This window comes from Emergencia timonensis, assembly GCF_900086585.1.
GTDB lineage: Bacteria > Bacillota > Clostridia > Peptostreptococcales > Anaerovoracaceae > Senimuribacter > Senimuribacter timonensis.
In genome coordinates, this window is record NZ_FLKM01000008.1 from 1093696 (window position 1) to 1151366 (window position 57671).

The 57671-nt window shown below is 46.9% G+C and carries 49 protein-coding genes and 2 riboswitches (2 of these 51 only partly in view); of the genes, 42 read left to right on the top strand and 7 right to left on the bottom strand.

Translation table 11 applies throughout. The features are described 5' to 3' along the window. The 5 genes from BN6539_RS06455 to BN6539_RS06475 all read left to right on the top strand — a co-directional run. On the top strand, positions 1 to 127 hold the 3' portion of the coding sequence (locus BN6539_RS06455) for a glycyl radical protein (RefSeq protein WP_067535390.1). Its footprint begins 2228 nt before the window's first position; only the last 127 of its 2355 coding nucleotides appear in the window; its start codon lies beyond the left edge, outside the window; the stop codon is at positions 125 to 127. Positions 128 to 384: 257 nt separating this feature from the next. Beyond that, complete coding sequence (locus tag BN6539_RS06460) at positions 385 to 1128, top strand: SDR family NAD(P)-dependent oxidoreductase (protein WP_067535393.1); 744 nt, start codon at positions 385 to 387, stop codon at positions 1126 to 1128. Between the two features lie 34 nt (positions 1129 to 1162). Next, a complete protein-coding gene (locus BN6539_RS06465) occupies positions 1163 to 2170 on the top strand; it encodes a proline racemase family protein (RefSeq protein ID WP_067535395.1) in 1008 nt (335 codons plus the stop codon). A 56-nt stretch (positions 2171 to 2226) separates the two neighbouring features. Beyond that, positions 2227 to 3147: a DMT family transporter gene (locus BN6539_RS06470; RefSeq protein WP_067535398.1), complete on the top strand. Its 921-nt coding sequence runs from the start codon at positions 2227 to 2229 to the stop codon at positions 3145 to 3147. A gap of 10 nt (positions 3148 to 3157) precedes the next feature. Next, positions 3158 to 4300: an acyl-CoA dehydrogenase family protein gene (locus BN6539_RS06475; RefSeq protein WP_067535401.1), complete on the top strand. Its 1143-nt coding sequence runs from the start codon at positions 3158 to 3160 to the stop codon at positions 4298 to 4300. Positions 4301 to 4396: 96 nt separating this feature from the next. Here the strand turns inward: BN6539_RS06475 and BN6539_RS06480 are convergent, their stop codons facing one another. Next, complete coding sequence (locus BN6539_RS06480) at positions 4397 to 4759, bottom strand: transposase (protein ID WP_067535404.1); 363 nt, start codon at positions 4757 to 4759, stop codon at positions 4397 to 4399. 258 nt (positions 4760 to 5017) lie between these two features. Here BN6539_RS06480 and BN6539_RS06485 point away from each other — a divergent pair, with 258 nt between their 5' ends. From BN6539_RS06485 to BN6539_RS06600, 24 genes are all read left to right on the top strand, one after another. Next, on the top strand, positions 5018 to 6670 hold the full coding sequence (locus BN6539_RS06485; protein ID WP_067535407.1) for a sigma-54 interaction domain-containing protein: 1653 nt from the start codon (positions 5018 to 5020) through the stop codon (positions 6668 to 6670). Positions 6671 to 6737: 67 nt separating this feature from the next. Continuing rightward, the gene (locus tag BN6539_RS06490; RefSeq protein ID WP_067535410.1) at positions 6738 to 7466 is read left to right on the top strand and encodes a gamma-glutamyl-gamma-aminobutyrate hydrolase family protein; all 729 of its coding nucleotides are present in this window, start codon (positions 6738 to 6740) and stop codon (positions 7464 to 7466) included. 234 nt (positions 7467 to 7700) lie between these two features. Further along, positions 7701 to 8393 carry a DUF554 domain-containing protein gene (locus tag BN6539_RS06495; RefSeq protein WP_067535414.1) on the top strand — a complete coding sequence of 231 codons (693 nt, stop codon included), beginning with the start codon at positions 7701 to 7703 and terminating at the stop codon, positions 8391 to 8393. A gap of 359 nt (positions 8394 to 8752) precedes the next feature. Further along, entirely contained in the window at positions 8753 to 9952 is a 1200-nt protein-coding gene (locus BN6539_RS06500) for a YkvI family membrane protein (RefSeq protein ID WP_067535417.1), read from the top strand. 11 nt (positions 9953 to 9963) lie between these two features. Continuing rightward, positions 9964 to 12330, top strand: a complete 2367-nt coding sequence (locus tag BN6539_RS06505) for a glycyl radical protein (protein WP_067535421.1) — start codon at positions 9964 to 9966, stop codon at positions 12328 to 12330. Between the two features lie 14 nt (positions 12331 to 12344). Continuing rightward, entirely contained in the window at positions 12345 to 13265 is a 921-nt protein-coding gene (locus BN6539_RS06510; RefSeq protein WP_067535424.1) for a glycyl-radical enzyme activating protein, read from the top strand. A gap of 10 nt (positions 13266 to 13275) precedes the next feature. Beyond that, on the top strand, positions 13276 to 14649 hold the full coding sequence (locus tag BN6539_RS06515) for a glutamate mutase L (protein WP_067535427.1): 1374 nt from the start codon (positions 13276 to 13278) through the stop codon (positions 14647 to 14649). Positions 14650 to 14659: 10 nt separating this feature from the next. Beyond that, positions 14660 to 16414, top strand: a complete 1755-nt coding sequence (locus BN6539_RS06520) for a cobalamin B12-binding domain-containing protein (protein WP_067535430.1) — start codon at positions 14660 to 14662, stop codon at positions 16412 to 16414. Between the two features lie 87 nt (positions 16415 to 16501). Next, positions 16502 to 17182: a FadR/GntR family transcriptional regulator gene (locus BN6539_RS06525; protein ID WP_067535433.1), complete on the top strand. Its 681-nt coding sequence runs from the start codon at positions 16502 to 16504 to the stop codon at positions 17180 to 17182. A 30-nt stretch (positions 17183 to 17212) separates the two neighbouring features. After that, on the top strand, positions 17213 to 18031 hold the full coding sequence (locus BN6539_RS06530) for a pyrroline-5-carboxylate reductase family protein (protein WP_067535436.1): 819 nt from the start codon (positions 17213 to 17215) through the stop codon (positions 18029 to 18031). A 15-nt stretch (positions 18032 to 18046) separates the two neighbouring features. Next, on the top strand, positions 18047 to 18934 hold the full coding sequence (locus BN6539_RS06535; protein ID WP_067535439.1) for an NAD(P)-dependent oxidoreductase: 888 nt from the start codon (positions 18047 to 18049) through the stop codon (positions 18932 to 18934). A gap of 402 nt (positions 18935 to 19336) precedes the next feature. Next, positions 19337 to 20029 (top strand): P-loop NTPase family protein, encoded by a 693-nt coding sequence (locus BN6539_RS06540; RefSeq protein ID WP_067535442.1) that lies wholly within the window; start codon positions 19337 to 19339, stop codon positions 20027 to 20029. A gap of 105 nt (positions 20030 to 20134) precedes the next feature. Then, positions 20135 to 20350 carry a 4Fe-4S dicluster domain-containing protein gene (locus tag BN6539_RS06545; RefSeq protein ID WP_067535446.1) on the top strand — a complete coding sequence of 72 codons (216 nt, stop codon included), beginning with the start codon at positions 20135 to 20137 and terminating at the stop codon, positions 20348 to 20350. A 3-nt stretch (positions 20351 to 20353) separates the two neighbouring features. Beyond that, positions 20354 to 21433: a 3-methyl-2-oxobutanoate dehydrogenase subunit VorB gene (vorB, locus tag BN6539_RS06550; protein ID WP_067535449.1), complete on the top strand. Its 1080-nt coding sequence runs from the start codon at positions 20354 to 20356 to the stop codon at positions 21431 to 21433. Continuing rightward, positions 21433 to 22182 (top strand): thiamine pyrophosphate-dependent enzyme, encoded by a 750-nt coding sequence (locus BN6539_RS06555; protein ID WP_067535452.1) that lies wholly within the window; start codon positions 21433 to 21435, stop codon positions 22180 to 22182. Before vorB ends, BN6539_RS06555 begins: the two co-directional genes overlap by 1 nt. 2 nt (positions 22183 to 22184) lie before the next feature. Continuing rightward, positions 22185 to 22736 carry a 2-oxoacid:acceptor oxidoreductase family protein gene (locus BN6539_RS06560; protein ID WP_067535455.1) on the top strand — a complete coding sequence of 184 codons (552 nt, stop codon included), beginning with the start codon at positions 22185 to 22187 and terminating at the stop codon, positions 22734 to 22736. Positions 22737 to 22912: 176 nt separating this feature from the next. Further along, positions 22913 to 22995, top strand: a riboswitch (cyclic di-GMP riboswitch). 101 nt (positions 22996 to 23096) lie between these two features. Next, entirely contained in the window at positions 23097 to 26225 is a 3129-nt protein-coding gene (locus BN6539_RS06565) for a right-handed parallel beta-helix repeat-containing protein (protein ID WP_067535458.1), read from the top strand. A gap of 73 nt (positions 26226 to 26298) precedes the next feature. Beyond that, entirely contained in the window at positions 26299 to 26664 is a 366-nt protein-coding gene (locus tag BN6539_RS06570; RefSeq protein ID WP_067535461.1) for a BlaI/MecI/CopY family transcriptional regulator, read from the top strand. A gap of 1 nt (position 26665) precedes the next feature. Continuing rightward, on the top strand, positions 26666 to 28633 hold the full coding sequence (locus tag BN6539_RS06575; protein ID WP_067535464.1) for a M56 family metallopeptidase: 1968 nt from the start codon (positions 26666 to 26668) through the stop codon (positions 28631 to 28633). Further along, positions 28630 to 29199, top strand: coding sequence for a hypothetical protein (locus BN6539_RS06580; protein WP_067535467.1), 570 nt, complete (start codon positions 28630 to 28632; stop codon positions 29197 to 29199). The genes BN6539_RS06575 and BN6539_RS06580 overlap by 4 nt, the downstream gene beginning before the upstream one ends. A 384-nt stretch (positions 29200 to 29583) precedes the next feature. After that, positions 29584 to 29665, top strand: a riboswitch (cyclic di-GMP riboswitch). 120 nt (positions 29666 to 29785) lie between these two features. Beyond that, a complete protein-coding gene (locus BN6539_RS06585) occupies positions 29786 to 32764 on the top strand; it encodes a leucine-rich repeat protein (RefSeq protein ID WP_082907388.1) in 2979 nt (992 codons plus the stop codon). Positions 32765 to 32966: 202 nt separating this feature from the next. Next, entirely contained in the window at positions 32967 to 33962 is a 996-nt protein-coding gene (locus BN6539_RS06590; protein ID WP_067535473.1) for an Rpn family recombination-promoting nuclease/putative transposase, read from the top strand. Beyond that, on the top strand, positions 33959 to 35113 hold the full coding sequence (locus BN6539_RS06595; RefSeq protein ID WP_067535476.1) for a CCA tRNA nucleotidyltransferase: 1155 nt from the start codon (positions 33959 to 33961) through the stop codon (positions 35111 to 35113). The genes BN6539_RS06590 and BN6539_RS06595 overlap by 4 nt, the downstream gene beginning before the upstream one ends. Positions 35114 to 35245: 132 nt before the next feature. Beyond that, positions 35246 to 35911: a phosphatase PAP2 family protein gene (locus BN6539_RS06600; protein ID WP_067535479.1), complete on the top strand. Its 666-nt coding sequence runs from the start codon at positions 35246 to 35248 to the stop codon at positions 35909 to 35911. 25 nt (positions 35912 to 35936) lie between these two features. Here the strand turns inward: BN6539_RS06600 and BN6539_RS06605 are convergent, their stop codons facing one another. Next, on the bottom strand, positions 35937 to 36617 hold the full coding sequence (locus tag BN6539_RS06605) for a TIGR00266 family protein (protein ID WP_067535483.1): 681 nt from the start codon (positions 36615 to 36617) through the stop codon (positions 35937 to 35939). Positions 36618 to 36804: 187 nt separating this feature from the next. On the opposite strand from BN6539_RS06605, the gene BN6539_RS06610 reads away from it, so the two are divergent. Further along, entirely contained in the window at positions 36805 to 38451 is a 1647-nt protein-coding gene (locus BN6539_RS06610) for a glutamine--tRNA ligase/YqeY domain fusion protein (protein ID WP_067535486.1), read from the top strand. Positions 38452 to 38841: 390 nt separating this feature from the next. Next, a complete protein-coding gene (locus BN6539_RS06615; RefSeq protein ID WP_067535489.1) occupies positions 38842 to 39642 on the top strand; it encodes a hypothetical protein in 801 nt (266 codons plus the stop codon). A gap of 27 nt (positions 39643 to 39669) precedes the next feature. Here BN6539_RS06615 and BN6539_RS06620 read toward each other — a convergent pair whose 3' ends face one another. Together BN6539_RS06620 and yeiL are read right to left on the bottom strand one after the other, a co-directional pair. Next, positions 39670 to 40215, bottom strand: coding sequence for a hypothetical protein (locus tag BN6539_RS06620; protein WP_067535493.1), 546 nt, complete (start codon positions 40213 to 40215; stop codon positions 39670 to 39672). Positions 40216 to 40228: 13 nt separating this feature from the next. Next, positions 40229 to 40879 carry a transcriptional regulator YeiL gene (gene yeiL, locus BN6539_RS06625; RefSeq protein ID WP_067535496.1) on the bottom strand — a complete coding sequence of 217 codons (651 nt, stop codon included), beginning with the start codon at positions 40877 to 40879 and terminating at the stop codon, positions 40229 to 40231. 87 nt (positions 40880 to 40966) lie between these two features. Here yeiL and BN6539_RS06630 point away from each other — a divergent pair, with 87 nt between their 5' ends. Next, positions 40967 to 41602 (top strand): class I SAM-dependent methyltransferase, encoded by a 636-nt coding sequence (locus BN6539_RS06630; protein WP_067535499.1) that lies wholly within the window; start codon positions 40967 to 40969, stop codon positions 41600 to 41602. A gap of 64 nt (positions 41603 to 41666) precedes the next feature. Here BN6539_RS06630 and BN6539_RS06635 read toward each other — a convergent pair whose 3' ends face one another. After that, positions 41667 to 42377: a FadR/GntR family transcriptional regulator gene (locus tag BN6539_RS06635; protein ID WP_067535502.1), complete on the bottom strand. Its 711-nt coding sequence runs from the start codon at positions 42375 to 42377 to the stop codon at positions 41667 to 41669. A 174-nt stretch (positions 42378 to 42551) separates the two neighbouring features. Between BN6539_RS06635 and hypB the strand changes: the two genes are divergently transcribed. The 3 genes from hypB to BN6539_RS06650 are packed head-to-tail and all read left to right on the top strand — an operon-like array spanning position 42552 to position 46278. Further along, positions 42552 to 43226, top strand: coding sequence for a hydrogenase nickel incorporation protein HypB (gene hypB / locus BN6539_RS06640; protein ID WP_067535506.1), 675 nt, complete (start codon positions 42552 to 42554; stop codon positions 43224 to 43226). Beyond that, the gene (locus BN6539_RS06645; protein ID WP_067535511.1) at positions 43226 to 45931 is read left to right on the top strand and encodes an FAD-dependent oxidoreductase; all 2706 of its coding nucleotides are present in this window, start codon (positions 43226 to 43228) and stop codon (positions 45929 to 45931) included. The genes hypB and BN6539_RS06645 overlap by 1 nt, the downstream gene beginning before the upstream one ends. A gap of 2 nt (positions 45932 to 45933) precedes the next feature. Beyond that, positions 45934 to 46278, top strand: coding sequence for a hydrogenase maturation nickel metallochaperone HypA (locus BN6539_RS06650; protein ID WP_067535514.1), 345 nt, complete (start codon positions 45934 to 45936; stop codon positions 46276 to 46278). A 208-nt stretch (positions 46279 to 46486) separates the two neighbouring features. Here BN6539_RS06650 and BN6539_RS06655 read toward each other — a convergent pair whose 3' ends face one another. Both BN6539_RS06655 and BN6539_RS06660 read right to left on the bottom strand, forming a co-directional pair. After that, complete coding sequence (locus tag BN6539_RS06655) at positions 46487 to 47905, bottom strand: basic amino acid/polyamine antiporter (protein WP_067535518.1); 1419 nt, start codon at positions 47903 to 47905, stop codon at positions 46487 to 46489. Between the two features lie 165 nt (positions 47906 to 48070). Next, positions 48071 to 49480 (bottom strand): aspartate-alanine antiporter-like transporter, encoded by a 1410-nt coding sequence (locus BN6539_RS06660; protein ID WP_148484457.1) that lies wholly within the window; start codon positions 49478 to 49480, stop codon positions 48071 to 48073. A gap of 153 nt (positions 49481 to 49633) precedes the next feature. Here BN6539_RS06660 and BN6539_RS06665 point away from each other — a divergent pair, with 153 nt between their 5' ends. The 7 genes from BN6539_RS06665 to BN6539_RS06695 all read left to right on the top strand — a co-directional run. Then, complete coding sequence (locus tag BN6539_RS06665) at positions 49634 to 50371, top strand: prepilin peptidase (protein ID WP_082907390.1); 738 nt, start codon at positions 49634 to 49636, stop codon at positions 50369 to 50371. A gap of 141 nt (positions 50372 to 50512) precedes the next feature. After that, on the top strand, positions 50513 to 51421 hold the full coding sequence (locus BN6539_RS06670) for a LysR family transcriptional regulator (RefSeq protein WP_067535524.1): 909 nt from the start codon (positions 50513 to 50515) through the stop codon (positions 51419 to 51421). 165 nt (positions 51422 to 51586) lie between these two features. Then, on the top strand, positions 51587 to 52888 hold the full coding sequence (locus BN6539_RS06675) for an MFS transporter (protein ID WP_067535527.1): 1302 nt from the start codon (positions 51587 to 51589) through the stop codon (positions 52886 to 52888). Between the two features lie 100 nt (positions 52889 to 52988). Further along, positions 52989 to 53924 (top strand): flavodoxin family protein, encoded by a 936-nt coding sequence (locus BN6539_RS06680; protein WP_067535532.1) that lies wholly within the window; start codon positions 52989 to 52991, stop codon positions 53922 to 53924. A gap of 20 nt (positions 53925 to 53944) precedes the next feature. Beyond that, positions 53945 to 54799 (top strand): acetyl-CoA hydrolase, encoded by an 855-nt coding sequence (locus BN6539_RS06685; protein WP_227142406.1) that lies wholly within the window; start codon positions 53945 to 53947, stop codon positions 54797 to 54799. A gap of 264 nt (positions 54800 to 55063) precedes the next feature. Then, positions 55064 to 56458 (top strand): LVIVD repeat-containing protein, encoded by a 1395-nt coding sequence (locus BN6539_RS06690; protein WP_067535535.1) that lies wholly within the window; start codon positions 55064 to 55066, stop codon positions 56456 to 56458. 296 nt (positions 56459 to 56754) lie between these two features. Next, positions 56755 to 57671 carry the 5' portion of a sensor domain-containing diguanylate cyclase gene (locus tag BN6539_RS06695; protein WP_187375463.1) on the top strand. It continues 661 nt past the right edge of the window, so only the first 917 of its 1578 coding nucleotides appear in the window; the start codon lies at positions 56755 to 56757; the stop codon falls past the right edge of the window.

The window sequence follows — 57671 nt, forward strand, 5'->3', positions numbered from 1 at the left end:
ACAAAAAGATCCGGACAGCTACAGAAATATCCTGGTTCGTGTTGCAGGATACTCGGCTTATTTCGTAGATTTAAGTGAAGAGGTTCAGAATAACATCATCGAAAGAACTATTCAGACAGGGCTGTAAAACAATCAATCTTCATCATATCTGCGTGAGTTCATTTGTGTGCACACGCAGGTATGATGTTTTCTTATCGGTTATGGCTCTGTTTTTCTTCAAGCACATGGTTATTCAAATGCATTTATAGGAATCATTATCGCTGCGGCAAATGTGCTGTCCGCTATAATACAAATTATAGCAGCGGACATAGCCGACCGTTCAAAAAAAGTGAGCTTATTTGAAATTGCCACAAAGCAGGAAGGAAGTTTATAGGAGGATTTAATATGTTACTTGAGAATAAAGCAATATTAATTACTGGAGCAGCTACCGGAATCGGCAGAGAAACTGCGCTGCTCTTTGCAAAGGAAGGCGCTGATTTGGCGCTTCTGACAGGAAAAAACCAAACCGCCCTTGAGAGGGTTGCGGAGGAAGTAGAGAAACTGGGAAGAAAGGTTTATTACGGTCTTGCTGATGTTGCCAATAAGGAGCAGGTTGAAGACTTTGTTAAAAAAAGTGTGGGACATTTAGGCAAGCTGGATGGTCTGGTTTGCTGTGCAGGCTTGTTTGAGCCGACTCCATTTTTGGAGGGTGACGAAGCTGTTTTGAAACGTGCCATTGACGTAAACATGCTGGGAGTATGGTACGTGACAAAAGCGGTGGCTCCTTATCTGATTGAACAAGGCGGGGGATCTATGGTGGCGATTACATCTTCAGACGCATTTACGGGCTGCATTAACTATGCGCCATATTCCATGGCTAAAGCTGGTGTTGTAGGAATGTATCGCACTGTCGCACTGGAACTTGGTCCCCAAAATATCAGATGCAATATGATTGCACCGGGAATTACAGATACCGCCCTTGTACACGACAGAATTGTTGAAAGAAGAGACGTGTATCTGGATGGAGCTGCATTGAGAAGAATAGGCGAGCCAATTGATATTGCAAATGCATGCCTGTATCTTTCGTCAGATATGAGTCTGCAGCTTACAGGACAGGTTCTTCATATCAATGGAGGATGCTATTTCTAAAGAACAAGGGTATTTTAAGCAAAGAGGTAAAAACATGAGAGCAAAGAAAACAATCAGAACTATTGAGACACATACACTGGGCATGTGCACTCGAAACGTTGTAAGCGGACTTCCTCCAATACCTGGAAAGACAATGGGGGAAAAGTTTCTGTATCTGAAGGAAAATTATGATTCTTTCAGAACTTTTGTCTGCTGGGAACCGAGAGGAAACTCCGATATGTCTGCAACAATATTTACAGAGCCATGCACTCCGGGGTGTGACATTGGTATCATTTATTTTGAAGCAAGCGATTGGCTTCCAATGTGCGGACACGACACCATTGGTGCAACGGTAGCCTTAATAGAAGGCGGTCTTATTGAAGCAAAAGAGCCGATTACAACAATCAAAATTGACACGCCTGCCGGTGTCGTGGAAGTTACGGCAGAGGTCAAGGATGGAAGCGTTACAAAGGTTTCCTTCCTAAATGCGCCTGCTATGCCTTTACTTCGTGATGTGGTAGTTAAGACTGAGGAGTATGGAGATCTGAAGCTGGATATTTCGTGGGGCGGCAATGTATATGCCATTTTGCCGGCAGAGTCAGTTGGGATTCCAATGGAACCCTGCAATGCAGACGCCTTTATCACGGCGGCTAATATCATTGGTGCACGCTGTAATGAACAGCTGACAATCAAGCATCCAGAGTTGGATTTTGTAAACAAAGTAACCCATGTGGAATTCTATGGACCGCCAAAGAATGAAAAAGCAGACATTCAGAATTGCGTTATCGCACTTCCAAAGGTAGTAGACCGCTCACCATGCGGAACCGGAACATCGGCGAAAGCGGCGCTGTTATATGCAGAAGGAAAGTTAGGCGTGGGGGAAAGCTTTGTACACGAAAGCATCATAGGTTCTTTATTTGAATGTACGGTTGCTGAAGTATGTGATGTGAACGGTGTCCAGGCGATCAAACCCATTGTATCTGGAAACGCTGCTATCTGTGGTTTTGCCACGTGGATTCTGGATCCCAAAGATCCGTTCCCTGAAGGATTCCTTTTAATTTAATCGGAGGTGACATTATCTGCATTCACTGGCAAAGAGATAATGGATACAATTAAAATATGAAGAATAATTTTTTTACAAGACCTGTAGTTGTAGCTGTCCTTGCACTTTTCACCTGCGCATTGTGGGGAAGTGCTTTTCCGGCTATAAAAATAGGGTTTGCTTTGATGAATATAGAAACAGCGGGCAGCAAAGTTTTATATGCCGGATGCAGATTTATGGTGGCAGGTATAATGACGTTAATTCTGGCCAGCATTATTGAAAAACGAATTGTAATTATTAAAAAAAGTTCTATACCGGCTATTTGCATTCAGGGGCTTATTCAGACGGCTCTGCAGTATTTTTTCTTTTACATAGGGTTGTCCCTTACTTCTGGAGCCAAGGCTTCCGTTATCAATGGGGCTAATACTTTCTTTTCTATCATTGCAGCCCATTTCCTGATAAAAGGAGAAAAAATAAACGGGAGAAAAATAGTGGGGTGTACCATAGGCTTTATTGGAATCATCGTTGTAAACATGAAAGACGGCAATTTGTTTGGAGATTTCAGCATTATTGGCGAAGGTCTGATAGTAGTGTGTACGGCCGCTTACGGCGTTGGCTCAGTGACTCTCAAAATTTTTTCGGACAAGGAATCGCCGGGAGCACTCTCGGCATATCAGCTTATTTTCGGTTCTTCGCTGCTGATTATAGCTGGCTTGCTGATGGGAGGAAGATTAGAAACCTTTAGCGGTCAAGCCGTTCTGCTGCTTTTTTACCTTTCTCTGCTTACTACTGTTTCTTTCTATTTGTGGGCTACCCTTCTCAAATACAATCCGGTAAGCAAGGTTACGGTATTTGGTCTCACGATTCCTATTTTTGGAGTGATGCTCTCGGCCATTACATTAGGGGAAGATGTGTTTAAGATTACCAATATTATAGCACTTTTACTGGTGTGTGTTGGGATTATAGTCGTTAATTATATACCTGAACATAAGAAATAAGGAGGATATTATGAATTTTGAATTAACACAAGAACAATTACTGCTTCAGAAGACTGCCCGTGAGTTTGCGCAGAACAAACTTCTGCCGGGCATTATAGAAAGAGATGAAACATCGGTTTTTCCTATGGATCTTTTTAAGGAATTTGGTAAAACAGGCGCATACGGTCTACCTTACCCTGAAGAATACGGCGGCACCGGCGGCAGCTACATGGACTACGTCCTTAGTGTTGAAGTGATTTCAAAGGTTGACGGCGCATTTGGTATTTCCTATTCGGTTAACACGTCACTTTACGGAGGCAGCATTATGAACTCCTCCGCATCAGATGATATCAAAAAGAAATTCCTTGCTCCCATCACTTACGGAGAAAAAGCCGGTTCTTTCGGTCTTACTGAACACAGTGCCGGATCTGATGCTGCAGGACAGACTACTGTTGCGGTGAAGAAAGGTGACAAATACATAATCAACGGTTCCAAATGCTTTAACACCAACGGGCCCTTTGCGGATTTTACTGTAATCTATGCACTGACAGATCCTGCTTTAGGAACTAAGGGAATGTGCGCATTTGTAGTAGAGAAAGATACAGCGGGATTTAGTGTAGGAAGGATCGAGAACAAGATGGGCATCCGTACGTCACCTGTTTCAGAGCTTCATCTTGAAAACGTTGAAGTTCCAGAGGAACAGATGATTGCAAGACCAGGCGAAGGCTTTAAGCTGGCCATGAAAACCTTAGACGGAGGCAGAATCGGGGTAGCTGCACAGGGGCTTGGAATAGCGGAAGGTGCTTTTGAGATTGCTCGCAGCTATATGATGGAAAGAGCCCAGTTCGGAAAGCCTATTGCAAAGCAACAGTACCTTGCATTTAAGATGGCTGAACTCCAGACAAAGATTGAATCTGCCAGAATGATGGTTTACAGAGCAGCGTGGATGAAGGACAACGGAAAGCCTTATACAGTGCCTGCTGCCATGGCAAAGATGACATGTACCAATGTGGCAATGGAAGTCACAACCGAAGCAGTGCAGCTGCTTGGCGGAAACGGATACATGAAGGAATACCATGTTGAAAGAATGATGCGAGACGCTAAGATTACTCAGATTTACGAAGGCACAAATGAAATTCAGAAACTGGTAATCAGCGGGCAGCTGTTCCGTTAACAAAATAGCCAACCTAAATTATCGTGTGGGTGCTGAATAAAAAAGGGGAGCATTTGAGGCTGAAATGACAGCTGAAAATGTTCCCTTTTGGTTGGGTTAATCTCTTGATTTGTTGTAAGAACCACGCTTTTTTCTGTCTCTCTTTTCACTTGCCAGCATCGGCGTCAGCGCATAGTAGATGTCCGGGGACAAAGCGAAGATAACACGCTTCCTGAATCTTTGAAAGCTGCTAATGCCGTTGGATACTGCCAGATAAGTTTTTATCCTGCCGTTGATGTTTTCAGTGAATGAATTAGAAAGGTTTCTATCGCCGTAAGGACGTATGAAGGAGTTAGGGATTTCATTGCGCCAGGTGCAGAGAATGGCTGTGAATTCATCAAACTGTCTGATTTCTTCCTTCTTAAACTTATCGATAAGAGCATTTATCCTGACAGCCGCTTCATCAGAAGCCAGTGCCATTTCTTCAGCAGATAGTATGCGTTGTGGATTTCATCGATACCGAGGCATTCCGGAAGGCGCCTTGGAGGAATGGTGACATAGGAGTCAATGATAGGGAATGGCGGATTTGCAGATTGCTAGGAAATGTTGGTGTATTTTTTGCGTTACTGATAAGAAACGGCAGTGCGGCATCAGGGATATTTTGGATATTGACAACGACCGTTACAACAAATAAGCTTTCAGTATGCGATAGGTTAAAAAGAAAAGGTGGGAAACATCATGAGAACAAAGCTGGATTCTGTAATGGAGCGATTAAACAGCAATGACACAGAGAAGCAGGAGATGCGGTACAAGAAGTCGACAAAGGATCATTTGGCAGAAAAGGTCTGCGACTTTTTGATGGGACGGTATGAGGGGAGTGTGGAGTTGCTGCTCCTGTGTACAGACGAAGGAAGGGTAATCAGTCTTTATCCTGCGCAGGAGGTACAGCGGTATGGGAGAGGCCTGTCGGCGGATGATTTGCTGGCCCTCAAGGAAATGCTGAACTGGTCTGATCGCGTCAAAGGGTATCTGCTCTTTGCAGTGGCTGCTGCAGAGGGTCAGAGTGGATTTCTGGATGGCTTCAGCAATGATATGATTCGTCTGATGGGAATCTATGAAAGGGAGAACGTCAAAAAAAACTTTTTGCTCAGAGCTTTGGATTTCATGGATAATCCTCTGTGCATTTACGACCGGGATGCGATTTTCCGCTATGGAAATTCTGCCTACTGCAATGTGATGAACATCCGTGACCGAGAAGCTGCTGTCGGGGTCCACGTCAACGACCTCATGAAAAACAGCGGTACGTCGATTCACGCTATGAAGAGTACATCAAATAAATACAAGATGTTCGGCTTGCGGGAGTTTTTGTACCTGAATAAATTGAACCTGAATAAGATGAACAAAATCATCGGCCATGCTGCGGAGTACACTTTTGATTCGATTATCGGCGAGAGCGAGGGAATACGGCAGAGCATCGCCATTGCAAGTGAGTTTGCAACGGCAGGACGAAACAGTGTTCTGATCGTCGGCGAGAGCGGCGTGGGAAAAGAGCTATTCGCCCAGGCGATCCACAATTACAGCAACAGGGGCCAGGAAGCCTTTATCGCTCTCAACTGCACCAACTTCTCAGAGAATCTTTTTGAAAGCGAACTGTTCGGCTGTGTGGGCAGCGCATTTACGGGGGCGTCAAAGAACGGACAGCTGGGCAAGTTTGAGCTGGCAGACGGCGGGACGCTCTTTTTGGACGAAATCGGAGAGATGCCTTTCTACTTCCAGTCAAAATTGCTGCGCGTCCTTGAAACCGGTAAGATTACCAGAATCGGCGACACCAGGGAAATCGAAGTCGACGTGCGCGTCATAGCGGCGACCAACCGCGACCTGGAGAGAATGGTCGAGGAAGGATTGTTTCGAAAAGATCTCTATTACAGATTGCAGGTCCTCAACCTGGTCATTCCGCCGCTACGAGAACGAGAGGATGATATCGTCCCCCTGGCGGAAATCTTTCTGAAACAGGTGGCGCAGTCCAACGGCAGATTGGCAAAGCTGCTTGATTATAGTGCAAAAAAGACTTTGACCGAATATAACTGGCCGGGAAATGTGCGGGAACTCCGGAACGTGATACAGCGCGTGGCCCTGCTTTCCAAACGCAATGTGATTAACGATAAAGACATTGAAGCATCTATTTTGTCAAAGCCTTATCGCTTTAAGGCTGATGCACCGGAAACGCCAGAGAATAGATTGGAAAAATGCCGCAGAGAAATCGAGAAGGCCAACGCCAATCTGTTGAAGGAGGCACTGGAAATCACCGATGGAAATAAACAAGAGGCGGCGGCACTACTTGGGATGTCGCGTGCCACCTTCTACAGGATGATGGAAAAATATATGGGATAGGCATTGGCTATTGAAAAAGAAGGGAAGATATAATAGAATACAAACTGAAAAGGAAGGAGATACACCAATGGAAAGAACAATTATGATTGCGGGAGAACAAGATCAGTATCATTTCTCGCAAGGGTGCGCTGAAGCAATTGCGGAATTAGGCGCAAAAGCCTTTATCTCTTATAATCCTGCGGATTTTGACAAATGCGATGCAGTATTGCTGCCGGGCAGCTGGACAGGCATCAACGCCAGGCTCTGGGGAGAAGAAAACGTGGGCTGCGATATCTTGGACGACCACCTGGATGCTTGTCAGACAGAAATCCTGCAGAAAGCCGCAGCTGCGGCAAAACCCGTCCTGGGCATATGCCGCGGCTTTCAGATGATCAATGTCTTCTTCGGCGGCAGCCTGTATCAGGAATTGCATCACAAGGATCACCACAAGGGAGAGCATATTCAGGAGAAGTATCACGATACCGCCTGTGTTCCGGACACCTTGCTTTACAATTTGTACGGGGAGCGCCTTTGTACAAATTCCATCCATTATCAGGCCGTCAGAGCAATACCCCCTTGTCTGCAAATCGCCCAAGTTTGGTTCAGCCCGCAAGTCACGGAGGAAGAGCAGGTTCATTTTCTCCGCCTCTGCCAGGAAGGCGCCATTACAGAGACTCCTTCTGACTGTATCATCGAGGCGGCCGTCCACGAGAGCCTGCCCATCGTCGGCCTGCAGTGGCATCCGGAGATTTTGCTGAAAAATCCAGCTCATGCTGCCGATGCAAAGAAGATCCTCCGGCGTTTTCTGGAGTTATAACGATTCCGCCCAGGTGTTTTTTCATCAGATCGATAAGGACCTTCATCTGAGGGGTGAACCATATATTTTTATGATGACCTCTGTTGACCCGGTTTGCAGAAATGAGCGTCTTAGCTTTTTAATTTTAGAAATCTTTATCAGTAAATAAGAACTATTAATTTTACATATAGATATTTCGATGGTACACTGCTTTATAGAGAAGTCAACGACACTGAAAGATAGAAGGAGAACATTTTGGCTGGATTATTAGTAGATGCTGTTTCAATCATTGCGGGCAGTTTCATCGGCTTACTGCTGAAAAAGGGAATAAGCAAAAAAATCTCCGATGCGATCATGATCGGCATCGGGCTTTGCGTGGTTTATATGGGTATCACTGGTTTGACAGGAGAGGTGGGAACCATCTTACTGTTATTTTCCGTCATCATCGGCACCCTCATTGGCACGGCTATTGATATTGACGCAAGAATCAATGCTCTTGCTCTCAGGCTGGAGAAAAAGTTTGTCAAAGAAGAGGGCAGCACCTTTGCCAAGGGGTTCGTCACATGCACTATTCTATCCTGCACGGGAGCCTATACCATTATGGCTTCTCTTAATGCCGGGCTTGGAAATAACACCATGCTGTACACGAAGGCGATCATAGATTTATGCGTAACCATGATGCTCGCCTCGACCCTTGGCATCGGCGTCATGTTTTCGGCTGCCGTGATATTTGCATATCAAGGGGCGCTGGCCTTGTTCTCTGGCGTATTGTCCCCACTGCTGTCTGACGAAATGATCGGTGCGTTTTCCTGCGTTGGGGCGCTTCTCACCATTCCTCTCGGAACCAATATGATGGGAGTGACCGACATCAAAATCGCAAACTATATTCCGGCAATCATCGCCGCCCCTGTCATCGTATGGCTGATGTCCTGGGTTTCCGCCCTGTAGGGATGTTGGTCAGTCTATACACTAGAGTTGCTGCCTAAAAGAATAAATAAAGCAAAAGGTCTCTTTGATGGATGAAAAGAGACCTTTTTTCTATTCACTTAAAACAGAAAACGGCGTGCTAATCTTTGTAAGATAAGCGCGCTATTTGTTTACTCTAAAAGAAATCCTCTTCCTGCTCTGATTCATGCTGTCAAAGGTTTGGCAGAAAGTTGAACGCTTGTTTTTGCAATAATTAAAAAAATTAGAAAAATTAACGAGCGCACTTGACAAATCATACAATTAAACTATAATATGATGTAAGACAACGTTGTTAAGATAATACAAATAGTTTGTACAAAGAAAGGAGGAAGGCATATTACATGATAATTTTGACAGCAGAGGCACGCTGCATCAGCTTTTTTCGTCTCAATTATCAATATGCGATTTCTAATATGAAGAATTTCAGGTTTTCAACAACAATCAGTGTAGCCGCTGCATTTTGCGCCTACTTCATAGGTTCGGGATTTGCCTCAGGTCAAGAGGCGCTGCAGTATTTTGCCGCATATGGCGGCATATGGCCGATTTTCATTCCTCTCATCGTATTCGCCTGCTTATGGTTCTTCTGGTCCAAAATCGGATATAACTCCTGGGATATTCCAGAAATAGACGCGCCCGCCGATGCCTACGATTACTTCTGCGGATTTAAAGGAGCGGCCAGAGTGGCAGACGTTTTAACGATTATCATCACTGGACTGTTCAGTTTATCCATGTTTGCAGGATGCGGCGCGACCTTAGAACAGTACTTAGGAATTCCCCAGTGGATTGGCGCTATTGGGCTGGGTATCATCGCCTACGCCGTCATCTGGTTCGGCCTTGAAAGTGTCACAAATGTACTCAGCTGTGTGGGACTGATTATCATCGGATTTGTCGTATTGATCGGTGTCTACTGTTTCGTGGCCCAGGGGCCTGGTGAAATTACAGATGGAGCAGAGAGAATCAGCCAATATGTGGACAACAGCGATGTCTATATCGCCAGTGTATTCGGGATTAAAAATCCGCTTCTGTCAGGGGCATGGTATTTTGGCACCTTTATCGTAACGGGATACGCCTTTATCGTAGCCCAGGGCAAGCGGTTCCACAGCTATAAAGAAAGCAACATGGCAGCCCTCTTTTCAGCCATCCTGTTCACCTTAGGCTTATACATGATCACCGGCGCCGTATTAGCCAATATCGACCATATCGTTGAGGTCAAAGCACAGATTCCTCTTCTTGCGGTCATCGACAATACGCTGCCTGTGTTACAGCCGGTATTTGCGCTAGTCGTCGTTGCAGGCATCTTCACAACAATTACAGGCTATTCCTGGACAATTGGAAGGAGATTTGCAAAAGATAAAACGACCAAGCAGAGACTGATCGTCGGCGGTTTGATGATCATCGGCATCCTGGGTGGCGCTTTTATCCCGTTCAGCACCTTGGTCAACTGGATTTCACCGGCATCCGGCCTGCTGGGTTTAATTATCGCAGTCTATATGACCATAGGCGCAATTGCAAAATCAAAGACCCGCAAAAAAGAGTCATAAAGGAGGAAATTATGGTATCTGAAAGAATCAACAGAATGAAAGAAAGACAGAGAAACACGGTCCCTACGTTCAGTGCAGAAAGAGCCAGGCTGGCCACGGAGGCCTATGAAAAGTTCGGCGGCGAACCCAATGTACTCCTAAAAGCCAAGATGCTGGACTACATTCTCACCCACATGACCGTCTATATTGATGACGACGATCTGATTGCTGGCAATTATACGGACCGCCCGCGGTGCGCGCCGATTTTCCCGGAATTCGCATCCCAGTGGATTTTGGACGAGATTGATACCTTTACCACCAGAACCCTTGATAAGATGGCGGCAGAAGACGGCATGAAAGAAGAAGTCATTGAGATCTTAAAACGCTGGGAAGGAAAATCCTTTGATGAAGTTACCGCAGGGGTGTGCAGACCAGAAGCCATTGAAGCGATGAACTCCGGCATCCTTTCCATCGGCGGTCTGGAAACCAGTACAGGCCATATTCTGCCTAACTATTTCCGTCTCTTTGACGGCGGTCTTGCCGGTGCCATCGAAGACTGCGAGAAGAACATCAAAGAAACAAAGGTAGCGAGAAAAGAAGAGCAGGAAAAGGTGGATTTCTGGAATGCCGTCATCATTTCCTGCAGGGCCTGCATCAAATTTGCCAACAGGTTTTCTGTGCTGGCGAAAGAGATGGCCGCAGCAGAAACCGATGAGCAGAGAAAACAGGAGCTGCTGGTTATGAGTGAAAACTGCGCCACGGTGCCGGAAAACAGCCCGCAGACTTTCTGGCAGGCCATCCAGTTCGTCTGGTTTATCCACATCACCCTCTGGATTGAAAGCAACGGACACGCTAATTCCTTCCCTGTATTTGACCGTCTGATCAACCCGCTCTACATAAAGGATCTGCAGGACGGCAAGGTGACAGAGAGAGAAGCGTTGGATATCCTGGAATGTTTCTTTATTAAAAACACAGACATCCTGAAACTGAGAAACGCTTTCTTCAGTGAAAGCTGGGCTGGCTATCCCGTCTGGCAGAACATGATTATCGGCGGCATCGGTGCAGACGGAAAGGATGCCTGCAATGAGGCTACCATGCTTCTTCTCAAAGCAAATGAAGAAGTACAGACCTCACAGCCGACCATGTCTTTGCGCTATCACAGGCACATGTCAGAGGAAGTATTCGACAAGGCCATTTCCATGATACAGAAAGGATTGGCTACGCCAGCCTTTTTCAACGACCATCTCTGTATCCCTCTCGTTCTGGCAAAGAGTGATGGAATCAATATTGAAGATGCCAGGAACTGGGGGGTTATGGGCTGCGTACAGCCCATGGTTGCCGGAAAATCCGACGGAAGAGCCCAGGTGGGTACGGTCAATCTGCTCAAATGTATTGAGTTTGCTATGCACGACGGTTTTGATCCGCAGACAGGCAAACAGACTGGTCCACACACCGGAAAGTTTGAAGACTTCGCCTCTTATGAAGATTTTTTCCAGGCCTTCCTGATTCAGGTGGATCACTCCTTCGATTTAATGATCAACGCTTACAATTCTGTAACAGCGATTCATGCGATCCGTCAGAATATGCCGTTCGCCTCCATGTGTGTGGACGACTGTATCGGCAAAGGGACGACGCTGCAGCAGGGCGGTGCCAAGTACAGCTATTCCGGCGCTTTGGCCGATGGGCTTGCAAACGCCATCGACTCCCTGGCCGCTGTGAGAAAGTTCGTATTTGAGGACAAGGTCATTACGCCGCAGGAACTGCTGACCGCCTGCGATAACGATTTCGCAGATGAAGTTCTGAGACAGAAGCTGCTCAACAAAGGACCGAAGTATGGCAACGACATCGATGAGGTGGATTTCATCGGACATTTGATTATCAAACACATCAATGAGATGATTTCTGACTACAGAGACAGCCGCGGCGCCAGATTCTGCTTTGACATCGAGTCTCAATCCTACAATATCGTACAGGGCAAATGTGTGGGCGCCACGCCGGACGGCCGTAAGGCCTTTGCACCACTGGGTGACAACGTTTCACCAGTCATGGGCAGGGATGTCAACGGACCGACGGCAACCGTTCTGTCTGTTGCAAAGATCGATCAGTTCTACACCACAGACGGAACCCTGTTCAACATCCGCTTCGACCCGAGATCCATCGCTGGAGAGAAGGGCAAAGACGTCCTGGGCGGCGTGGTAAAGACTTACTTTGACAACTATGGTGAGCACATTCAAATCAACGTGGTATCCGACGAAACCTTGCGTGAGGCGCAGAAACATCCAGAGGAGTATAAGAACCTCTTAGTCAGAGTGGCGGGATATTTAGCTTACTTTACAGAGCTGGATCAGAGCGTGCAGGACAACATCATCGCCCGTACCCTGCATTGCTGTGATTGTTAAAACGGAGCGACATCATGAATAGTAAAGAATTGATCGGCGGCATACAGCGGTTTTCCACCGAAGACGGCCCCGGAATCCGCACCACGGTGTTTTTTAAGGGATGCCCTCTGCGCTGTAAATGGTGCCATAATCCGGAACTGATAGATTATGACTTTACACTCCTATACACAGGCAATCAATGCATTGCCTGTGGCGAGTGCAGCGGCATATGCTCGGAAAAAGCTATCACCATGGGAAGTGATGGAGTCCACATTGATCGAAAGCAGTGCAAAAGATGCGGAAAATGCGCAGACAATTGCTGCACAGGTGCACTGCGGCTTGTAGGCATGCGTAAGACCGATGACGAACTGCTGTCTTTGCTGACCAAGGACAAAGGGTTTTATGCGGAGACGGGAGGTGGTATCACCTTCAGCGGAGGCGAGGTCACTAGTCAGACGGCCTACGCTCAGCGACTTTTAGAAAAGTGCCGGGCAGCGCATCTGGATGTTGCCATCGATACCTGCGGCTATTGTGGTTATGAACCGCTGCGAAATCTGTGTCAGGGTGCCAACACCGTGCTCTTTGATTTAAAGTGCATGGATGAAGCGCGGCATAGAGAGTTGACCGGGGTAAACAATAACATGATTTTGGAAAATCTGGAAAAGCTAAGCCGCCTGCCCGATGTCCATGACAAAATCATCATCAGGCTGCCGCTGATTCACGGATTAAATGATGGGGAAAGGGATATGGAGGCCATCTGCCGTCTCCTGCATGACCTTGACCTGAAAAATGTTGACGGTCTGCCTTATCACAGTCTCGGAGTTGCCAAAGGGAGAAATATAGGTGAACCTATGACAGAGTTTGAGACACCGTCAGAAACGCATCTTGACCAGATTGTGTCTTGGTTTCAGGCGGAGAGCATCGAGATTCGCATCATGGGCAGAGACAAAAAATAGAGGGAATCTTATGAGGTATACACTTTGTGTTGACTTTGGCAGCACTTTTACGAAGCTCTGCGTTCTTGATTTAGAGAATGGGGAACTGGTCATGACCACAAAACGTCCTACGACGGTGGAAACTGACGCCAAAATCGCCCTTCTTGCCTGTCTTGCAGAGGCGAAAAGTTATGTGGGAGAAAAAGGCGTGAAAGATGGACGGATCATCACCAGCAGCAGTGCAGCTGGAGGCCTTAGAATGGTAGTAGTGGGACTGACCAAGCGATTCAGTCTCTTGGCAGGAAAAAACGTGGCTTTAGGTGCAGGCGCTAGAATCATCAAAACCTATGAAAATAATCTGACCGCAGATGACGTGGGTGAAATAGAACAGATCAATCCAGAGATTCTTCTTCTCTGCGGCGGTATCGAGGGGGGGAATACGGACCGGATTTTACACAATGCCAGAATGCTGAAGAGGGCAGATGTGTCCTCCTACGTGGTCTATGCAGGCAACCAGGAAATCGCTTCTTATATCAGGCAGGAGCTGGTCAACAGTTCCATTTCCTGTTATATAGCAGAAAACGTATTCCCGGCATATGGGCAGCTCAACGGCGCGCCGGCAGGAGAAATCATCAGGCAGCTGTTTATGGAACGGATTGTAGGGGCCAAAGGCTTGGCATCAGCCTTTTCCATCATCGGTCGGGTAGTGATGCCGACACCGGCGGCAGTGCTGGCCGGCGGTCAATTGCTCTCACGGGGAACTGCCTTTGATGCAGGGGTTGGCGGCTTGATGGTCTTCGATGTGGGCGGAGCTACGACGGATGTGTATTCTTATTTGGAGGAGAATACATCCGCCGCCAAACATATCGGTTCACCGGAGCCCTTTGCCAAAAGAACGGTGGAGGGGGATTTAGGAGTCAGATCTTCTTGTCTCTCTCTGATGGAAGCTATGAAAATTTCTGGCAAGGCAGAAATAGCAGAACAAGAACTGCAGGCTTGCTGTAAGAAAAGAGCCGAAGCACCCACCTATGTGCCGGATAACGAAATGCAGAGGAAGATTGATTTGATCTTAGCAGAAGGGGCAGTGGAGATCAGCGCCCGCAGGCACTGCGGCAAAGCCACCAACGCTTATGCCAGAAATGTCTGTGAGGCGATAGAAGGAAAAGACCTGCGCGAAATCAACGGCATAATCGGTACGGGCGGCCCCCTCATTCACAGCCGCAATCCGGCGGAAGTCCTGCGCAAAGCCATCGGCAGACCAGCGGAAAAGGAACTGCTGCTGCCCAAGGAAAGCAAATTTTATCTTGATAAACGGTATATTTTATATGCCATAGGACTCTGTGCCGATATCAATCCGGCCAGCGCGCTGCATATTGCAAAAGAAAATATCGTGGAAATAAATTGAGGGAAAGAGAATGAAAACATATTCAAAACAGGATTTCATCACTGCGGATTTTCCGTCCTTGCAGGAGATGAAGGTACAAGCGGCGGAAATCAGCAAAGACTGGCAGTACGGACAAACTGCATTCTGCCGAGAGCGGGGCGTTTCATCAGAGAGAGCGTTCAAAGAACAGTGTAAGGCGGAGAACAGGATCTCCAGACACGCCGCCATCGGTTATCATTCAGTGACGGAAACCTGCAGTGCCATGAAGTGGCTCTATGAGGAATTAGATAAGAAGGGCTGCACCTTAGACCGAGTGGGCATACTTTTGGATGTTTCCATGGGTATCGCAGATGAATATAAGGATCATGCTATGGTCGGTTCAGGGCTTGTGCTTTGCAGCGAAGAGGAGTGGGCGGCCTTGGGACAGGCAGCGCCGCTGATGATTCATTTTGGCGACAACATGATCGGCTCTCTGCGCAGTCTTGAAAACCTCAAATTGGCCTTTCAAGCAGGGGCGACATCGGTGGGGAATTTTTCGCAGTATTTCAGCTACAGCTATCCCTTTCAATACGATAGGAACAAACGAACCCTGGATGCCTGTCTGGCCATCTGCATCATGGGGCAGAACAAAGAAAAGGGCATGGTGATGCATTCCAATTTGGATGACGGCTTTGCCGCAGCCTTTAACGACTTGGTTACGGTTCTGGCATGGGCCAAGGTCGAAAAATATCTGGCAGAGGATTTGATGGGGGCAAAGCTGGGCCATTGTTTCGGAAATCTGTTCAGCAGTCCCATTCTGCGCCTGACTTTCTCAATGGCACTGGATGAAATCAACGAAGGGGATTCCTGCGGCACCATGATTTACGGAAATACCACGGATTACACCAAGGATTTTGTCAGAAACAATGCCGTAGTAAACGGCTATATCATCGGTGACATGATCGGCCAGATTCACAAACCTACCGGCCACGCCATGAGTTCGGTGCCGGTATCAGAGGCGGCGAGAATTCCCACCAAAGAAGAAATTTTGGATGCCCAAATCATGAGTAACGAAATCGAACGCTACGCCAGAGCTTTTGAACCCTATATCAACTGGACTAAGGTTGAAAAAGATAAGCAATTGCTGCTGCAGGGGGCCGAGGCGGTCTTTGATAATATCATGGAAGGTCTGGCAGATATGGGTATCGATATGAAAAATCCGGCAGAGATTATGATTACCTGCAAGGAGCTGGGACCGGAGTACCTGGAACGGGCTTTTGGTCTGGGGGAGCCGACTGACGAATACGCAAATGGCAGAAGACCCATCTGGCCCACAGATATGGTGTGCAGCTTGGAAAAGATTCAGAACCAGTGCTTGCAGAATTTTGATCCGCAGAAGTCCGACCTAAAGGGACTGAAAGTAATTCTCTGTGCTACAGACATTCACGAATTTGGCAAGGTGGTCGTGGGCAACGTCCTGCGCAGATCCAATGCCGAAATCTTTGACATCGGAAGGGACGCCAGTCCTGGCGAAGCCGCTGAAATGGCCTTGGAAACGGACAGCCGTGTGATTTTGGTCAGCTCCTATAATGGAATCGCCAGAACCTTCGCCAAGACCTTGCTGCGGGAAATGGACCGCTTGGGTATCGAGGCGGAGATTTTTATGGGCGGCCTGCTCAATGAAAATGACGAAGGCGGCAATATTCCTGTTGACGTCACAGAGGAACTGGAGGCCATGGGCATACACTGTGTGAAGGAGGCAGAATGCCTGCCTGCAGAAATCAAGAAAGTCTTTGCAGTACGGTAAATGTCTCGACGGCGGAAATAAATCCACTTGTAAAAACCAACTGAATATGTAATAATTTCAGTAGTAATACAATTGGAGGGAAATAATATGTTGGATAAGCGAAGCCTGACAGATCAGACCATAAAAGAGCTTACGGAGATGATTACTGTGAAACAGACCTACAAGCCTGGAGACAAGCTGCCTAATGAATTGGTGTTGGCGGAAGAACTGGGGGTAAGCAGAACCACCCTTAGAGACGCGATTACTTATTTATCGTCAATCAATGTTCTCGAGCGAAAACGAGGAAAAGGGACCTTTGTCATCGATAATGAGGCGTTACACGACGACTATGGCTTTAATGACTTGAATTTTCTGCAGGTAAAGCTGAAGGATCTGTATGAGGTACGCTTGATTGTAGAGCCGGAAATGACAGCCATCGCAGCCAGAAAAGCCACTGACGAGGACCTGCAGAAAATTATTAAATATACGAAACTGATTGAAGCATCACCGGAAGAGGGTGACTTCACAGCAGATATGAATAAAAAGTTCCACAATGCAATTGCATTGGCAACTCACAATGAATTTATTATCAGACTGTATGAGAACATCAGTACGGCCACGGTGAAGGCTTTCAACGAAGAGAGCATCATCCAGAAAAACGATGAAGTACTCGTGATGAGCCACAGCATGATAACGGAGATGATGAAGTGCAGGGATGCGGAAGGCGCCAAGCTGGCAATGCGGCTCCACATCAAGCAGTCGATAGATTTTTATAATCTGAAGATCTAGTGGGACTATGAAAATAAACGGAGGACAGACATGAAAAAAGTAGACAAAAGAATCGTATTTTACGGCGGCGGCAAAATGGCCGAAAGCATCATCAGAGGATTGCTGGGGAACGATACCCTGAATCCTGAAAACATAACCGTGGGAGAGATGATTCCCGCCCGCTGCAGCTACCTGACTGATACTTATGGAATTACGGCAGTTACCGATGCATCGGAGGCAATCAAAGCGGCTGATATGGTACTTGTAGGCGTCAATCCGCCGCAGATTTCCAGTGTCACCAGCATACTGAAAACGATTCTGCGTTTGGATACCATCGTGCTGTCTTATGCCTGCGGTGTTGCAATCAGTGTTTTCGAGGAGCAGTTAGGCAGTGATAAAAAAATCGTGCGCATCGTGCCTAACACCCTCAGTCAGTCTGGCAACGGGTATTCGCTGGCTCACAGTAATGAAAACCTCAGCGAGGACGATAAAGCTTTCGTCGACCAGTTGCTCCAGGGCCTTGGAAAGGTCCTCTATATGGAGGAAAGCAAGTTCGACAGCTTTCAGGGATATGGCTGTACGGGACCGCTTTGGGTATACAAATTTATAGAAGCGATGATTGACGCTGGCATTTATGTGGGTTTTACCCGCGCAGAGGCCCGGGAGCTGATTCTCGAAAATATGCTGGGTGTCGTGAAGGTTCTGCAGGAAACGGGGGCTTCTCCTACAGCCAAGATTGAAGAGCTGACTTCTCCCGGCGGCGTGACCATCGAAGCGCTGAGGGTCCTGCAGGAAAACGGCAGTTATCTGACGCCTACCATCGCATCTATGGAGGCGGCCGTAAAGAAATGTGCAATTGTGGCATCGTAAGATGAGGAGCATAGAATGAAAAAATTTGATTTATTAGTGATGGTTGACAATACCGGCATTGCAGAGTTTGCTTTGCCGGCGCTGGAGTTGTCGGCCGAACAGGTGGTCTGCTATGAAGATTTCCCTTCTGACCAGGAAACCATCTTACGGCGGATTCAGGAAGCGGACGCTGTGCTGGTATCCTGGAACACGGTTTTGACGAAAGAAACTCTTTCTCAATGCCATAAACTGCGTTACGTCGGTCTGTGCTGTACTTATTTTAACGAAGCTTCCTGCAACGTGGACATTCCCTGCTGCAGAGAAAAGGGCATTACTGTGACGGGAGTCAGCCATTATGGCGATTACGGCGTAGCAGAGTACGTCATCAGTGAGTTGATTCAAGTGGTAAAGGGCTTGGGTCCCATTTCCCTTTATGAGGAACAGAGAGAACTGCGCCATATGAAACTGGGCATCATCGGCCTGGGCACGGTGGGGACCATGATTGCAGAGGCGGCGGCATTTTTCGGCATGGAAGTGGCCTATCACAACCGAACAAAAAAAGCAGACTGCCCGTATCCGTATATGGAGAAGGCAGATTTGCTTAGCAGCAGTGATGTGATTTTGACCAGCATTCCGAGAAACCAGATTGTCATGGAAAAAGAAGACTTTGACCAGATGGGAAAGCTTTTTATCAATGTGGGAGTAGGGCCATCCTTCAATCTGGAGGCCTTTGCGCATTGGATTGCAGCGGGAAATTACGCAATTCTCGACGCAGGATCGATTCACAAGGAATACCGCCAGTGGTACAGAGAGCAAGAACGAATCGTGCTTGCTGACCGGGTGGCGGGGTTCACCTATAACGCCCGTCAGCGTCTGGCAGAGAAGGCCGTTAAGAATATCAAAGATTTTCTCGACACAGAATAAAGTAAAAGCTCCTATTTTTTAAGAACGCGGCAGAAGGTGCGGTGAGAAACTGTACCTTCTGCCGCGTTTTTAGTCTAAGAGGCCTGATAAAAGCTGGTGCGACAGAGACACAGGTTAGCATCTATTTATCCCAATCCTTCTGTTATGACGGTTGAAGACGTTATAGTATCCTTCGTTAAAAACGAACTAGTCCGAATTCGTACTAGTTCATTCTTGCGCCAAAACATATACTATTATTAAGCCTTTTATATTTTTTGTAAATTTTTTGATTAAAATGGAAACAATATCAAGAAAATTCAAACTACCAAACAAAAAGTTATAAAATCTGAAAAATAATTTGACATTGCCCATCGAATTGGTTACAATGAAAAGTGTAAAGAGGCAATTTAATGGGGGATTTTGATGAAACAGATATTAACAGAACTTCTGAAAAATAAGAAGAATTTTGTCTTTGTTGGAGAAGCGGGCAGCGGAAAAAGTGAGATTGCTATTAACTTCGCAATTCAGCTTGCGAGGCTCAGCGATAAGCCGGTGCACTTCTTTGACGTAGACCAAACGAAACCATTGTTCAGGTCCAGAGACGTAAAGGAAAAACTGCAGGAGGAGAACGTAACGTTCCACTACGAAGAGCAGTTTTTTGACGCGCCGACCATCGTAGGCGGTGTCAGAGAGCATTTGATGGATGAAAATGTAATCGTAGTCATCGACGTAGGCGGCGACCATCTGGGAGCCAGACTGATCGGCGGCTTTGCACCTTTGCTGAACAGAGAATTTACACAGAACTTCTTTGTTATCAATTCTTACAGACCTTGGTCTAAGGATTTGGTAGCCATCGACGGAACCATGGCCCGGGTTTTGGGTATGGCTCACATCGAGCTTGCAAATGTTTCTATCATGAGTAATCCCAACGTGGGACTGACCACAACTGCCGAAGAAGCTATCCGTGGCAACGACAAGGTCAAGGCCCTGATTGACGAATATCTCTCGATAGATTATATGTGCGCGAGAGAAGAGATCTGTCCAGACATAGAGGACAAAGTTGAAGTTCCATTGCTTCCAATTAAACTTTATCTTACATATGAATGGAACGAATAAATTTATCAACGAACCCACTGCATCATGAATAGAGGGTTATTGAATATCGGTTGGCGGATTTAGCTTCTGCTGACCCGTCATACACCAATTAGGAGGTAATCAAAAATGGCAAAAGGAAAAGTAGAAATTAGAGCAGAGAGCTGCAAGAGCTGTGGCTATTGCGTCAAATTCTGCCCTAAAAACGTACTCGCAATTGGCGACAAAGTTAATTCAAAAGGCTATCAGTATGTTGTTGCGGCAAATCCGGATGATTGCATCGGCTGCGCTTCATGCGGTGTCGTATGTCCAGACGCAGCAATTGAGGTTTATAGGGAGGTTTAGAAAATGGCAAGAGTATTTATGAAAGGCTGTGAAGCGATTGCAGAAGCAGCTGTTAGAGCAGGTTGCAGGTTCTTCGCCGGCTACCCGATTACACCACAGAACGAAATTCCGGAATACTTCTCAAGAAGAATGCCGGAAGTTGACGGCGTTTTCGTACAGGGCGAAAGTGAAGTTGCATCCGTAAACATGCTTTATGGTGCAGTGCAGACTGGAACTAGATCCATGAGTTCCTCTTCAAGTACAGGTATCAGCCTTTACAGCGAAGGCGTATCCTATTGTGCGGGAGCACGTTTACCGATCGTTTATGTAAACGTAGGCAGAGGAGGCCCTGGTATCGGCGCAATCCAGCCGGCGCAGCAGGATTATCTGCAGGCGACAAAAGCCTCCGGTAACGGCGGTTTTGAAATGATCGTCCTTTCACCGTCCACCGTACAGGAAGCGGTCGATATGACTTACGAAGCATTTGATCTTGCTGAAAGAGACAATAACCCTGTATTGGTATTGACTGACGGCGTCATGGGTACGATGATGGAGCCGGTTGAACTTCCTCCTATGAAAACTGCAGAAGAAGTTGCTGCTATGAAGGAAGCACGCCGCAGCGTGTCTGCAGTCGGACATAAGCCTGAAGAACAAGTGAGAATTCTTCCGGGTGGTGTTGGCGGCAGTTTTGAGCCTGTCAATATCGCTGCTGCTGAATTATATAAATCATGGGTAGACAAGGACGTCAGAGTGGAAGAAATCATGCTGGATGATGCAGAAATCGTTTTAACTGCTTATGGCATTTCCGGACGTATTGCAAAAGTAGCAGTTAAGGAACTGAGAGCAGAAGGAATCAAGGCCGGAATGATTAGACCGATTGCGATTCATCCGTTCCCTTACAAGTCTTATGAAAACCTCGACTTTGACAGAGTAAAGGGCATTCTGGATGTAGAAATGTCCATTCCGGCGCAGATGGTATGGGATATCGACCATGCTGTTCATGGAAGATGTCCGATCAAAGAATGTCTGCGTTCAGGCGGAGAACTCATGACTAAAGAAAGAGTTTTGAGAGCTGCTCGTGAACTGGCAAAGGAGGTATTATAATGGAGAAGGTATATAAGAGAACCATTGGTATCAAGCCAGATGCAGTATCTGGTTTCTGCCCTGGCTGCATGCACGGAACGATTCATAAGCTCATCGGTGAAGTTTCTGAGGAATTGGGCATGCTGGAGAAATTAGTCCGCTGCGAAGGCGTAGGCTGCTGCGGATTGGGACAGTTATATGTAAGTCACGACCTGAACATCTCTGCACACGGAAGAGCTTGTGCAGTAGCGACAGGTCTCAAGAGAACCAGCCCGGAATCACTGGTTTATACATATCAGGGAGACGGCGACCTGGCATCCATCGGACTGGGCGAAACCGTTTCTGCTGCAAACAGAGGTGAAAACTTTACTGTCATTTTCGTCAACAACGGAATTTACGGCATGACTGGCGGACAGATGGCGCCGACGACTTTGATCGGCATGAAAGCTACTACTGCACCAAAGGGCAGAGACCCGAAGGAACACGGTTATCCGATCCACATGTGCGAAGTGCTGAACCAGCTGACAGCTCCTTACTATCTCGAGAGAACTTCCTGCAACACGCCGGGCAACGTTCGCAAGACCAAAGCTGCCATCAAAAAGGCGTTCCAGTATCAGATGGAAGGAAAAGGTTTCTCCATGGTAGAAATCGTCACTTCCTGTCCGACAAACTGGGGTCTCAACGAAGCAAAGGCGCTGGACTTCTTAGAAACGGATATGCTGAAGGAATTCCCTCTGGGAGTATTCAGAGATAAGGCGAAGGAGGAATAATCATGGAAAGAAATTTACTTGTTGCCGGATTCGGCGGACAGGGTGTCATGATGCTGGGAACTCTTTTGGCAACAGCAACCTGCGAATCAACAGATAAACACGTTACCTATTTCCCATCCTATGGCGCTGAGATGCGTGGAGGAACAGCGAACTGCTATGTCGTCATTTCTGACGACGAAATCGGTGCGCCGGTTATGGAAGCCATGGAAGACATGATCGTCATGAACGACCCTTCCCTGCACAAATTCCTTCCAAAACTGAAAGAGGGCGGAACCCTGTTCATCAACAGCTCCATCGTAAAATCAAAGATCGATAGAGACGACATCACAGTTGTAGAGGTGCCTGTAACGGAAATGGCTCTGGAGATGGGGAATCCAAAGGTGCTGAACATCATCATGCTCGGTGCATACATCGGATATACTGAAGTCGTTTCTGAAGACGTCATCTTAGAGGGCATCAGAAACAAAATCGGTAAGAAAAAACCACAGCTGCTTCCACTGAACGAAGAGGCTTATGCAAAAGGCCTTGCAATCGGAAAAGCTGCTAGAAAATAGTATATACTGCTAACACGGACCGGTGCTTCTGCGCCGGTCTTTTGTCGTTAAAAATGTATGATAACGCAAAATTTGAATACGCAGTGAAAGTGGATGGCAGAGCAGACTGGAAAATTTTGAGAAGATAACGAATGTTCTTGAATCGCTGGTAAAAACGTCGTATAATAAAACCAGAATTGAAGATTGGGTAAACCTGTCGAAAGGCAGCGACACAAAGCTATAGGGCCTTCCCTTTTACGGATGGCAGCCAGTTGCACAGATTATTTGAGTTTGTTCATAGATGAATGAAGTCTGTTTTATTGCGCAAAAAGAGCATGTGCCGTGGCCATGCTCTTTTAGTATTTTAAGAAAGGAACGATTATGAAAAAATTACTATCAATCCTTCTCTGCATCGCAGTGGTCATGGGCTGCATGCCGATAATGGCCTTTGCTGCCGGAGATGACCAAGGAAATCCGGACGTTTTGACCTTGAGGATGGGGACAGATACAGATCAAATGGTCACTTTGACTGCAGAAAACAGTCCATCATTTGGAAGTAGCCAGTTTTACAACTTATCTACTGTGAATAAGTGTAGTCTGGATCAGAAGCAATATGTATATTTACAGGCGGAGCGTAAAGAGGCTTATAAAGAAGATACGTCCGAAAAAATGTCCATCTCTTATCAGATAGGCGATCAGTATTATGAAATAGAGCCAACTGTCATTGACAATAATCAAGTTAAAATACCAACTCGTCAATTGAGACTGCATAATTATGATGATTATGATATGTTCATTATAACCGTAAAATATTTAGATTTGTCATATTACTATAAGGGATATTTTAAAGATCTTTTCACCTCATCTTCTGATGGGTATGATAAATATGACTTAGAAAAGTGTATCGGGTACTATACCGCAGACGGAAATGCACCTATCGGTATCTTTAAAGCTAGCAATGGAGAAGTGAAGGCAAGAATCTATGATGAGATGGATCGGAATGGCAATCCGGTTGTTAACGGAGTATCCTCATTGATGATACAAGATAAGGATGGAAATAGAAAATCCGAGGTTTTGACTTTGGGATATTCAGTAAATGCCAAGTTCGAGGTCGATGGAGAGTCTTTAACCTCACTGGAGGATTATAATTATCGTAATAAACCCGGAGCTGATATGACGGGCACAATTCACAAGGATACAGTCTATACCAAAGCCACTGCATCAGTCGTAAAAAATGATAGTACAAACAAGTCCTATCCATCTTTGGAGCAGGCTATGGCGGAAGCTGGCAGTGGAACCAAGCTTAAGCTTTTGGAAGATATGACGATTCATCAAAGCGTGAATGTCGGGACTGATATCACTTTGGATTTGAACGGGAAAACCATCACAACAGCAGAGGATTTAGTGCGACCGTTTTATATGAGCGAACAGGGAACGCTGACGGTAAAAAATTCTAGCAATTCGGGCGGCATCATAGTCAACGTGAATCCAACAAATGCGCAGAAAGCGTTGAACTATGCGGTGGACTATACGACACTCAACTTTGTACCAGGTAACTATGGAAAGCTGGAAATCAGAAATAGGAATATCGATAAGCTTGCAGATAAGAATGGGTATTATATGCGCACTTTGCAGCATATTACCCTAACAGGTCAGCAGGGTGCGGTTTTAGAGAATTTTCTGGTCGGACCGGGACATTATTCCAAAGGAGCAATGATAGTGGATTATATGACTGGAAATAATATTATAGTAGATAGTGACTATTTTGGATCCATCAATATTGACTATATGACTATCCAAGGCTTATCTTTTAAGAGTGCAGAGACGGATCGCGGAATTTACTTTTCCTATTGGAGCAATACTGATGCTTCACATCCGTTCGGAACAGTGGATCATCTGAATATCAGCGACTGTAAATTCAACCTGGAAAGTAAAGAAAATACAGCACAGGCCATATATCTAGCATCGAGCGATAAAGGTACCTTTAAAAGAGTCTCTATAAATAATAATAAAATTGAGAAAGCTTATCAAGGCATCTATCTGGGCGGAGCCTGCGGCGGGCCAGCGGACATCGAAATCAAAGGAAACGTCATCAAAAACACGGTTCACAACGCCATCGCTCTGCAAGGTGAGGTCAGAGGAAAAGCAGTCATCACGGAGAACATTATTGATGGTGCAAAGGACAGAGCGTTCAGGTTTAACGATGTTTTTTCCTCTGCGGATATTAAAATCAACAACAACATCATTTTGAACTCAGGGGATGGTGAAGGGAAGTTAATCAAAGACCATTTCATTGAAGCCGGTGCCAAGATTGACCTGGAACACAATTATTGGCAGCTCACAGATGGTAAAACGCTGGACCAGGCAGTTGAGGGAAACTTGCAGACCCCGACCACTACTGGCATCATTTCCGGTACCTTCCCACAGAATGTCAGTCAGTACGTTGGCGAAGGCTATGAATGTGTCAGTGATGGAACCGGCAGATATGTGGTCAGGGAGATTTACAGACCGATCATCGTACCGCCCGCCAAGCCAGACGTAACCACGGACAGCACAACAGAAGGAACGACGACAAAGACAGAGGCACAGGCGACTACTAGTGGCAAAGAGACCACAGCGACAATCAGCGATCAGGCGGCAAAGAAGCTGGTGGAGCAAGCTGCTGCGAAGGATGCTGATGAAGTGGCCGTTGAAGTTCCCAAGGGGAATAAGCCAGTGATAAAGGTAGAACTTCCAGCTGAGACAATCAATGGAATTGTAGAAAAGACAGATGCTGCTTTGACGATTAAAACAAGCAACGGGGATGTTTCCTTCGATAATAAAGCGTTAGAGGCTATTTCAAAAGGGGCAACAGGGGACAAAATAACCATTGTTGCCGAAGTTGTGGAACAACCTAGCAATGCACAAAAGAAAATTGTAGGAGATGACGGCGTCCTGTTAGACTTAAAAGTGATTCACGCAAATGGTTTTGTAACTGCTTTTGGCGAGGGAAAAGTGACTATTGCCATTCCGATTCCAGACCGCCTCTTGAACAAGACTGTAAAAGTAGTGTACCTGGCAGATGACGGCGCTTATGTGACTCTTTCAGGCAGTGAAGTAGTAAAAGACGGCAAGCAGTATTATGTGTTCGAAACTGGACATTTTTCCAGCTATGCCCTAGTAGATGGGAAAACAGCCGATCGATATTTCGCTAAAATAAGATTAGGTGTTAAAAACACTAAAATCAACGCTTCGACCACTGCTAAAAAAGGATCAATTACAGTTAAATGGAAGAAGTCGGCAGGTTTTAAGGTGGATTATTACCAGGTATTCCGCTCAACAAAGAAGAACATTGGCTATGGAACAAAGGCTTTTTATACGACGAAAACGGGGACACAGAAGTCCTACAAAAACACGAAACAGTTGAAAAAGGGCACGCGCTATTATTACAAAGTAAGAGGCGTCAGGGTACTGGACGGACAGAAGGTCTATACCAAATGGTCCAACAAAGCAATTAGAATCGCAAAATAAGTTGTTTTTCTTGACACAAACCTCCTACAGTTGTAGTATGTAATTAGATACTACAACTGTAGGAGGTGTTTTTATGCGCAGATTATCTGAAGCAGAATTAGCTGTTTTAAATGTGCTTTGGAGCGGAAAAAGGTTTAACCTAGGTCAGGTGGTAGACCAACTGAAACCTGTTACTGGATGGAGCCGCAATACGGTTCATACGTACTTGACCAGAATGGAGAGCAAAGGCCTTGTGACCATAGATCGTAGCAAAGATCCTCACCAGTACAAGGCAGGCGTCAGCCATGAGGAATGTGCCAGAAAAGAACGCCGCAATCTATTGGAAAAGATATATGGAGGAGCGACAGGGGATCTGGTAACGGCTTTTTTAAAGGAGTCCAAGATAACGGAAGAGGAGCGGGGTGCACTGAAAAAGCTGCTCGATGAGATGGAGGTCTGAGATGACAAATATATGGGAGTTTTTGCTGCAGACAGCGGAGGTGACAATCACAGCCGCAATTCTTTTGATCGTCAAGTGGCTTTTTGCCGACAAGCTATCACCCAGATGGCAATATGCGGTCTGGATTTTGTTAGCGTGCAAAATTCTTCTGCCAGCTCACTTGACAGGGCGCTATCTGAGTGTGACGCTTGCAGCAGGGATAGAAGCGGCCAAGACAACTGTAGAATCCGGTCTCGCCTCGGCGTACACCCAGCAGTGGATTCCCATCGGTCAAAATACATCTGGCCTGCCTTTTGTAAGTAAAATGCCAGTGTCTGTCACGGACTGGCTCTTTGTCCTATACATTCTAGGGGTATTGATTTCTATATTGTACTATGGCCTGTCTTACGTGCGGCTGCGCAGGATCTTGCGGCGCGGCAAAAGGGCGGAGGAGGCACTGCTGAAAAAGGTAGAAGAGACTTGCGCGCGATATGTCCTTAGCGGCTGTGAAGTTGTCACAGCAGAGGGAATTCCTTCTGCGTTCATCTGTGGCTTTTTCAGACCGCTTTTAGTAGTTCCGGCAGGGGAAGATATAGATGAAAAGATTTTGCTCCATGAGCTGATGCACAGGACCTATGCGGATGCTTTGCAGAATGCATTTTGGTGTATTCTTCGGGCTCTGCACTGGTGCAATCCGTTTCTGCAATATGTCTTTCATCGCATCGGAAATGATATGGAGAGTTTGTGCGATCAGAGGGTTTTGGAGGAACTGGAAGGGGAAGAGCGCCGAGCGTATGGCAAAATTTTGCTCTCCATGACCGATGAGAAATATGCAAGAGCTCCAGGTACGACATCTATCTCCAATGGCGGAAAAAACATCAAAAGGCGCATTGAAGCCATCGCCCGCTTTAAGAAATATCCCCGTGGGATGGCCTTGGTTTCGGTCTGTGCTTTGGTCGTGCTGGCTGCACCAATCTTTGCCGGAAGTGAGACGAGCGGCTACGGGACCGATTATCCGAATCTGTCTGATTATCGATCAAAGGTGATGATGGCGGAGGCGAGGATGAACGGATGCACGACGCCGGCAGGTGCGATTGACACTTGGGTCAAGGGGAAGGTGCTCAATCTGCCGAACTATCTGGCGGCTGTGACGCCCTGCCACCAGCAGGGAGAATTACATAAACAGGTGGAGCAGGAGAAGGATTTTTCTTCTGCTATTTCTCATGGGCTGAAGGACGTTCCGTTTTCCGACTATGCGGTATATAACCTGCAGAAAGAAAATGAGCATCGTTATACGGCGCTGGCAGTGATCGCGGGGCAGGAGGGATATGAAACACGGCCCGTGCTGATCATCCCTCTGACTTTACAGAAGGAGAAAGGCTGGACGGTGACACAGAGCGGAAAGATAAGCAAATACAAAGCTTCATTTATAGACATTTACTGGGGGCTTGAGAAACTGCCGGGGACGGTGGCATCGGAGGGCAAAGGGAAGACCGGAATCATCCGCATCAATGAACAGACCATCCGCATTGTCGATAATCAGATCCAAGATCAGGAGGATTTCTTTGCCGACATGATGGGAAATGGATTTTCTTTTGACATGCGCTCCAAGCGGTCTGCGAAATTTTCCGAGGAGAAGATGTTCATCTGGGGCGAGTATCAGGACTGCAGAAGCCAAGCAGAGCGAAGTAACGTCAAAGTGATTGGAATGATGACAGCGGCGCTTGATCACATGTCTGATGATGCTCCTGACGACATCATAGAAGAAGAGAATCTTCTCCAAGAAGTGAGCGGAAGCAGCAGTGCAGGCGCTGGATTTGATTTCCGATTTGTAAAGCAGCCATGGGACGGAAATTTTGACGGACTGAACTTCATTTTAGGGGAGTCGTCGGATTTTGATCTTGTCCGTTTCGAAGGCTTTGAAACCAGAATCTATCAAAATGGAGAACTGCTGGATACCTTGAAGATTAAGAGAGGGGCGAAACTATGAATTACCAGGATGCCATCGGGAAAATCAGCTGGGGCTATCTTTTCATTTACATCAGTTTGAACCTTGGATCGGTAAACATCTTCCCTTCCTGGGCGGGTTTTCTGCTGATTTATCTGGCGCTGGGCGCAGTGGCGGCGATGGACCCGTCGGCAAAGCTGCTGAAACCCTTTGCGCTGCTTTTGCTGGCAGAAGATCTGGCGGAATGGGTGCTGAACATATTTTCTATGGCGCCGGATTTGTATTGGGTTGACGTGTTCATCAACGTGATCATCCTCTATTTTCACTTCCAGCTTCTGACGAATCTTTCGAACATCGCAGAAGGTCAGGGATCTCAACACGCCGGGAGGCTGAAAAAACTGCGCACCATACAAACGATATTTATGACGGTGATCGCGTTGATACCGGTCAGCAAAAGAGCTGCGATCACTTTGGCGGAAAACGGTCTCGTCGTCTTTGGCATCGGACTGGTCAGCGTAATCGTAATGCTTGTCATTTGCGTAACGCTGTTCCAGTACAAAAGAGAACTGAGAGGGATGGAGGAGAAGCCTTCATTGGCAGGGGAATGAAGCGTCCTGCTGACTGTGCTTTTACCCCTATTGCTGCAAAAAATGCGAAAGCACCTAAAAAATTTGTCTTCTGCAAAGGGAGTCTCCTTGCGATAATGGCTGTACCCGTTGAAACTTCGTGGCATCCTTCGCTCAGGCCACCGTTACAGCCTCTCAACGACCAGGATATTTAAGCGCTTTTGCCCTTTTTTGATAAAATGACGGGTAAAACTGTACCGCGGGCAGCGTACCTGATTCCTCTGTTTACCTGGCTTCCCATCCGGGGGTTTGCGTCATACTGTTTCGCGTCAAGATATGAGCAGATGTTGATTAGAAGTGCGTAATAGGTTGAAAAACTGATGTTGACAAAATACCTGGGGGAGAGGTATACTGTAGAAGAAAGAATTGAATATTTGGTAAACCTGTCGAAAGGCAGTGACACAAAGCTATAGGGCCTTCCCTTTACGGATGGCAGCCAGTTGCACAAATTAGGTGGTTCTAGTTATTATGATTAGGGCTGTTTTTTGTATGGAAGGGAAGAGCTTTGTGAATCGGGTTCTTCTTTTTTGTTTTGTATTAGTATATTTTGAATTTACTAAGTTAGGAGATGTTTAAAATTAAGAAGTACGTTTACAGAGTTTTGACTGTTGCGTTAGCACTTTTGGTGATGCTGAACACGTCGGCGATTGGCGTGCTGGCAGAGAGCAGCGGTTCAAGGGAGGTAACACCAGGAGAAAATGATTATGAGTTTTTGGGTGGGACGATTACTGGACTGAAGACAACCTATTTGAATGGACTGACTGACGAACAGAAGCAGAACATTAGACTGGAGATACCAGGAGAAATTAATGGGGAGAAGGTTACTGCGATAGGGAATAGTGCGTTTGTGTTGTTTTATGGTGATTTAGCTTCTCAAAAGTATAAAGATTGTAATTTCACTAAATTAGATTTTACTAACGCTAAGTATTTAAAAAGCATTGGCAAAAATGCTTTTTATGATTGCAAGATATCAGGATCTTTGACCTTTCCAAATAGTTTGACTACAATTGGAGAAAACGCATTTAGGCAATCGAACAGCTTTAATGGAATTTCTGGTTCTTTGTGTTTTTCTTCTAATATAACTTTAATAGGGAAGTGCGCATTTTCTTACCAAAGTGGTTTAGAGAAAATTGATTTATCAAACTGCAATAAGTTGCAAAGTTTGCCAGATTCAGTATTTCGGTATACAGGAATAAAGGGAGTGCTGCGATTACCAGACAGCTTACAACAAATTGGAAGTACCACTTTTGGATCAACGCAGTTAACAACAGTATATTTGCCTAAAAAGATAGCAGATAATATCCTTGTATCGGCATCTTCCTTTCAAAGCAGTTCAAGTATTAAAAATATTATTTGTAGAGACAAGGATGACTATGTCTCAGTTAAAAATAAGCTCTCTGATTCGAATAGCAAAAATGCTGTGACCTATCCTGTCATAGTCAATTTTGATGATGGAAACGGTGGGTATTATGAACGCAAAAAATGTTTATATGGTAGACCATTTAGTTACGTTGAAGGAAATGATGGAACTTGGAGTGAGAATAAAGACTATAAGTTTCCGGCTATACGTGGCACACAAAGTGGTGAAAAAGCATGGGCGGAAAATCCATCTAGTTTGCTTCCAATGAAAGAAACAGATAAGATAAGCGGGGATACTTTGTATGCGATTAATAAACTGGAAGATCCGGTTATTGAGTATGGAGAAGGTATAGATAAAACCTATGACGGAGAAACAAACGTATTGAATGTAGTGGCGAAGCATTCCAATGCGAAAAAACTAGCGGAGGCAAAGGTAAATCAGGATGTAGTATTTTATTATACTTGGAGCTGGGATACTATAAACGCGACCCCTGCGGTAGAACAAGGCTTTGATATAAATAGTCTTGACATGGGAGCTGACGTACGTGCACCCTATGGTATTTGCTGTTGTGTAAGAGTACAGGCGTGTGTACTAATGTATAATGATGTGGGGAAAAAGGTGGCGCATGTTTTTTATCAGGAGGACCATGAGTTTCTAGTTAATCTCCGCCAAGCTGAATCAACGGTTAACCCAAATGTAACATCAGGTGTGTACAAAATGTCCGAAGGTCAGACTACGCTTCCTGAGATACAACTTTCTGCTGGCGATACTCCCGGAACGATTGCATGGGACGCAGACCAAACTTTGAAAGAGGGGTTCGGGATATACACGTGGACATTTACGCCCGAGCCTAATGGAGTAGATAACAATACGACGAGTAACTTTAAAGTAACAAAAGGTCAGGTAGAACTGTATGCCACGACAAAAGATGTGGACACAAAATCTTTAGAAGACAAAATTGATGATATTCCGGAAATTTCGGAAGAAAAGCCTGTGACTGAAGAAGAGAAGGACAAAATTTTAGACGCTTATTTTGCCTATGAGTCGTCAGAAGAAAATGTAAAAGAAAAAGTTTCTGAAGAAAAACTGGAGAAAATATATGACGCAATAAGCAAGCTTCCTCAAGTAGAGACTGCAGCCGAAGGATTACAGCTGGTTAATGAAAAAGATCTCTTGAAAAACATGACATCAAAGGATGCGGCGGCAATTAAAGACCAAGAAAAGGCTAAATGTACGATAAAAGTTGTCTCAAATAAAGAGACACCAGATGAACAAATAACTGACGCAATAAAACTGGCTGCTGGCAGCGAGGCAAAGATTGGGGAACACTTTGACGTCAAGGTTGCAAAAATTATTGAAAATGGTGCAAACCCTACGACTGAAGATTTGACCACCGTAAAAATACCTTTAAATCTGGTCTTTGATGTACCGGAAGTCCTTCAATCTTCGAATCGCAAATTCTTTATCATCCGGGCTCACAAAGATGCGAATGGCACGATCACTGCAGAGAAGCTCGAAGACGAAGATACGAACCCTGCAACGATCACTGTAACCAGCGATAAATTTTCAACCTATGCAATCGCTTATACAGAAGAGGAATCTTCGAGCGGCAGCTCCGGAGGCAATTCTTACGTCTACAATATATCCGCTTCTGCCAGCGAACACGGCGCAATCACTCCAGAGGGCAAAGTTTCCGCATACTATGGCAGCGCTAAAACTTTTAGCTTTACACCAGACGAAGGTTACAAGGTTGCAGACGTTATTGTGGACGGTGTCAGCGTGGGTGCGGTTTCTTCTTACACCTTTGATAATATAGTAAAGGCACACACCATATCGGTCACTTTCGAGCCGATTGCAGACGATCAAGATAGAATTATCAATGGCATCAAGGCAACGACCATCAAAGCGTCTTCCGCCGCAAAGAAGGGCTCTATCACCATCAAATGGAAGAAATCCGCAGGATTCAAGATGGACTATTTCCAAGTGTTCCGTTCGACAAAGATGAACAGCGGGTATGGCAACAAGGCTTTCTATACCACCAAGACAGGAACGCAGAAGAGCTATAAAAATACCAAAAAACTCAGAAAAGGCACCCGCTACTATTATAAAGTCAGAGGTGTCAGAACCATCTACGGCGTCAAAGTCTATACCAAATGGTCCAATAAGGCCATCAGAATCGCAAAATAAGCGCAGCAAAACCAGTCATAGCTCACCTAGAGCGTGGCTGGTTTTTCCTTTCCGCTCCCAACTGCTGCCAGGGGTTTACAGAAATATATCAAAAACGTACAAAATAAGTTCAAAAAATGACGTGAAGCTGTAATTCCCTTGTATTCCCCATACAGCGATGTTATCTTTATTGGAAAGGAAGACGAGGAGGTGAGGAGCGGGAATGAAACTTTTTGAAAATAATTATCGGAGCAGATTCAAACTGACCAGTGACCAGGTGTTTTACTGGGTCTACGGTATGGACACAGAAGAATCGAAACGGGCGCTGATCGCGCTGCTCAATGTGGTTCTGGACAGGAAGGACGACCCCATTATCGAGGTCAGACTCCTGAACCCGGTCCAGAAGGGCTTTGTCATCGGCGACAAGCCCACCGTCATGGACATCAAGTGCGAGACGTCATCGGGCGAACTGATCGACGTGGAGATGCAGAATGGCAGACTGCCATTCTATCCAGAGCGTTCGCTCTTTTATGGCGGAAAAATGGTGAATTCGGCATTGGAAGAAGGGGAAGACTATGATAAAATGAAGAAAAGCATAGTCATCTCCTTTGTGGACAGGGTACTCTTTCCAGACATACCGGGCATCCATACGAGGTTCCTGGTCAAAGAGGAAGATACAGGCCATCCGCTGACCGACAGGCTTGCCATGCACTTTGTGGAACTGGGCAAAGTTTCGGCAGACAGGCCGGTGGAGGAACTGGATCCCTTGGAGAGGTTTGCAGCCTACATGAAATACTGCAGCGACCCGCAGATGGAGGACTATGTGAACCAGCTGTTGGACAGCGGGGAGGAGGCGGTTCAGATGTCAGAACATGTATATAAGAAGGTGACCGAAAGCGATCTTGCAAGGGAGATGCTGGAACGGGAAGAGAAGGCTGCACATGATATAGCGACCATGAAGGTCCATGCCCGCAGGGAAGGCCTTGCAGAAGGAAGAGCAGAAGGAAGAACGGAAGGAAGAGCAGAAGGAAGAACGGAAGGAAGAGCAGAAGGAAGAATGGAAGGAAGAGCAGAAGGTATTGTCACAGGCGTTCAACAGATGAAACAAGCGCTCGGTCTTTCAGCTAAGGGGAAAACACCAGAGGAAATTGCCACAGAGCTTAATCTGTCGATAGAAATCGTCAGAGATATGCTGGATTTGGAGGCTGTCATAGAGTGAACATCAATATACCGGATTACGTAAACAGTGCTTTGTTGGCTTTGGAGAATGCAGGTCATCAAGGCTTTATTGTCGGTGGCTGCGTCAGAGACGCTTTGATGGGAAAAAAACCAGCAGATTGGGATGTCTGCACTTCGGCAAAGCCGGAGCAGATCAAAGACGCTTTTAGTGGCTATAAGACTATCGACATCGGAATGAAGCATGGGACTGTGGCAGTTTTGACCAGCGGCGGTTCAGTAGAAATCACTACTTACCGCATTGACGGAGAGTATCTGGACAACCGCCATCCTCAAAAAGTAGTGTTCACAGACGATTTGACAGAGGATCTGGCGCGCAGAGATTTCACCATGAACGCCATCGCTTATCACCCGAAAGACGGATTGCGGGACCCTTTTGATGGACAAAAGGCCATTGCGAACAGGCTGATCCGATGCGTGGGAGAGCCTGTAAAGCGATTTGAAGAAGATTCTTTGCGTATTCTGCGGGGATTGCGATTCGCATCTGTTCTGGGCTTTCAGATTGAAAAGGGGAGTGCAGAGGCTATGAGGCAGTGTGCAGAACGGATCAGAAAGGTATCTGCGGAACGAATCAACGTAGAACTATCGAAGCTGATTCTGGGAAGTTCTGCCGATAAGGTTCTACAGGAATTTGGGGACATCATCAAAATAGCTGCACCGGGATTAAGGGCAGTGTCAGTGTGCCATGCTCCAAAGAAATTACCAGTACGCCTGGCGATGTTGTTTCCAGAAAAGACAGAGGCTGCGCTGCGCCAGCTGAAATATGATAATCATACCATCAAAACAGCGGCGGTGGTGGCAGGTTTATTGCGAGAAGCACCGCCAGAGGGGGGATTCGCAGTCAAAAAACTTTTATATCGCCATGGCGAAGAGATAAGCAGAATGTATTTTGAAACCTTGGGCAGACTTCCAGAACTTGAAGAAATTTTGCAGTCAGGACAGTGCTACAGCGTCGGACAGCTGGCGGTAAATGGCAGGGACTTGATTGCTGCGGGGATAGAACCGGGCAAGGCTATCGGTGAGAGTTTAGAGTATCTTCTGCAGGCGGTTATGAAAGGGAAAGTGGAGAACGACAAAGAGCAGCTTCTGCAGACCGTTCTAAAAGAAGCGTTCTCATTACCACAAAAATATTGATGTAGAGGTGCTGCGCAGGCAGATAATGTGCATTGCGAAGTGCCTTGATTTCAATCCCTTTTTTATATTGCATTGATAATCCTGACTTAGTTTGCAAATAATGAATGCAGTAGAAAGAAAGGGAAAATTACTATGCAGAGAAAATCAAAAACATATTTCATCGTGACAGGGATGTTATTCCTGTCGTTTATCATCTTTACCGTTTTGGTGAAAATCATCGACGTAAAACCCATCGGTCCGCGAGGATCTGAAGTGGGGTTTGCAACAATCAACCATTTTTTCTTTCAACACCTGGGAACGAGCCGCCTCTGGTATGTTGTTACCAGCTGGCTTGGTTTTGTGGCGGTGGCGGTCATCTTTGCCTTTGCCATACTGGGTTTGGTGCAGCTCATTAGAAGACGAACCCTCCAAAAGGTAGACGAGAGGATTTTGCTGCTGGGGGGATTCTACTTTATTGTATTAATCGTGTATGCGGTTTTTGAATTTCTCGTCATCAATTACAGGCCAGTGATTTTGACGGAGGAACTAGAAGCGTCTTATCCGTCGTCTCATACCATGCTTATCATCTGCGTCATGGTTACTGCGATGATGCAGATGCATCACTACCTGAAAGAGAAAAGAGGATGGCTGGCAGCAGGTGATGCAGCGGCCGTTTTCGTCATAGGACTGACTGTAGTTGGTCGGCTTCTGTCAGGCGTCCACTGGTTTACTGACATCTTTGCCAGTATGATACTATCGTCGGCGCTCATTACGCTCTACGTGGCGGCACTGAAATATATAGAAGAAAAAGACTGCTGAGATAGCAGTCTTTTTGGTGGCGTCTTTAGTTGGATGTCGGAATAAACGGCCTTACAGCGCCTGCAACTACGTTGATTGGCATAGTCTGTAAGATGATTTTTCCAGGACCTTTGACGACTGTGTTGAATACGCCTTCTCCGCCGAAGAGCATATTCTTAACGCCAGGAACAGAAACGATTTCCATGGAACAAGTAGAGTCCATAGCGGCCAGATACCCAGTATCTACGACCATAGACTGGCCCGCTGCAAGATTGTATTCCACAGCATATCCGTCAATTTCTACAAAAACAGTACCGTGACCTGACAATTTCTGCATAATAAAACCTTCGCCTCCAAAGAAGCCGGCACCGATTTTTTTCTGGAAGAAAATTGAAAGGTTTACGCTGGCCTCACTGGCAAGAAATGCGCTTTTCTGAACAATCATTTCCTTTCCTGGGGCGATATCAAAGACTTTGATGGAACCGGGAAAACAGGAGGCAAAGGCAATTTGACCCGGACCGCCTTGAGCAGTGTATCTGTTCTGAAAAAGGGTATCCCCTGAGAACATTCTGCCTAGAGCTTTTCCGATTCCGCCGTTGCTGGTGGTTTCCATCTTCATATTCGGTGTCATCCAGCTCATCGCTCCACTTTCTGTTATTAGGGCTTCACCTGAGTCCAAGTCACAGATTACTGCTGGTAATGGTTCTCCGACAATTTTATAATTCATAAACTTATCCTTTCTTTTTCGGGCAATACCTAATGTTAATTAAATTTTATCAGATGGCGGCATGGACTGTAAAGTAGTTTTGTATTGAGCTTTTGAAATTCCTAGTAAATTTTGTTTTGTAATTGGGCAATTTATGGTATACTAACATATTATATGTACTAATACGAAGCATTTGGAGGAATTTTAAATGAGTGAACCTGTTTCAACTAATTTTATTCATGCAATCATTGATAAAGATTTAGAAAAAAAAAAATATGGGGATAAAGTTTACACTAGATTCCCGCCAGAACCAAACGGTTATCTGCACATCGGGCACGCCAAATCCATCTGCCTGAATTTTTCTACGGCAGCAAAATACGGCGGTAAGTGTAATCTGAGATATGACGACACCAATCCGGTCAAAGAAGATGTGGAGTATGTTGACTCCATCGAAGAAGACGTAAGATGGCTGGGCTGGCAATGGGACAAGCGCCTTTGGGCCTCCGACTACTTTGATCAGATGTACGAGGCAGCGGTGGAACTGATTAAAAAGGGCAAGGCTTATGTCTGCAATCTTAACGCCGAAGAGATGAAGGAATATAGAGGGACTTTGACCTGCGCCGGTAAAGAAAGCCCGTGCAGACAGCAGAGCGTAGAAGAGAACCTTAAGCTGTTTGAGGAGATGAAGGCTGGAAAATACGCCGATGGGGAACGCGTGCTCAGAGCAAAAATCGACATGTGCTCTCCGAACATCAACATGAGAGACCCTATCATTTATAGAATTGCGCATACAGAACATCACAATACAGGAAATAAATGGTGCATCTATCCGATGTACGATTTTGCCCATCCGATCGAAGACGCCATCGAGGGCATCACCCATTCCATCTGCACTTTGGAGTTCGAGGATCACAGACCTCTGTATGACTGGGTTCTGAAAGAAGTCGGCTGGTGGGAGACACCGCCGCAGCAGATTGAATTTGCCCGCCTAAACATTACCAACACGGTGATGAGCAAGCGCCACCTAAAAGCGCTAGTGGATGACGGGGTGGTTGACGGATGGGATGACCCGAGAATGCCGACCATCGCAGGCCTGCGCCGCCGCGGTTATACGCCAGAAGCCATCCGCGATTTCTGCGAGAGGATCGGCGTGGCAAAATCCAACAGCACTGTCGAGGTTTCCCTGCTGGAGCACTGCGTGCGTGAAGATCTCAAAGCCAAGGTGCCAAGCCGCAACGTCATCGAGAATCCGATCAAAGTGGTCATCACCAACTATCCAGAAGAGCGGACCGAGATGGTGGAACTTGAGAACAACAAGGAAGTGCCTGAAATGGGCACCCGCAAGATTCCGTTTTCCCGCGAGCTTTATGTGGACGGCGCCGACTTCATGGAAGTGCCGGTGAAGAAGTATTTCCGCCTCTTCCCAGGCAACGAAGTCCGCTTCAAGGGCGCTTACTTCATCACATGTAACGACGTAGTGAAAAACGACGACGGCTCCATCAAAGAATTACTCTGCACCTACGATCCAGAGACGAGAAGCGGCTCAGGCTTCGAAGGCCGCAAGGTGAAGGGCACCATTCATTTCGTGGATGCGAAGACTGCTGTGAAGGTGAAGATCAGAAACTATAACTATCTGATGATTGAAGACGAGAATGGCGAGTACGTCCTCTATCCAAATTCCGTCGAAGAAACCTGGGGCTACGCAGAACCGTCTCTGGCTGAAGCTGCACCGGGCGAACGATTCCAGTTCTTCCGCCATGGCTACTATATTGCAGACAGCAAGCTGACCACGGCAGACGAGAAGGTCTTTAATCGAATCGTGGATTTGAAGAGCTCCTGGAAACCAAATAAATAAAATATGTAAACTGTCGCACCACTGTGCGGCAGTTTTTCTATTTAGAGGGCTTTTTATAGGGCTTTGATTTTGGAACATCAGGCGCAAAATACACTTTTTTCTATACATAGCGCCGTTTTTTTGCCGAATTTGAAGGGATTCTCGATGTTTTGCGAGTGATTTAATTCTATGTAATAAGTTAACTCTGTATAAAATGATCAGTTTTTGTAGCAAATCCATACATTTGAGCAAGAGACTGCCTGCAGAGCAGACTCACGCCAGCAAAAAACGGCGCTTGCACACCGGTAAAAGCCAATTTACGCCGGTTTGCCGAAAATTTGGAAAAGACATCGCATAATATATTGTAAAATAATTACATTTATGGTATATTTAAGTATAGGAGGTGAGGCCATGGAAGATTTTTTGGAATTTATAGATGCAGAGATATTTCTACAGCGTATTTTGGCAAAGAAAAGTAAACAGACATTGAAGAGATGCCCGGAAGGATCGCTGTGCAGTAAGCAGAGGAAGGGTAAGACTGCCTTTTACCACCAGAAGAGAGTAGAAGGAGGTGTTCGGCAGTCTAATATCTCAAATCAGAAAGACTTGATCAAGGCGCTGCTTGACAAAAGAGTCAGTGAGGTAACGCTGACCGCCGCTGAAAAGAACATAAGGGCGCTGCAGAAATTAAAAGAACAATATCAGCCCAACGCTTTTACGGATATCATAGGGCAGTTGTCCAAGAGTTATCGCGATGCCGTCGCTGCCTTGGGCAGCGCGCAAACTCTGGATGAAGAGGGCAAGCCCATTCAATACCACTTTGATCCGGAAAAGCACATCCATGAGACGAACTGCGGACAGATGGTACGGTCTAAGTCTGAAGTCATTATCACCAATACCCTGACCGGCTACGGCATTCCCTTTTCCTACGAAAAAGACTTCCCACGCTATGAGGGAGATGAATGGCCGCTGCAGCCGGATTTCACCTTTGATCTGCCCAATGGGGAGGTCAAGCTGTGGGAACATCTGGGCATGCTGACGAAAGAAAAATATTGCAAGCATAACGCGGACAAGCTATATTGGTATCAAAAGCTGGGCTTTCACATCGGCAGAAATCTGATCATCACTCAGGATGACGCCAAGGGCAATTGCAGCAGCCCCTATATCGACAAGATGATTCGTGAACACCTGCTGCCGTATTATCGGAGGTGATTGAGCGGCTTTGCACCGGAGGCAGCCTTACAGTTCGTCCATATATTCGCTCGCGATATTGTTGACTTCCTCTATTTTTCCGGCGATGTTTTTCGGATCGCTTTGGAAGTCGTAATTAGGACTGCTATGAGCGAGACAGTCGTCCCAGGCATAACAGATTTCGCTGAGCGAAGTGAAGATTTTTTTCCTTACCGCAGGTGTCAGCTTGTCCTCGTGATCTGCATACTCGAATTTCAGCCATTGAGAATAGAGACCCACATCAAATATATCGTACTCTGCGTACATTTTATTGGCTCGTTTGAAATCCTTGATTGCCATGGCGTTGCTGTAACATCCGTAATAGAAATCGTCAATGAGTTCTTTGAACTGCGGCCTTGTGATGGAATCAGCATCCATTTCCTTTAATTCTTCACCCAACGCCGTAAGCTGGTCGTTGATACCATCGAGGCTCTGGTATACAGAACGGTCGATGTAGTGCCGCAGCTGATAGATATGACGGACGCTGAATGCCAGGCAGGCAATCAATACGATGCAAAGTAGGATGGTAACAATATTGATGTTTTCTTTCTTCATTACATTCACCTCTCTATAATCCAGATGATTCATAGATGCTGACGCTATCTGCCAGATCGTGCAAAGCTTGGGAATCTGTTATTAGGTATCCGCTCTTGTTTTTCGTCAAAATCCCTTTTTTGACGAAATCTGCTAACACATAGAGCAGATGGCGGTAGGAGACGCCTAGAAATTCTGCCGCCTCCGTATGCTTCTCTCGGTAGACGCCGCCAGTGGCAGCAGTGGAAATAAAGGCGGCCAAACGATTTTCCAGGGGATAGGCCTGGCTTTTTGAATATACTGCTGTATTGCGCAGCGCTTTTTTGCTCAAAAAGAGGCAGAGCTGGCGGAGAAATTTTGCGTCATTCATAATTTGCGCATGGCAGGCAGCGGTATCAATTCTGTAACATGTACACGGTGTAATTGCTGTCACGCCGTTTGTACATTGTTGCGCGCCTAAGAATTCCATTTCGCCAATGAAACAGGGGGCGTCGAGGAAGCTGACCAAAGAAGTTCGCCCATTCTCGTGAGTGAGAAACAATTTGGCCCTGCCCTCGGACAGGTAGTATAGGCGGGCAGTCTCTGAGCCTTCCTTTAAAATAGATTGGCCGCTTTCGAATTTCGCGGTAGAACAATAGGGCGCAATATCAAAGCTGAAGAACTCCGCAAGGGGGAATGATTTCATGAAATTAGAACCTCCGTAAATAATGTGAGATATCTCATATTCATATTACCCTGATTCGTGGTACAATGCAATAAAAGGAGGCTAAACATGGAACAGAAAGAATACTGGGACAGTGTTTCAGAAGAAAAGAAGTTTACTACACCATTTCAGACAGAGGCTTTTGGTCAGTACGTAAAAAAGACAGATGCGATTGTGGACATCGGCTGTGGTTATGGACGCACGCTGAATGAGTTGCAGCAGGAGGGGTTTACAAATCTCCTTGGTTTTGATTTTGCAGAGGGCATGATAGAACGAGGAAAGCAGCAGTTTCCCACTCTCGACTTACGAGTTAAGGAAGAGGAAAAAATCGACCTGCCTGACGACGGAGCCGACGCGGTCATCCTCTTTGCCGTTTTGACTTGCATCAGAGACGATGAGGAGCAAAGGCGTCTGATCAAAGAAATCCAGCGCGTACTAAAGCCAGGCGGCATTCTCTATGTCAATGATTTTCTCTTGAACACAGACGATCACAATCTGCCGCGTTATGAGAAATATAAGGACAAATACGGTGTATACGGCGTATTCGAACTGCCGGAAGGAGCTGTATGCAGACACCACGACGAGCGATGGATCAAAGCACTGCTGGCAGATTTCAGAGAACTGGAGTATCAGCACTTGATTTTTACAACCATGAACGGAAATCAGTCCAATGGATTTTATTTTATCGGCAGAAATAATAAGTAATAAATGACAGAAAAAGCGGCGGGTGATTCGACCCGCCGTTTCAAGTTGCATATCGTGTGTTTTTTTAAAGCTCCAGTCCTGTCAATTGGCAGTAGCGGCGAATCTCCTCCATCAAAATGGAACCTGCGGCATCGCCATCTCCGGCCAGAAGATATTTGTGAAGGCGTGCGATGCAGACGGCAGCTTGATCTCGCCGGGTCTCGCAGTATTTCTTGAAATGCAGGAGGGATACCTGCTTAAATGTGTTGTAAATCAGGGAGAATAGATTGTTGCCCGACTTGATATAGATGAAATGATGGTAGGCGAACAGTGCGTCTGCCCACTGGCCGGCATGCTGCGCGTCTGCCGGAATCTTCTCTGCGATATCAAAGAGTTCCTGCAGTTTTTCGTAGTCTGCCGGCGTGACTCTCTGGACAAACCGCTGAAATGCCAGCGGTTCCAGTACCATGCGCAGCTCCAATATGGAACGGTAGGTCTGGACGTCCATCCGATTGTTATTGTATTTGATGATTTCGGTCAAAGTTTCCAGCGACCCAGTCTCCACATAATCTGCCACAAAGGTACCCTGCTTGGGGACCGATTTGACAAAGCCGAAACGTTCCAAATCCTTCAGGCCGTCGTGGACGGCTGTCTTACTGATATTCATTTCTTCTGCCATGGCCCGTTCAGAGGGCAGTTTTTCTCCTACGGGCAGTTCTCCAGAGAGAATCATCGACTCCATCTTATTGATAAACACTTCTTTGATTGTAGGTCTTTTCAGGCTCTCGAATTTCAAAATATATTCCTCCATGCTGTTCTGGTCTGACCATATGATACCACGATTCAGAATATTTGTAAAGATTCCTTTATTTAGTTGACAAAAGGTGTTTCATCATGTATGTTAATAGTATAACAATCGTTATGGAATTTGGTCTGACCAACAGACAGTGAGTTGCAAGGTGGTAAGAATATGAAAGATTTCAAGATCATTGAGGTAAAGCAGAGCGTATTTGCAGATAATGACGCGGATGCGGAAAGGCTAAGACAGCAGCTGAAGGAAGAGAAGACCTTCCTGCTGAATCTGATGTCATCGCCAGGAGCGGGGAAGACGACGACCCTGAAGAGAACCATCGACATGCTGGCAGATGAGATGAAGATTGGCGTCATGGAGGCGGATATCGACTCCGATGTGGACGCCAGAGCCATTTCCGAGACAGGAGCCAGAACCATACAGCTTCACACCGGCGGCATGTGCCATCTGGACGCGGATATGACCAGACAGGGCGTTACCGAAATCGGCGCGAATGACCTGGATTTGGTCGTACTGGAAAACGTGGGAAATCTGGTCTGTCCGGCAGAGTTTGATACAGGCAGCGTCAAAAATGCGATGATTTTGTCTGTACCGGAAGGAGATGACAAACCGCTGAAATATCCGCTGATGTTCCAGATCAGCGACGTAGTTTTAATCAACAAATGCGATACACTGAGCGTCTTTGACGATTTTGATACAGAGGCAGTCAGAGAACGGATTCACAAGCTGAACCCGAAGGCGGAGATTTTTTTCGTATCGGCGAAGACTGGCGAAGGGTTTGAGTCCTGGACCGATTGGCTGAGATGTGAAGTGGATGATTGGAGGAACGAATAATGGCACAAGAGAGAGAATTGATCATAAAACTCGGTCAGAAGATTACTGACCGCATCGGCCACAAAGTCACCGTAGAAGATCCGGAATACTACGGACTGGCGTGTGTAGTGACGGATGAGATGGCAGAAGTGGCTTTGGCCATGAAGGTGAGAGTGCCGACCACGCCGGAAGCCATCGCAAAGAAGTGCGGCAAAAGTGTGGAGCTGACCCACCAGTTGATGGAAGAGATGAGCGTCATCGGCCTTTTGGAATACAACTGGGAAAATGCGGACCATCACAAGCAGTACGTCCTGCCCATGTTCGTACCGGGCTGTGCAGAGTTTATGAACATGAACAAAGAGCAGGTGGAAACCCATCCGGAGGTGGCACGGATGTTCGAACGGATGTCCTTTTTGCCCCTTGAGAAGATTACGCCGATGATTCCCCCGGGAGGAGCCGGGGTCGGCATGCACGTCATTCCGGTAGAAAAGGCCATACCGACAGAACAGAAGTCCCTCAGCATCGAGCATATTTCCCACTGGCTGAAAAAGTATGAGGGCAAATATGCAGTGGGCGCCTGTTCTTGTCGTCGTTCCCGCCGAATTTTGGGCGAGGGCTGCGGTCATCTGGAGGACGATATGTGCATCGGCGTCGGCGATATGGCGGACTACATTGTGGAGACGGGCAAAGGACGCTACATCGACATCGACGAAGTGATGGAGATTCTGCAGCGAGCCGAGGACAACGGTTTTGTACATCAGATTACCAACATCGACGGTGAAGATAAAATCTTCGCCATCTGCAACTGCTGCGTCTGTTCCTGTTACGCCTTGCGTACGTCACAGTATTTCAATACGCCGAACATGTCCAGGTCCAGCTACATCGCCAAAGTGGACACAGAGAAGTGCGTAGCCTGCGGCCAGTGCGTGGAATACTGTCCGGCGGGAGCTGTCAAGCTGGGACAGAAGCTCTGCACCAAGGAACCTATCGAATATCCGGTGCGGGAACTGCCTGACGCAGTCAAGTGGGGTCCTGAGAAATGGAGCCCGGATTACAGAGACGAAAATCAGATCAACTGTTATGACACGGGAACTTCCCCTTGTAAGACCAACTGTCCGGCTCATATTGCCGTGCAGGGTTACATAAAAATGGCAGCCCAGGGTAATTATCTGGATGCGCTCAAGCTGATCAAAAAAGAGAATCCGTTCCCTGCTGTCTGCGGCAGAATCTGCAACCGCCGCTGTGAGGACGCCTGTACTAGAGGCGAGATCGACGATCCAGTGGCAATAGACGATATCAAAGATTTCATTGCCCGGCAGGAGTTGAACGCGGAGAATCGTTACGTGCCGCAGATGCTCAACCAGCTGAACAAGCCGTTTGCAGAAAAGATTGCGGTCATCGGCGCGGGACCTGCTGGGATGAGTTGTGCCTTCTATCTGGCGCAAAAGGGCTATCCTGTCACAGTCTTTGAGAAAGCTGACAGGCCGGGCGGTATGCTGATGCACGGAATCCCTTCCTTCCGTCTGGAAAAAGACGTCATCGAAGCGGAGATCGACGTGCTGCGTCAGATGGGCGTCGAGTTCAAGTGCGGCGTCGAGGTTGGAAAAGATCTGACCATCGCAGGACTGCGCGAAGAAGGATACAAAGCATTTTACATAGCCATCGGCTGCCAGGGCGGACGCAAGATCGGCGTTGCCGGTGAGGAGGCAGAAGGCGTGGATACGGGCGTTGAGTTCTTATACAAGGTGAACAGCGGCGCAGACGCCAGTCTGACGGGACGCACCGTGGTCGTCGGCGGCGGCAACGTGGCGGTAGACGTAGCGAGAGCTGCGGCAAGAAGCGGCGCATCTGAGGTTTCTATGTACTGCCTGGAAAGCCGCGACATCATGCCGGCCGCAGATGACGAGGTGGCAGAGGCCGAAGAAGAGGATATCAAAATCAACAACAGCTGGGGACCGGCGGAGATTTTGACAGAAGACGGCAAAGTCAAGGCTGTCGTGTTCAGGAAATGTGTATCGGTATTTGACGATAATGGTCGATTTGCACCGGTTTACGACGAAAAAGATACCATTACGGTGGAATGTGAAAACGTGCTCCTCAGTGTAGGGCAGAGCATCCAGTGGGGCGGCCTCTTAGAGGGGAGCAAGGTTGCGCTGGGACGCGGAAACGGTGCTGAAGCAGACCCTGTTACTTACCAGACGGCTGAGCCGGACATCTTCGTGGGCGGCGACGTCTATACGGGACCGAAGTTCGCCATCGATGCCATCGCTGCGGGAAAAGAGGCGTCTGTGTCCATCCATCGCTTTGTTCACGAGGGACAGAGCCTGACCATCGGCAGAAACCTGCGCCAGTACATCGAGCTGGATAAGAAGAATCTGGATATCGCGGAGGACAGCTATGACAATTCCAGCCGCCAGGTGCCGGGCAGGAGTGATGAGGACGCAAAGACTACCTTCCGTGATCTGCGCAAGCCTCTGACCGAAGAACAGATTGCCGTCGAAACCGCGCGCTGTCTGGGCTGCGGCGCTTCCGTGGTGGACTACAACCAGTGCATCGGCTGCGGCGTCTGCACGACGAAATGCGAGTTCGATGCCATTCATCTGAACCGTGAGCTGGAAGCAAGCAAGATGATGAGAAGCGAAGACAAGATGAAGGGCATTTTGCCATACGCGGCAAAGCGTCAGATTAAGATTATGAGAAACAAGAAGGCAAATAAGAGGCGCTGATTATGCATGAATTTGGAATCGTGGTCCACGTAGTGGATACACTGGAAAAGCTGGCGACAGAAAATGATCTGACCGAGATTGCAAGTGTTACTTTGGAAATCGGCGAAGTCAGCTCGGTATTGCCGGACTACATCGTCGATGCATGGAAGTATCTGCATAAGAAATCTGCTGTTCTGACCGATGCTGAACTGAAGATTGAGCGGCTGCCGGCTGTATCCATCTGCCTGGATTGCAAGAAAACCTATCCAACCCTGGAGGGCAAGAAGCAGTGTCCCCACTGCGGCGGATTTATGACGGAATTGGTATCTGGCGATGAGTTCAATATCAAAGAGATAGAAGGCTGCTGATGATAATGGCCGGAGAACAAGGAAAACCTTGCCCTCCGGCCTATTTATATAAAAACGACCTTTGCAGGCCATTTTGTCCTATTATTCTCGTGCCATTGCCAGTGTGTATATTATATGGCTAAATTGAATTGGTCCGAATTAGGACTATTTTGTTTTTGCGCGTATATCCTATTGCTTCAACTTGTCATCGCATATAGTAAGCCGTGGTTTATGCCAGACTGCCGCCCATGAAGACGGAGAAGATAAAGCCGGCAGCGATGACGACAAATGTGATGATATCTGCCATGGAATCAAAGATTTTTTGGTGATGCTGCAGTCTGCTCCATGCATAGAAGAAAAAACCGGGAGCGAACATCAACGCGGATATGATGATATTGCTGATACCAGTTGCAAAGAGCAGCCAGAAGCCGTAAACCGTTCCCAAAATGGAAATCAGCCATACTTTGAACGTGACGTTGTTTTGCCCTAGCCTCTTATCGTGAATTGTGACTTTCAAGCAGTACAGGGCGGACAAGACAAAAGGAATCATGATGGCACTGGTTGCCAGGGTATACATGGCCTGATAAGTGGATGACTGAAAATACACGACCACAAGCAGCACCTGTACCACTGCGGCAGTCAGAATCAAGGCTGCTACCGGCGCCTTTTTTCTGTTTTCACCGGTAAGGAATTTAGGAAAACAGCCGTGAAGTGCAGGAGCAAAAGCGCTGTCCGCAGTTACGATGGTATAGGAGAACATGGCGCCTGCAATGGAAATGATGACACCGATATTGATCAGTGTTGCGCCCCAAGGCCCGACAACGCTGGCCAACAAAGTTGCCATGGCAGGGTTTCCCAGGGCAGCCAGTTCGCTTCTCGGCATCACTCCCATGCTGAGGATGGAAATTAACACATAGAGAACTAGCAGGCAGAGAAAGGACAGTTCCGTTGCTTTGCCAGCAATTGCTGTATTTTTTGCTCTGCCGGAAATGACCACAGCCCCTTCGATACCGGTGAATATCCAAACTGTTGTATAGGTGGTCTCAAGAACCTGTTTTCCAAGGGAAAGACCGGTATCCTGACCGAGGAAATTGTCCAGGAAGATATCGAAGTCGAAGGCTCCCAAAAATATAATAAATATAATAAAGGCAATAATCGGTACGATTTTGGCGATGACAATAACAGCATTTATGGTAACCGCTTCTTGCACGCCGCCCATGATTAATATGGTGAACGCCCAGATTAGAAGGGAAGCGCCGATGACGGATGCCAAATTGTTCCCGTCGCCGAACATGGGCATGAATTGCCCCAGGGCTGCAAATAATAGGGTGGCAAAGGAAACCTGAGAGAGTATGGCGCTGATCCAGTATCCCCAGGCAGCGTTGAATCCGATATATTCACCAAAGCCTTCTTTCGCATAAGCAAAAATACCACTTTTTAAATTGGGCTTTACGATACTCAATCTGTTAAAACACATGGCTAAGCAGTACATGCCGATGCCGGCGATGGCCCATCCGATGAGAACGGCAAGCGTTCCTGCTCCGTTGTTTGCCATATCAGCAAAACTGCTGAAAACCCCGCTTGCCAGGGTCGTTCCTATGGCGAAACAAGTTAATTTAAAAAGGCCGAGGCCTTGACGTTCACTCATAATTCGTGTCCTCGCTTGTAAATAAAGATAGTATTAATATGAGTGACAAGTGAGGATTTATACTTGGAAAAAAAGGGAACCTGCTTCATACGTGAAATGAAAGACAGGATTCCCTTTGTTAGTCATAGTATTACAGCTGCGGCGTAGATTTAGGAATGATTTTGTTTACAATATCGGAAGTTTAAACGTAATGATTGTAAAAATAATCATACCGAATAACGCAAACGGATAAGTAGCGCCGTAGCCTGCTCCGGGATCGTCGCTGCCCAGCGCGTCGGTGGCGGCGCCCAGTCCGGGAGTGGAGGTCATGCCGCCGCAGATGGCCCCGCAGAGCATGACCCAGTTCAGCTTAAATACGTAGCGGCCCAGGAGGAATCCGACCAGGATTGCCAGCAGACCGACAATGATAGACACAATTGCAAGGGTCAGACCCGCGCCTGCCAAAGCCGTAATCGCGCCGTATCCGTAGTTGAGTCCGACAATAGCCAGAAAGAAAACCAGGCCTAATTCTCTGACCGTGGCCAGGGTTTTGGGGTCCATTCTGAAGGAAAGGGGACCGATTTTACCGACGTATCCCAACGCCAGGGAGGCAATGAGGACGCCGCCGGTGGACTCCAGACTGACATACCCGAGAGGACCCATGTAGACGTTCAGGTTTCCCAACAAATATCCGGCGAAACACACGATGGCAAAAGAAAGGATATTGAACGGTGTGGTTGGGATTTCTTTGACTTTAATGTCTTTCTTTGCCTGGGCCATTTCCAATGCATATTTTCGCTTTTCCTCCTCCACATTAAAACGGAATATAACATTGAGAAAATTAACTGCTAAGATAACTACGATGACGCCGAATGGGTAACCGACGGCATAACCCATACCTACCTGTCCGGCTGCATTAGAGGCATAGGCTTTTATCATGTCCGCGTCCAGTTTATGAATCTCAGAAGCCTTTAAATCGTAGTCGTCGCTGATATTGATTACGTCAATGACTGCAGCTTTTTTTTCGGCAGACAAAGCTTCATAATCTGCAGCAGTCTCTTCCGCATGTTTTTCTGACGTCTCCAGTGCGGAGGCCAGCCCTGGAGAACTGGTGAGCGCGCCGGTATAGACGCCGGATACCGCATAGGCATTGGTTCCCTTGACGATGGCTGTCGCGCCGTAAGTGGCGCCAGCGCCGACCAAAGTGATGACCAGCCCCAATATGACAAACTTGGCGCCGTATTTTCTGAGGACGATACCTAAATCTTTTGCCGCAAGCAGGCCAACTGCCGCAACAAAGAATATCAGAGAGGTGGAAAAGAAATTCGTGTGAATCAGTTTCCCGCTGTTTCCTGAGAAAATGGTCGATGCTGCAGCAAAACCCGCCGCGTTTTCGTCGCCGGACATAAAGATTCCGTTGGCGTATTTATACACGATCCAGCCGATGACCAGACCTGCAAAGAGCGCACCCGATGCGCCAAAACTGAACTTTCCAAACTTGATTTTACCGAATAGCAGACCCAGAGCGATGGTGATGAACATCAGCACAAAGGGATTAAATAGCAGACTCATGTAGTCAAAGTGAATAAAACGCATTCTACCCTCCCATAAATAGTAAAGATACCATGAATAATTATATAGCAATAGAAAGGGGTTACAACCCCAGCGACAGATTGAAAACTTGTACATTTGTTTATTTTTTGTATATTCCGGTTGTACAACATGTAAAAATATGGTAGCATAAAGATAATGAACGGATTTACAAGAGAGGTTTTGGAGATGACAGATATATTGCTAATTGGAATCAAGTGCCTTGCGGCAATTCTAGCAGGAATTTTTGCTGGCAACGGTGCAGTGTACTTCTTTAATAAAATGCCCGCCGCCTGGCTTTGCGATTATGGGGAAAAACCGTCAGAGGAATTGCTGGATCCTTATACACAGAGAGTCAAGAGTTATCCGTGGAAATTCATCTTCACAATGTTGTTCGTCGTATTAGGAATTAAGATGGTCATGGACGACTGGCAGTTTGCTATAGCCGGCATCTGCGCCCTATGGCTTCTGCTGGAGATGGCCATTGCAGATCAAAAATATCGGATTGTGCCGGACCAGTTGATTATTCTTTTGGCGCTGACCGCATTGGGATTTATCCCTTTTCATGGAAATTGGCTGGACTGCCTGATTGGGGGCGCTGTCGGCTTTGGCGTTATGGGTTTCGTAGCCATACTGGGAAAAATGGCTTACAGGCGAGATACCCTGGGCGGCGGAGATATCAAACTATTTGCCAGTCTGGGATTGATTACAGGACTTAATGGTATTCTGATTATCTTTGTGATTGCGACCTTAATCAGCGCGGCTCACTTGATTTGGCTCCTTGCCCGCAAAAAAATAAAGCGCAGCGATACCGTTGCTATGGTTCCCTACATTGCCATTGCCGCATCGGTCTATCTGGTGTTTCTATGGGGTTATGCAGATGTTTTACTACTGTGATCGGGGCAGGAAATGACTGGAGTGTTAGGATGCCGCAGCGAATAAAGACAGTTGTGGTCTGGCAATCCGGCGCAGGAATATGCTGCTTGCGTCGGACTTAGCAAATCAACTTAATTTCTAAAACGGCAGAGAGGTGGTATTATGTTTATAGATATGAAATCCCAGTGCTTCATGGAAGCGGCAAAATGCTTGAATTTCACGAGAGCGGCGGAGAAGCTGTACATTTCACAGCCGGCACTGTCAAAGAACATCGCGGCCTTAGAAGAAGAGTGCGGCATGAAGCTATTTTACCGTGATACGAAACGCAGCAAAGTCAAGCTGACTGCTGCAGGAGCGGTCATGCTCTGTGAGTTTCAGAAGATGGAAGTGATTCTGGATGGCGTCATTGACAAGGCTCGCCGGGCGGAATCAGGACAGGAAGGACATTTGACCATCGGTTTGCTTTTCGGACAGATTTTTAATGAAATTACCAGAGGGGTGTTAAACCACATCGATGAAAACTATCCGAAGATTGAAATTGAGAAGTTATCAGGCGGCTTTCGCGACCTGCGCACCTGGCTTGACGATGGTTCGGCAGATATGGTCGTCACATATGAAGAAGAAGCCCAGCTGGTGAAGAATGTGATTTACGAAGAGGTTGCGGAAGTATACCTGGGATTTCTAATTCCCAGAGGGCATCCTTTGACAAGAAAACGGACCGTCAAGATCCGAGATTTAGAAAATCAAAGGATCATCATTCCCGACGAGAAAGAAACCTTCGCAGTGTATGAGCATTTCCGGGAACTGTGTATGATGGAAGGTTTTGTACCCCAGGAGATTCAGGCCGTGGACTTGAATCACATGAATATGATGGCAGAAATGGGAAGAGGGATCAGTATCGCCAGGGAAGATACTATGGTGACCAGAAGTCCAAACGTCAAATATTACCGCAGCGAGGAATTGGGGAAGGTCAGACTGGTGGCGGCTTGGAAGAGGGATAATCTCAATCCGATCATCACTTTCTACCACAACATGTACGAAGAAATCTATCAGAATAACAAAACAGAATAGTCAGACGTATTGCACCGAGCCCATAACTTCAAGTTATGGGCTTATAAATTATTTGAATTTTACGGCAGGTCAAATATTTGGTATCTTGTAATTGACAGAAAATTAACGGACTTATTTTAAACGTGATCTACACTAAAACAAAACTAAGTATCGGAGGAATTATTTATGAGTAACCAAACTACTACCGTAAAGGCCAGCAAGAGCAACTTTGGCTCTAAGGGCTGGTTCGTAATTATCTTTTCGTTCCTGTGCATCTTGCTGCAGAGTTCACTGATCAACGACTCGCTAAATGTCGTAATTGAACCATTTGCACAGACAAGAGGATGGAGCACCAATTCGCTGTATGCATTCTCATCGGTTTGCTCAGCGATTTCAGTGCTGGGTGCAGCATTCTGGGGATTTGTAACTAACAAGACCAACATCAGATTTGCATGGGGCATCTCCCTGGCAATCACAGCAGTTGCTTGCTTCTTTTGGGGCGGCGCACAGAGCAGCACGATCTACTTCGTCTGTCTGGCTGTTTCTACAGTCTGCGGCATGGCATTCTGCTACATCGCCAACATGAACGTCATCTCCAACTGGTTCCCCAAGAAGAAGGGCATCGCCATGGGATGGGTCACCATCGGATTCCCGCTATCCGCTGCTATCACCACACCGCTTGTAACGAAGCTGCTGGAAGCAGGGGGGCTGGAAAAGGTTTACACTACATATGCCATTGTGGCAGCAGTCTTCGCAGTTATCGCCTTTGCTTTCATCAGAGACTATCCGGAGCAGGCGGGCGCTTATCCTGACAACGACAAATCTTACTCAAAAGAGGAAGCGGATAAAGCACTTGCCGATGGCCTTGCATATATGAAGACATCGCCGTGGAAGCCGGGTAAGCTGTTCAAAACCGCTACCGTATGGAAGATGGCATTTTCTCTGGGCGTGCTCGAACTGCTCTCCCTGGGCATTATGACCAACTTCGTTCCGAGATTCCTGCAGGCAGGCTACCAGAAACCAGAAATCTTTACAATGCTGGGTATTGCCGGAGGGCTGGCTTGTTTAGGAAGCTACGCTTGCGGCCAGTTAGACGCTCACGTAGGATCAAAGAAAGCGATTCTGATCACACAGGTCATCGCCATCGTCGCCATCGTACTGAACCTGATTCCGACGAAACCGACACAGTATCTGTCACTGCCGTTCCTGGCTATGATGCTGGGCGGCGCGTCCAACTACCTGGTATCCCTGGCAAACACCATCTGGGGCCGTTATGACTTCCCAATGGCATATAAGGTGCTGAAACCGATGGTAGCCTTAGTAGGAGCCTGCGGCGTAGCGATTACAGGCATTATCGGTCAGACCTTCTCCTACGTGGTCGCATATGGCGTTCTTGGAGGACTGGCAGCCCTGGCGCTTGTCATCATGATGGCAACACCAGATACTTATATCGGAAGACGCGAGGACGAGGTGAGGAAAGCCTCCTAAGGCGTTTCACGAGTAATCATATTAATAACCAAATCGGCATTAGTCTTATTATAGAAAACAATGTATAATATTTTAGGAGAATAGAAAGAGGAGTTTTAAGATGAAGATTTTAGGCATTTCCGGCGGAAGCAAAAACGGTAACAATGATGCAATGTGCAAAGAAGCCCTCATGGGCGCAAAAGAAGCAGGAGCAGAAATTGAGTTTATCAACCTGAACGAACTACATATTGAACACTGCACGGGCTGTACGGCTTGCGTAATGAGTCTGATGAGCGGCAAAGGCGGAGCCTGTCCAGTCAAAGACGACTTCGAATGGCTGAGAGACAAGATGATGGACGCAGACGGCATTGTCTGGGCGATTCCAATCTTTGAAAAAGGCGCATCCGGCCTGTTCAGAACGATTACGGACAGAATGGGACCGAGAAACGACAAAGCGATGATTATCGTCGGCAGCAAGATTGCAGAGGAAACTGGCGGAACTCTGCCAGACCAGAGAATGCTGAAAGAGAAAGTCGTTTCTTATATCGGCATCGGCGGTTCCGACTGGTCCACAAGAATCCAGTGCGACTTCTTCAACCAGTCCCTGACACCGGCTTGGACCGTGGTGGATACGGAAGTATTCCCTTGGTCAAAATGCATCGTCATGGAAGAGGAAAAGGTGAAGAGAAGCCATCAGATCGGTGCGGACCTCGCCAATGCAGCCAAAGATATCGAAAATGCCAAGTGGATCGGCGATCCTGGAATCTGTCCTCACTGCCACTGCAGAAACTTCTATCTCAATGACGACGCAACAAAGGCTGTCTGCTGTGCGTGCGGCTTAGAGGGAGAAATCAAAGTCACAGACGGAAAAGTATCCTTCCACTTTGATCCAGAGACAGAAGGGCACGCACACGATACGCTGTCAGGAAAGTTCATCCATGTAGATGACATCAAAGAAAACGAAGGCAAGCTGATGGAATGGAAGAAGACCGACGAATTCAAGCAGAAGAAGCAGGCCTATATCGATTTCATTTCTTCCAGCAAACCGGCAAAATAAGAACAGGAGATGAGAAAATCATGACAAAGAACATGCTCGGCTTTGAGCCGATGAGAAGCTTGATCTATGTTGATGTAGCAAAAGAGGATTACAGAGTAAAATTGGAGAACTGGCTGTACAAATATCACATTCCGGACAGCATTTCTCAGTTCGGACCTTACGTATCTAAATATGCCTTTTATCAGGCATTGCCAGTACCAGAAGGCGGAGAACGCTTTGGCGCGATTAAAATGCAGCTGACGGAGCATTACTGGCTGGCAAATCCGAACAACATCGCCCAGTTTGACCACCACAAGGCGCTGACGGAGTTTTTCCCTCCGGACGTGCTCAAATGGCAGGGCAATCTTCCTGACGAAGATTTCCAGTGTGAAAACGTGGAAGGAGACGAAGCCAGAGCAGTAAAAGGCGACGCTTCTAAAGGAACGGTGCCGTTCATCTTCGCTTTTGTTCCGGTTTGGTGGGAAGAGGACTACAAGGGTGCAGGCCGGACCATCGAGGACGGCCCGAACTACAGATGGCAGATGGTCATCAAATTCCCGGACGACGCAAAGGATACTGGAGACAAGTGGCTGCGCGACGAATTCATCCCAGCTTTCGTAGAATGTGAAGAGACGACGAGAATTCTGTCCAGCAAAGTCATCAAAGAAGCCAACGGCTGCGAATTTGACAGAGTAGTTGAAATGTGGTTCGAGGGGCCGAGCGCTTGGAAAGCGGCAGTAGATAAGGCGGCCAAGAAAGTGCGCAGACCTGCCTGGTTCGAGACAGAGGACTTCCCATATCTGACACAGTCCTACGGTATCTCCAGCGTGTTCCTGTCTGATATCGCTAGATCAGACAACATGACACAGTACAACGGATATATTACAATGAGATAATGGTTCTGGTCCCAATTTGCGGGCAGCAAATTGCAGTACAGACCTTATGGTGGGAGACCTAACCCGATTCAGCAAAGCAGAATCGTTGGCAGGTCCCCTGTGAAGAGTGCAGCGCTTAAGCGTGTCACTCGACGGCAATGCGCCCCAAGAGAGCGAGAGAAGAGAAGCTCGATTGGTGAGGAGCGAGTCGTATAATGTGAAGAACGGTTAGAGACTGGCCCTGCCGGCCGGTCTTTCGCCTATTCAAGACAGGAAGGAGACAATATGGCAGAAGAGAAATTCTACGCAAAAGGACCTGGCAACGAAGGTTATATCAAGAACCTGGAAGTCCAGTCCTTCTGCAATCTGGACGGCGAATGCGGCATGTTCCAGATGGCTTTATATAAGACGGAAGAAGGTAAATACTACCTTTACGGCGCCTGCTTCGGCGGCACCAAGAACGGCGTCATGATCAGTGACGTGACAGACCCGAAGAATCCGCAGTTCATCAAGCATTTTCAGCTGGTAGATCCGAAGGAATATCCGACGACCACCACGCCGAAGCTGCAGATTGCAGATGACTTGATGATTTGCGCCATGAGCGCAGGCTCCGGCCCTGACGCGCTGGTGGACCAGTCTGAACTGAAGAACATGAAGTGTGAGGTGGGCATCAGGATTTACAGCCTCAAAGAAGACCCGCTGAACCCGAAATTTCTGGGTTACTGGGACTGCGGCGTACCCCACTCCATCGGCGTACATCGCTTTATGTATAACGGAGGCAGATATGTCCATCTTTCCTGCGAATCGGACCGCTTTGAGGGCACGATTTACAGAATCGTCGATATCGCGGATCCGACTAATCCCGTAGAAGCGGGCAACTGGTGGTCTCCGGAGCAGTTCGTAGACGGATATCCCGGCAGAACCGTGGATCATACGGCGCCGCATGTGCCGGCTTTCATGGACAAAGGCTGGATGCACGGACCTCCGTTTGTCAGAGACGGCAAAGCTTACCTGGGTTACTGCGGAGACGGTCTCTATGTCCTGGACGTAGAGGATATGACACGCCCTAAGTGTCTGGGAAATCTGCGGTTCATGCCGGCTTTCTGCAGCGAACTGGCTGGAGCCAGGACCCATACGGCGCTGCCGCTGCCTGGAAGAGATCTGGTAGTAGTAACCAACGAGGGTGAAAGATTCCAGTTCTTCCCAGCAGATAAGAAACTGGCGCCGCAGGCAATGAACAACATCCACATGGTGGACGTCAGCAATCCGGCAAAACCGACCCTCATCGCACAGTTCCCATATCCGGAAGTCCCGGAGGACTTCCCTTATCAGAATTTCAATGTGATGCAGAGAGTCAATGCGGGACCGTTCGGACCCCATAACCTTCACGAGCCGATGGATGGAAAACCGTGGCTGGAGCAGAGAGGGGACAGAGTCTACTGCTGTTACTTCCACGCGGGACTCAGAGTCTACGATGTGAGCGATCCCTATTACATCAAAGAAATCGCTTACTTTATTCCGCCGAATCCAAATAAGAAGCCGGAAGAATCCTACTTCCCTGGCTTCCCTGGACCGCGCAATGCGACGACGGAAGACTGCATTGTGGACGACAGAGGCAATATCATCATCGATGCTCTTGACGACGGATTCTATATTCTGAGGATGAAAGAAGACAAATAGTTTCTATAGCGATCTGTTCACTCAATAAAAAAATCAGGACTGGAAGCTTCATTTGGAGATTCCGGTTCTGATTTTTTATTTTAGAAGGGCATCAGGGGTGACTTTCTTATGAGTGCAAAAAAAACGGCTTTTGAGCACAATCCTCAATTGACATATGCTTGCCTAAATGATAACTTTAATATAGATAGATAGAAAGTGTGGAAAGATAGAGTATGAAGAGAAAATGCAGCCTGAAAAGTTTGATGATTGCAATTTTCCTATTGTGTGCCGTAATTTGCGCTGTGGGAGTCATTAAGATGGACACTTTTCCAAATCAGAGGATACCGCTCATGACGAAACCGGCTTTTGAAAAGGGGTGGACATACCAAGCAGGGGGCAGGCAGGGAACGGTGGACAGTTTTCCCTTCCATCGAAAAGATAAAACTGATACGCTGGTTTTAACTGCGGAGCTTCCCCACCTGGATGGCAGCGAGTACCTGTCTTTTTCCAATCAATATACCAGCTGCCAGGTCTTTGTGGACAGTGTGAAGATATTCGACTACGGGGAGGAAACAACGGCGCCTTTTGGCTCTATGCTGGGCAACGTGTCGTGCAATGTACCGCTGAAGAGTCAGTACAGTGGAAAGACGATTTCTATCCGTTTTGAGAAACAATACAGTTTTGCCGGTTTCAGTGTAGAGGAAATGCTCTTGGGCACAGGCAGTGAGATCCGCTTCTACTATGCGAAGGCTAACGTCGGGGTATTGGCTTGTACCCTGCTGATGGCCATCATTGCGGTCGCCATGTTTATTCTGTACCTGGTGCAGAAGGCAAAGCGATTTAAATACAATTATAGACTGTTTTTACATTTGAGTGTCGTCGCCTTCACAGGAGCGATGTGGATTCTGACAGATTCTCTGCTGCCGCAGTTCTTTTTGGGCAGCACCATTATCATTACAGTCCTGTCTTTTTGGTCGTTTATGGCTATGCCCATACCCGTCGTCAATATTGTGGCCGATTTCTGTAATCATGGGAAGAAAGGTCTGCATCTTGCCCAGATGGTGATCCTTCTCAATATGATCGTACAGACCTTGCTCTATATGCTCAACTTGGCGGATTTTCCCCAGATGCTGCTGGCCACTCACTTGATTTTAGTCTTTGCATTGATTTGTATTGTCTACGCCCTCATCAGGGAATGCAAAAGCAGAGAAGCCCGGTTTACCAATGATATTTT

Coding starts and splice junctions, on each gene's coding strand:
- BN6539_RS06460 (WP_067535393.1), top strand. CDS start 385: ATGTTACTTGAGAATAAAGCAATATTAATTACTGGAGCAGCTACCGGA.
- BN6539_RS06465 (WP_067535395.1), top strand. CDS start 1,163: ATGAGAGCAAAGAAAACAATCAGAACTATTGAGACACATACACTGGGC.
- BN6539_RS06470 (WP_067535398.1), top strand. CDS start 2,227: ATGAAGAATAATTTTTTTACAAGACCTGTAGTTGTAGCTGTCCTTGCA.
- BN6539_RS06475 (WP_067535401.1), top strand. CDS start 3,158: ATGAATTTTGAATTAACACAAGAACAATTACTGCTTCAGAAGACTGCC.
- BN6539_RS06480 (WP_067535404.1), bottom strand. CDS start 4,759: ATGGCACTGGCTTCTGATGAAGCGGCTGTCAGGATAAATGCTCTTATC.
- BN6539_RS06485 (WP_067535407.1), top strand. CDS start 5,018: ATGAGAACAAAGCTGGATTCTGTAATGGAGCGATTAAACAGCAATGAC.
- BN6539_RS06490 (WP_067535410.1), top strand. CDS start 6,738: ATGGAAAGAACAATTATGATTGCGGGAGAACAAGATCAGTATCATTTC.
- BN6539_RS06500 (WP_067535417.1), top strand. CDS start 8,753: ATGATAATTTTGACAGCAGAGGCACGCTGCATCAGCTTTTTTCGTCTC.
- BN6539_RS06505 (WP_067535421.1), top strand. CDS start 9,964: ATGGTATCTGAAAGAATCAACAGAATGAAAGAAAGACAGAGAAACACG.
- BN6539_RS06510 (WP_067535424.1), top strand. CDS start 12,345: ATGAATAGTAAAGAATTGATCGGCGGCATACAGCGGTTTTCCACCGAA.
- BN6539_RS06515 (WP_067535427.1), top strand. CDS start 13,276: ATGAGGTATACACTTTGTGTTGACTTTGGCAGCACTTTTACGAAGCTC.
- BN6539_RS06520 (WP_067535430.1), top strand. CDS start 14,660: ATGAAAACATATTCAAAACAGGATTTCATCACTGCGGATTTTCCGTCC.
- BN6539_RS06525 (WP_067535433.1), top strand. CDS start 16,502: ATGTTGGATAAGCGAAGCCTGACAGATCAGACCATAAAAGAGCTTACG.
- BN6539_RS06530 (WP_067535436.1), top strand. CDS start 17,213: ATGAAAAAAGTAGACAAAAGAATCGTATTTTACGGCGGCGGCAAAATG.
- BN6539_RS06535 (WP_067535439.1), top strand. CDS start 18,047: ATGAAAAAATTTGATTTATTAGTGATGGTTGACAATACCGGCATTGCA.
- BN6539_RS06540 (WP_067535442.1), top strand. CDS start 19,337: ATGAAACAGATATTAACAGAACTTCTGAAAAATAAGAAGAATTTTGTC.
- BN6539_RS06545 (WP_067535446.1), top strand. CDS start 20,135: ATGGCAAAAGGAAAAGTAGAAATTAGAGCAGAGAGCTGCAAGAGCTGT.
- vorB (WP_067535449.1), top strand. CDS start 20,354: ATGGCAAGAGTATTTATGAAAGGCTGTGAAGCGATTGCAGAAGCAGCT.
- BN6539_RS06555 (WP_067535452.1), top strand. CDS start 21,433: ATGGAGAAGGTATATAAGAGAACCATTGGTATCAAGCCAGATGCAGTA.
- BN6539_RS06560 (WP_067535455.1), top strand. CDS start 22,185: ATGGAAAGAAATTTACTTGTTGCCGGATTCGGCGGACAGGGTGTCATG.
- BN6539_RS06565 (WP_067535458.1), top strand. CDS start 23,097: ATGAAAAAATTACTATCAATCCTTCTCTGCATCGCAGTGGTCATGGGC.
- BN6539_RS06570 (WP_067535461.1), top strand. CDS start 26,299: ATGCGCAGATTATCTGAAGCAGAATTAGCTGTTTTAAATGTGCTTTGG.
- BN6539_RS06575 (WP_067535464.1), top strand. CDS start 26,666: ATGACAAATATATGGGAGTTTTTGCTGCAGACAGCGGAGGTGACAATC.
- BN6539_RS06580 (WP_067535467.1), top strand. CDS start 28,630: ATGAATTACCAGGATGCCATCGGGAAAATCAGCTGGGGCTATCTTTTC.
- BN6539_RS06585 (WP_082907388.1), top strand. CDS start 29,786: ATGTTTAAAATTAAGAAGTACGTTTACAGAGTTTTGACTGTTGCGTTA.
- BN6539_RS06590 (WP_067535473.1), top strand. CDS start 32,967: ATGAAACTTTTTGAAAATAATTATCGGAGCAGATTCAAACTGACCAGT.
- BN6539_RS06600 (WP_067535479.1), top strand. CDS start 35,246: ATGCAGAGAAAATCAAAAACATATTTCATCGTGACAGGGATGTTATTC.
- BN6539_RS06605 (WP_067535483.1), bottom strand. CDS start 36,617: ATGAATTATAAAATTGTCGGAGAACCATTACCAGCAGTAATCTGTGAC.
- BN6539_RS06610 (WP_067535486.1), top strand. CDS start 36,805: ATGAGTGAACCTGTTTCAACTAATTTTATTCATGCAATCATTGATAAA.
- BN6539_RS06615 (WP_067535489.1), top strand. CDS start 38,842: ATGGAAGATTTTTTGGAATTTATAGATGCAGAGATATTTCTACAGCGT.
- BN6539_RS06620 (WP_067535493.1), bottom strand. CDS start 40,215: ATGAAGAAAGAAAACATCAATATTGTTACCATCCTACTTTGCATCGTA.
- yeiL (WP_067535496.1), bottom strand. CDS start 40,879: ATGAAATCATTCCCCCTTGCGGAGTTCTTCAGCTTTGATATTGCGCCC.
- BN6539_RS06630 (WP_067535499.1), top strand. CDS start 40,967: ATGGAACAGAAAGAATACTGGGACAGTGTTTCAGAAGAAAAGAAGTTT.
- hypB (WP_067535506.1), top strand. CDS start 42,552: ATGAAAGATTTCAAGATCATTGAGGTAAAGCAGAGCGTATTTGCAGAT.
- BN6539_RS06645 (WP_067535511.1), top strand. CDS start 43,226: ATGGCACAAGAGAGAGAATTGATCATAAAACTCGGTCAGAAGATTACT.
- BN6539_RS06650 (WP_067535514.1), top strand. CDS start 45,934: ATGCATGAATTTGGAATCGTGGTCCACGTAGTGGATACACTGGAAAAG.
- BN6539_RS06655 (WP_067535518.1), bottom strand. CDS start 47,905: ATGAGTGAACGTCAAGGCCTCGGCCTTTTTAAATTAACTTGTTTCGCC.
- BN6539_RS06660 (WP_148484457.1), bottom strand. CDS start 49,480: ATGCGTTTTATTCACTTTGACTACATGAGTCTGCTATTTAATCCCTTT.
- BN6539_RS06665 (WP_082907390.1), top strand. CDS start 49,634: ATGAACGGATTTACAAGAGAGGTTTTGGAGATGACAGATATATTGCTA.
- BN6539_RS06670 (WP_067535524.1), top strand. CDS start 50,513: ATGTTTATAGATATGAAATCCCAGTGCTTCATGGAAGCGGCAAAATGC.
- BN6539_RS06675 (WP_067535527.1), top strand. CDS start 51,587: ATGAGTAACCAAACTACTACCGTAAAGGCCAGCAAGAGCAACTTTGGC.
- BN6539_RS06680 (WP_067535532.1), top strand. CDS start 52,989: ATGAAGATTTTAGGCATTTCCGGCGGAAGCAAAAACGGTAACAATGAT.
- BN6539_RS06685 (WP_227142406.1), top strand. CDS start 53,945: ATGACAAAGAACATGCTCGGCTTTGAGCCGATGAGAAGCTTGATCTAT.
- BN6539_RS06690 (WP_067535535.1), top strand. CDS start 55,064: ATGGCAGAAGAGAAATTCTACGCAAAAGGACCTGGCAACGAAGGTTAT.